This is a genomic window from Streptomyces sp. NPDC046203, assembly GCF_040646255.1.
Taxonomy (GTDB): Bacteria; Actinomycetota; Actinomycetes; order Streptomycetales; family Streptomycetaceae; genus Streptomyces.
Map to the genome: position 1 here is coordinate 113,678 of NZ_JBEYZX010000011.1, position 42,565 is coordinate 156,242.

Below are 42,565 nucleotides of genomic sequence, written 5' to 3' on the forward strand. Positions count from 1 at the left end.
GCAGCGCGTCCACCAGCCAGAACGAGCACACCAGGAAGGTGCCCTCCTGGCCCGGCAGTCCGTCGACCGACGCCCCGGCCGTCGAATAGCGGCGCAGCAGCCCGCCGTCGAGGAGTTCGGCCCGTACCGCGTCGACCGTGCCCACCACGCGCGGATCGTCGGGCGGCAGGAAGCCGACCCGGGGGATCAGCAGCGTCGCCGCGTCCAGCTCGGACGAGCCGTACGCCTGCGTGAAGGTGCCCCGCTTGGCGTCGTACGCCTTCGCGCACACCTCCGCGTGGATCGCGTCCCGCATCGCCCGCCAGCGCCCCACGTCGCCGCGCAGCGACGGCTCGGCTTCCAGGGTGCGCACGGCGCGGTCGGCCGCCACCCAGGCCATCACCTTGGAGTGGGTGAAGTGACGGCGCGGCCCGCGTACCTCCCACAGGCCCTCGTCGGGTTCGCGCCAGGTCGACTCCAGGAAGCCGAGCAGGCTCAGCTGGAGGCTCCAGGCGTGGGGCTTGGCGGGGATGCCCGCCTCCCGCGCCCGGTTCAGCGAGTCGAGCACTTCCCCGTACACGTCGAGCTGGAGCTGGTTCACGGCGGCGTTGCCGGTACGGACCGGTGCCGAGTCGGCGTAGCCGCGCAGCCAGGGCAGCACCGTCTCGGGCAGCCGGCGCTCGCCGGCCGGCCCGTACATGATCTGCAGGTCGGCCGGATCGCCGGCCACCGCGCGCAGCAGCCAGTCGCGCCAGGCCCGCGCCTCGTCGACGTATCCCGTGGACAGCAGCGCGCCGAGCGTGAAGGCGGAGTCGCGCAGCCAGCAGGCCCGGTAGTCCCAGTTGCGCACCCCGCCCATCGCCTCCGGCAGGGAGGTGGTGGGCGCGGCGACGATGCCGCCGGTCGGGGCGTAGGTGAGCGCCTTCAGGGTGATGAGGGAGCGGACGACGGCGTCCCGGTACGGCCCGCCGTACGTGCAGCGGGACGTCCACTCCCGCCAGTCGCCGAGCGACTGGTCCAGGGCCTCGAAGGGATCGACGAGCTGCGGGCGCGGCTCGTGCGAGGGGTGCCAGGTGAGGACGAACGCGACCCGCTGCCCGGCGGCGACGGTGAACTCCGAGCAGGTCGAAAGCTGCTGTCCCCAGGTCTTCACCGGCGGCTCGCTGCGCAGCCATACGGAGTCGGGCCCGGCGACCGCCACCCGGTGGTCGTCCGCGCGGCGCATCCACGGCACGATCGAGCCGTAGTCGAAGCGCAGCCGCAGGACACCGCTCATCTCGACGCTTCCGCTGACGCCTTCGACGATCCGGATGAGGTCGGGGGCCAGGTCGCGCTGCGGCATGAAGTCGACGACCTTGACGGTGCCGGTACGGGTCTCCCAGAGGGTTTCCAGGACCAGGGTGTCCTCGGCGTAACGGCGACTGGTGCAGGTGGTGGCCCCTTTGGGGGCGAGCCGCCAGTGGCCGTTCTCCTCGTCGCCGAGGAGGGCGGCGAAGCATGCGGCGGAGTCGAAGCGCGGCAGACACAGCCAGTCGACCGATCCGTCCCGTCCGACCAGCGCGGCGGTCTGGAGGTCGCCGATGAGGGCGTAGTCGTCGATGCGTTGCGTCACGCTGTGCGCTGTTCCCGGAAGCGACGACGATCAATCAGGCGGGCTGCCGGTGTGCGTGCGGGCCCCGCCCCACCCCCTACGCCACCGGCTGCGCTTCCTCCGCCGCCGTGTCCGTCTCCTCCCGCGCCGCCGCTTCGCGGTCGCGCTTCTCGCGCCGGACGAGGACCACCCAGCCCACCGGCACTCCGGCGGCGAACAGCCACCACTGCACGGCGTAGGCCATGTGCGGGCCGATCGACTCGTGGTCGGGCTCGGTGAGGAGCTGGGGGGAGTCGCCGGCGGGTTCGGGGGTGGCCTGTTCGATGTAGCCGCCGAGGACCGTGCGGCCGAGCAGGGCGGCCTGCTGGGTGCTGTTGATCAGCATGACCTGGCGGTCGGGCAGGCCCTTGAGGTCCTTGATGCCGCTGGCGCCGGTGGTCTCGTCGGCCATGAGCCGGCCGGTGACGGTGACCTCGCCCTTCGGCGGGGCCGGGATCTTCGGCAGGGACCGCTGGTCGTCGGCGCCCGGCACCCAGCCGCGGTTGACCATGACGATCTTGCCGTCGGCCAGTACCAGCGGGGTGAGGACGTGGACGCCGACCCGGTCGTCGTTCGAGGTGCGGCGGCGCACGACGACCTCGTGCGCGGTGTCGAAGGTGCCGGTGGCGGTGACCTGGCGCCAGTAGTCGGTGCGCGGGACCGTGTGGCCGGGGGAGGTGAGTCGCTCGACCGGGGTCGGTGCGGCCTTGAGGTTGTCCGCGATCAGGGTGTTCTGGGCCACCCGGTGTTCATGCCGGTGGAACTGCCAGAAGCCCAGCTCGATCATCGTGGGGATGAGGACGAGGGTGATGAGGGTGAGGATCACCCACTGCCGGGACAACAGGAAGCGGTACACCCCACGACGGTACCCCCGGGGGCCATGAGGTCTGCGCACGGGGGTTCCGCTCACCCTCGTACGGCCCCTCGTACCGCCGTCCCTCGCGCCGCCTTCGTACCGTCCCCCGGTTCCCTCGTACGGTCCATCGCCGCCGTTCACACCTTGTCGACGATGCCCGCCCTCCCCTCGGCGCGGGCGCAGTGCCCTCCGCAGTACCAGCTGCCCTGCACCTCGACGCCCTGGCCGATGATCTGGACCCGGCAGTGCTCGCAGATCGGGGCCATGCGGTGGATCGCGCAGGCGAAGCAGTCGAAGACGTGCACCGCGCCCTGCGCGTGCACCTCGAAGGACATGCCGTAATCGTTTCCGCAGACTTCACAACGTGCCATGCGCCACAGGGTGGGGCGGGGTGCGGCGGAAGGCCGGACGGCGCGCCCGGCCTTCCGCGGCGGTCACTCGTCTGCCGGGGCGACCCGCGGCAGACACTCGCCGCCGGGGTCACCTTCAGGCGGTCACTCGTCCGCCGGGGTCACCTCAGACGGTCTACTCGTCCGCCGGGGCGACGTCCCGCAGCAGCTGGGTGTAGGCGGCCTCGTCGACGATCGGCGTGCCGAAGGACCGCGCCTTGACCACCTTGGAGGTGGCGGAGTCGAGGTCGTTGGTGACCAGCAGGCTGGTGACCCGCGACACGCTCGTCGCCACGTGCAGCCCGGCCTCGACCGTCCGGTCCTCCAACAGCTCGCGGTCGATGGAGGTGTCGCCGGAGAACGCGACCCGCATGCCCTGCTTGAGCGGGGCGTCGGCGGTGTAGCGGCCGGGGTTGGGGTACGGGCACGCGGGGCGCTTGCGCGAGGGGCGCCAGCTGCCCGCTCCGTACGACGGCTGGTAGCCGACGCGGGGGCGGGCGGGCGTCGTGGCCCACTCGGTCAGCGGCCGGCATTCGAGCAGCGGCAGGCGTACGCCCCGCTCGGCGGCCGTGCGCAGACTCGGCCGGAACGCCTCGGCGAGCACGCGTGCGTCGTCGAGCGCGTCGTGCGCGCGCTGCTGGACCACGCCGTAGTGCGCGGCCAGCGACTCCAGCTTGTGGTTGGGCAGCGGCAGCGCCAGTTCCTTGGACAGCGCGATCGTGCACAGCCGCTGCCGGACCGGGGCGGTGAGCTCGGCCCGCGCGTACTCGCGGGCGATCATCTGCCAGTCGAACATCGCGTTGTGCGCGACGAGCACCCGTCCGTCGAGGCGCGCCGAGAACTCCTCGGCGATCTGGGGGAACAGCGGCGCGCCCGCCAGCATGTCGCTGGTGAGCCCATGGATCCACACCGGTCCGGGGTCCCGTTCGGGGTTGACCAGGGTGTACCAGTGGTCCTCCACCTCACCCTGGGCGTCCAGCCGGTAGACGGCAGCCGAAACTATCCGGTCGTCGCGGGCGAGGCCGGTGGTCTCCACGTCGACGACCGCGTACCCCTGTGGGTAGGCGGCCGGCCACGTCGCTGCTGTCGTACGGTCGTCGAGCATGGTCACTGAGAATACGGGCCCCGACCGACACTCGGGCCCCCGGTGCCGCTTTCCCGGCCGGAATCGATGGTGATCAGTGGCCGAAATGTGACGGTGAAGCGGTGAAGAGGTGTCGTGGGGTCACCGGACCGCCGATCGCGTCGCCGTGGGAGCACCAGCTGCCGTGTGAGCACCGTCTCAGGACACGGGTACCCGGGGCGGCGGGTCGGTCCGCCGCGGCCGGGCCGGTGGGTGCGACCCTCCTGGGGTGACCGAAGTCCCCGCACACGACGAAGCGCACGGGGGCGGCCTCGGCTCCCGGCTGAACTGGCTCCGGGCCGCCGTCCTCGGCGCCAACGACGGTGTCGTCTCCACCGCCGGTCTCGTCGTCGGCGTCGCCGGCGCCAGCGAGTCCCGGTCCGCCCTGCTCACCGCAGGTCTCGCCGGACTGCTCGCCGGCTCCATGTCCATGGCGGCGGGGGAGTACGTCTCCGTCTCCACCCAGCGCGACTCCGAACAGGCGGCCCTCGCCCAGGAACGCCGTGAACTGCACGAGGACCCCGAGGCCGAACTCGACGAGCTGACCGTCATGCTGACCGCCCGCGGTCTGAGCCCCGACGTGGCCCGCGAGGCGGCCCTCCAGCTCACCGAACGCGACGCGCTGCGCGCCCACGCCGCTGTGGAACTGGGCATCAATCCCGACGAACTCACCAACCCCTGGCACGCGGCCGGCGCCAGCTGTCTCGCCTTCACCGTCGGCGCCCTGCTGCCGCTCCTGGCGATCACCCTGCCGCCCACCGAGCACCGGTTGTGGATCACCGTGGTGTCCGTCCTCGGCGCCCTCACCTTCACCGGCTGGTGGAGCGCCCGCCTCGGCGAGGCCCCGGCCGGCCGCGCGATCCTGCGCAACGTCGGCGGCGGCGCGCTCGCGATGGCCGTGACCTACGCGGCCGGTTCGCTGCTCGGAGCCGTGGGGGTGTGACCCCTCCGCGTTGCGACCCCTCCGCATTGTCGGAAGCCACCAAAGCCTGCTGACGAACCGTCTCACATACTTGTTGGTAACAGCGTCTAGCCCTGCCTGCCCGCCCGCCTCTACCGTCATCGGCATGCCGAATCTGCCCGATGTCGTGCTCTGGTCCATACCGGCGTTCGTCCTCCTCACCGTGATCGAGGTGGTCAGCTGCCGTCTCCATCCCGACGAGGACGCCGCCGGGTACGAGACCAAGGACGCCGCCACCAGCATCGGCATGGGCCTCGGCAGCCTCTTCTTCGACGCCCTGTGGAAGATCCCCGTCGTCGCGCTCTACACGCTCCTGTACGAGCTGACGCCGCTGCGCGTCCCCGTCGTGTGGTGGACGGTCCTGCTCATGCTGCTCGCGCAGGACTTCTGTTACTACTGGCAGCACCGCGGCCACCATGTCGTCCGCATCCTGTGGGCCTGCCACGTCGTGCACCACAGCAGCCGGAAGTTCAATCTCAGCACCGCGCTGCGACAGCCCTGGACCAGCCTCACCTCATGGCCGTTCTATCTGCCCATGATCCTGCTCGGGGTGCACCCGGCGGCCGTGGCGTTCTGCTCCTCCATCAGCCTCGTCTACCAGTTCTGGATCCACACCGAGCGGATCGACAGACTGCCGCGCCCCCTGGAGTACGTCTTCAACACGCCCTCGCACCACCGGGTCCACCACGCCTCCCAGGGCGGCTATCTGGACCGTAACTTCGGTGGCATCCTCATCGTCTGGGACCGGCTGTTCCGCTCCTTCGTCCCCGAGACGGAGCGGCCCGTGTACGGACTCACCAAGAACATCTCCACGCACAACCCGCTGCGCGTCGCCACCCACGAGTACGTCTCCATCGCCCGCGACCTCAAGGCCGCCCGCGACTGGCGCGAGCGTTCCGGGCGGCTGCTGCGCGGACCGGGCTGGCAGCCGGCCGCGGCCCTGCCCGGCACCACCACCACCGTCGCTGCTGTCCCCGGCACCGGAACCGGCGCCACCACCGCCGCCACAGCCGTCTCCATCCCCGGCGCCGGCACCGACGCCATCACCCCCACCACCGCACCGGAGGCCGCCGCGTGAACCGTCTGTCCCGCGCCCTGCTCGGCGCCTTCCTGCTCGCCGCCGCGGTCGACCTCGTCTCGCTGCTCATCGGCGTGCACACCGGGCACATGATCGCCAAGCCACTGCTCATACCGCTGCTCGCCGGATACGCCGCCACGCAGGGCGCCCCCCGGGTCCTGATCGTCGCGCTGCTGCTCGGCTGGGGCGGCGACGTGTTCCTGATGCTGGACCCCGACTGGGCCTTCCTCGCCGGCATGGGCTGCTTCGCCGCCGGCCACATCGGCTATCTGACGCTGTTCGGACGGCGTCGCAGCAGCGTCCCGCTGGGCGCGCTCTACGCCGTCGCCCTCGCCGGTACGGTCGTCGCGCTCTGGCCCGACCTTCCCACCGGGCTCCGGATCCCCGTCGCCTGCTACTCCCTGCTGCTGACCTCGATGGCCTACCGGTCGAGCTCTCTCGGTGTGACGGCCGGTGTCGGCGGCGCGCTGTTCCTGCTCTCCGACACCCTCATCGCGACCGGTGTCGCCGACTGGCCCCGGCTGCCCGGGCACGACTTCTGGGTGATGGCGACCTACCTCGCCGCCCAGTACCTGCTCACCACCGGAGCCCTGCGGGCCACCGGACAGGCGCCGCGTACGACCGGCACGGCACCCCGTGTCACCGGAGCAGCCCCGGCCCCCGGGGCCTGACCAGGGCCCGGCCCGGCCCGGGTACGACACCGGCCCCGGCCCAGGTCCCGCCCCAGCCCCGGGCCGCCCTCCCCCTCCCTCAGGGGATCGCCCGCACCCGCCCCCGGTCTACCGCCAGACCGGGGCGTCGGCGCCCGCCACCCCCGGCGGGCGCGACCAGCCGGCCGGGCCGCCGTCGTACGTCACGGGCGGGCGCGCGTGCAGCAGCCGCCCGAGCGGGCCGTCGGTCTCCGTGAGGTGCCGCTCCGGCTCGTACCGGGCCAGAGAGTGCGTCAGGAAGTGCCCGGTGCGGGCGAGCGCCAGCCGTACCAGCCGGGTGCCGCCGTCCCGGTCCTGCTCGGTCAGCGCGCGGAGCACCGCGGCGGCCAGCAGATATCCCGTGCCGTGGTCCAGCGCCTGCGCCGGCAGCGCCCCCGGCCGCTCCTCGGAGCCCTCCACCGTCGCGATGCCCGTCGCCACCTGCACCAGGCTGTCGAAGCCGCGCCGTTCGGCCCACGGCCCGTAGTCGCCCCACGCCGACAGCCGGGCCACCACCAGACCGGGCCGGGTCAGCTCGAAGCGGTCGAGCGCGCCCGGCCGGTAACCGGTCACCAGGACGTCGGCCTCGTCGAGGAGTTCACGGACGGTACGCCGGTCCGACGGCCGCTCCAGGTCCAGTGCCGCCGTCCGCTTCCCGAACGCCATGTCGGCGTGCTGGTCCGGCAGTTCCGGGTTGCCCGGCGGGTCGATCCGCAGCACGTCGGCGCCCAGCAGCGCCAGCGTCCGGGTCGCCACCGGGCCCGCGATGACCCGGGTCAGATCGAGTACGCGCAGCGGACGGCCGTCCCGGCGGCGCGGCGCCGCCTCGTCGAGCCGCTCCCGGACGACCAGCGGGTGGGCCGCCACCTCGCGGCCCTGCGGATGGGCGGCCCACTCCTCGGGCGTACGCAGGGCGACGGCGAGGCCACCGGCCCCGTACACCGCGGTCTCGGTCTCCACCGCCGTCCGCTCGGCGATCGCCGCCGCGACGGCGTCGGCGAGCGCACCGCCCGGGCCCGCGCCGTCCACGCTGTCCTTCAGCCCGAGCGCGGCGAGCAGCGCGGCCCGGTGGTGCGGGTAGTTGGCGTGGGTGCGGACCCAGCCGTCCCGGGCCCGCCAGAAGCGGGAGAGGGGCGCGAAGACCTCGGGCGCCCGGCCGTCCACCCGCAGCCGCCGCTCGCTCGTGAACGCCGTGGCCACCGCGCCGTCGTGGACCCGTACGGGCCCCGGAAGCCCGGCCCGCTCCACCGCCGCGAGTCCGGCCACCGCGACCGCCGCCCGGGCCAGGTCCATCACCGGCAGCCGCGCCCCGAGCAGCCCCGAGGGGCCGCCGTACACCACCCGGCCGAGCAGGGCGGGATCCCCGCCCAGCGCCGACCACAACAACTCCGTACCCGTGCCGATCCCCGTGTCCGTGCGCATGTCGGTGTCCATGGGCACCACTATGAACCGCCCATGGCACTCAGTGCCATGGGCGGTTCATAGTGAGGTGGATCAGCCGTCGATCAAAGTCCGGTCCAGGGGCCGGTCGGAGGCCGATCCGATGCCTATCAGCGAGGTACCCGCAGTACTGCCGGCAGCCTCGTCACTTACGGACAGCGGCGAGCGCGTCGACGATACCCGCCCCGTAGAAGCCGTTCTTCTGCTTGCCGCCCTGGCACACCGCGTCGGCCTGGCCGTCGCCGTTGTAGTCGTACGGCGCGCACGGCGTCGCGGTCGCCTGCGCGGCCAGCAGCGCCTTGAGGGCCGCCGGGGCGGCGTTCGGGTGGCTCGACTTGAGCAGCGCGAGGACGCCCGCCACGTGCGGGGAGGCCATCGAGGTGCCGGCCTTGTAGTTGTAGCCGCCGTTCACGGTGGTCGAAAGGATCAGACCGTTGTTCGCCGGGGCCTGCGGCGGCTGGTACTTGGTGCTGTCGCCGCCCGGCGCCGCGACGTCGATGACGCCCAGACCGTAGTTGGAGTACGAGGACTTCATGTTCAGGGCGCCGGTCGCGGAGACCGTCACCACGCCCGGCAGCATCGCCGGGTAGTCGAAGCACTCCTTGGGGTCGATGTCACGGCCGCCCGCGGTGGAGTCGTTGGGGCTGCTGCCGTCGTGGATCGAGTCGGCCGCCAGGTCGAAGGCGGAGTTGCCCGCCGCCGCGACGTTGACGGCGCCCTTCTTCTCCGCGTACCGGGTCGCGCGGGTGACCGCCTCGATGAGGGCCTTCTGGTCCTCGTCGTTCTTGCAGGCGAACATCCACGGGTCGGTGTAGTAGCTGTTGTTGGTGACGTCGATGCCGTGCTCGGCCGCCCACACGAAGCCGCAGACCACGGCCTCGGTGTAGAAGTAGCCGTCGGGCGTGGACACCTTGATGCCGGCGAGCTTCACGCCCGGCGCGACACCGGTGACGCCGATGCCGTTCTTCGCGGCGCCGATGGTGCCGGCCACGTGCGTGCCGTGGTCGCTCTCGCCCGGCTTCGGACGCCAGGCGCCGAAGGTGGTGTCGGCCTTGCCGCCCACACAGCTGGCGGAGGCGGCGGGGTCGAAGTTCGGCGCGAGGTCCGGGTGGGTGTCGTCCACGCCGGTGTCGATGATGCCGACCGTCACCTTGCTGCTGCCGAGGGTCTTCTCGTGCGCCTTGTCGGCCTTGATGGCCGGCAGGTCCCACTGGAGGGGTTCGAGCGGGTCCTGGCCCGCGGTCGCCGTGGCGGCCGCGGCCTTCATCTCGGCCTCGGTCAGCGCCTGGCCGCCCTCGCCGATCGAGTCGTCGGTCTGCACGGCCATCGGGGCCGTCCGGGTGGCGCCGGCGGATATGACGCCGGGGGCCTTGCGGATGGCCGCCGCGAAGCCGGGGTTCTTCGAGTGGACGACGATGACGCCTATCTGGTCGTACGACTGCACTATGTCGCCGCCGGCCTTGGCTATGGACACGCGCACCGCGTCGGCGGTCCACCGGCCGCCCCCGACGTTGACGACGTACGACAGCTCCGGGCCACTGGCGGCCGCCGCCGTCGGCGCGTCGCTCAGCTCGGTGGCCGAGGCACCGGCGGCGGGCAGGAAGCCCAGCGAAGCGGTGAGTGCGAGGCCTGCGGGCAGAGCGAGTACGCGGGCGCGCCGCGATCCCAGGTGAGCCATGGTTTCTCCACATCGTCCGTCGAGCCGTCCGGCCGCTGACGTGCAGCTGGACAGGTGCATGACGAGTGAAGCTAGCGCTGATCTCCCTCTCGCTCAATGAGTTGAGAAGACTTCATGAAGATCGCACGGAGAATTCCCCACTCGGGTGAACCCCCTGGTGTCGGATTCCGTGTCGATGGGCAAGGGAGGAAGGGCACCTTGGCACTCGTGTCCCCACCCTCCCTGCCTCCCCTGCCCCTTGAGCTCGTCCCTGCCCGCCTTGTCCGCATTCCGCGCCTCGCACGCGCGTTTGCACCCGCACCCGCGGCCGCTCCTGCGGACCGAGGAGATGAGGAGATCCCGTGGCCTACGACGCCGCCCCGCCGCCCCGCAGCGGCCCGGACTTCACCGCCCCCGCCCCGCCCACGACGGAGGAATTCGTCGAGGTCCAGGGGAGCAGCGAGTTCGGCGACCTGCGCCGTACCTACCGCTCGTTCGCCTTCCCCCTGACGGTCGCCTTCATCGCCTGGTACCTGCTGTACGTGCTGCTCTCCAACTACGCGGACGGCTTCATGGGCACCAAGCTGTTCGGGAACATCAACGTGGCCCTGGTCCTCGGCCTCGGCCAGTTCCTGACCACGTTCCTCATCGCGTGGCTCTACTCCCGGCACGCGGCCGGCCGCCTCGACCCGCGCGCCGCGACCATCAAGACGCACATGGAGGGCGGCCCCACCACCCTCGGAGCCCCCCGCACCCCCGGTGACGCCCGTACGGAGGCCGACGCATGACCGCCGCCCCGCTCCTCCTCGCCGCCGCGGCGCCCAACGCGACCACCGAGCACCGGCCGCTGATCATCGGCCTCTTCGGCGCGTTCGTCGTCGCCACCCTCGTCATCACCATCTGGGCCGGCCGCCAGACCCGCAGCGCCGCCGACTTCTACGCCGGCGGCCGCCAGTTCACCGGCTTCCAGAACGGCCTGGCCATCTCCGGCGACTACATGTCCGCCGCGTCCTTCCTCGGCATCGCCGGCGCCATCGCCCTCTTCGGCTACGACGGCTTCCTCTACTCCATCGGCTTCCTTGTCGCGTGGCTGGTCGCGCTGCTCCTGGTGGCCGAACCGCTGCGCAACTCCGGCCGGTTCACCATGGGCGACGTCCTCGCCTACCGGATGCGCCAGCGTCCCGTCCGTACCGCCGCCGGCACGTCCACCATCGTCGTCTCGATCTTCTACCTGCTCGCCCAGATGGCCGGAGCCGGCGTGCTCGTCTCGCTGCTCCTCGGCATCACCAGCGACGGCGGCAAGGTGGCGATCGTCGCCCTGGTCGGCGTCCTGATGATCGTGTACGTGACCATCGGCGGCATGAAGGGCACCACCTGGGTGCAGATGGTCAAGGCCGTCCTGCTCATCGCGGGCACGCTCCTGATCACCTTCCTGATCCTGATGAAGTTCCACTTCAACGTCTCGGAGCTGCTCGGCGCGGCTGCCACCAACAGCGGCAAGGGCGACGCGTTCCTGCGGCCCGGCCTCAAGTACGGCGCCACCGGCACCTCGAAGCTGGACTTCCTCTCCCTCGGCATCGCGCTCGTCCTCGGCACCGCCGGACTGCCGCACATCCTCATCCGCTTCTACACGGTGCCCACCGCCAAGGCCGCCCGGAAGTCGGTCAACTGGGCCATCGGCATCATCGGCGCCTTCTACCTGATGACGATCGTCCTCGGCTTCGGCGCCGCCGCGCTGCTCAAGAACAGCGACATCATCGCCTCCAACAAGGCGGGCAACACCGCGGCGCCGCTCGCCGCCCTGGAGATCGGCGGCGGCTCCGGCTCGACCGGCGGTTCGATACTGCTGGCCGTCATCTCCGCCGTCGCCTTCGCCACCATCCTCGCGGTCGTCGCCGGTCTCACCCTCGCCTCCTCCTCGTCCTTCGCGCACGACATCTACGCCAACGTGATCCGGCGCGGACAGGCCACCGAGAAGGAGGAGGTACGCGCCGCCCGCTGGGCCACCGTCCTCATCGGCGTCGTCTCCATCGCGCTCGGCGCCCTCGCCCGCGACCTCAACGTCGCCGGCCTGGTCGCCCTCGCCTTCGCGGTCGCCGCCTCCGCCAACCTGCCGACGATCCTCTACAGCCTCTTCTGGAAGCGGTTCACCACCCGGGGCGCGCTCTGGTCGATCTACGGCGGTCTGGTCTCCGCGGTCGTCCTGGTGCTGTTCTCGCCGGTCGTCTCCGGCAAGCCGACCTCGATGTTCAAGGGCGTCGACTTCTACTGGTTCCCGCTGGAGAACCCCGGCATCGTCTCGATCCCGCTGGGCTTCCTGCTCGGCTGGCTCGGCACGGTCCTGTCCAAGGAGAAGCCGGACCCGGGCAAGTACGCGGAGCTGGAGGTCAAGTCCCTCACCGGCGTCGGAGCCCACTGACCCGGGCCCGGACCCCGTACCCCGTACCCCGGACCCCTGCCCCGGACCTCGGGTCCGACCCCTCCCGGGCACACCGCCCCCACCGGCCGGCCGCGTCGTGGACCACCACGGCGCGGCCGGCCGCGTGTCGCCTACTCCGTGATGTCCGAAGCCCGCCGCCCGGGCCGTCGCGTAGGCTCGGGCCGAGACAACCCGGAAGACGAACCGGAGACAGGGGAGGGGACTTACGTGCTCATCGACACGTACGGCCGCGTCGCCACCGACCTGCGGGTGTCCCTCACCGACCGGTGCAACCTGCGGTGTACGTACTGCATGCCGGAAGAGGGCCTGAGCTGGCTGGCCAAGCCGGACCTGCTCACCGACGACGAGATCGTCCGCCTCGTCCGTATCGCCGTCACGGACCTCGGCGTCACCGAGGTCCGCTTCACCGGCGGCGAACCGCTGCTGCGGCCCGGCCTCGTCGGCATCGTCGAGCGCTGCGCCGCCCTGGAACCCCGCCCCCAGCTGTCGCTGACCACCAACGGCATCGGCCTCGCCCGCACCGCGGCCGCGCTCCGGGACGCCGGTCTCGACCGGGTCAACGTCTCCCTGGACACCCTGCGGCCCGAGGTCTTCAAGACGCTCACCCGCCGCGACCGCCACCGGGACGTGCTCGACGGCATGGCCGCCGCCCGCGCCGCCGGCCTCAGCCCGGTCAAGGTCAACAGCGTGCTCATGCCCGGACTCAACCAGGACGAGGCACCCGAGCTGCTGGCCTGGGCGATCGAGCAGGAGTACGAGCTGCGCTTCATCGAGCAGATGCCGCTCGACGCCCAGCACGGCTGGAAGCGCGAGGGCATGATCACGGCGGAGGACATCCTCGCCTCGCTGCGCACCCGCTTCGAGCTGACCCCCGAGACGGCCGGCGACCGGGGCTCCGCCCCCGCCGAGCGCTGGATCGTCGACGGCGGCCCGCACACGGTCGGCGTCATCGGCTCCGTGACCCGGCCCTTCTGCCGGGCCTGCGACCGCACCCGGCTGACCGCCGACGGACAGGTGCGCACCTGTCTGTTCGCCACCGAGGAGACCGATCTGCGCGCGGCTCTGCGCGGGACGGCCTCCGACCTGGAGATCGCGGAGATCTGGCGCAAGGCGATGTGGGGCAAGAAGGCCGGCTCGGGCCTCGACGACCCCGATTTCCTCCAGCCCGAACGCCCGATGTCGGCGATCGGCGGCTGAGAGCCTGTCGGATGACCTTGGGTCGGAGAGCGGACGCGGCATGGCGCGTGCGATTCCAAGGCGCCGGGATGCCCTTGTAGCGGAGCTACCAGGGTATTTCGGCAACGCCGGAAGCGTGCGTGTCAGGGCGTGGCCGCCCGATCAGAGGTCATCCGACAGGCTCTGAGTCACCCGTACGGGAAAGCGGCCCCCGGCAGCGGCTCTTGAGCGCTGTTCAGGGGGCCGGTCGGGCTTCTTGGCGGGTGCGTCGCACGGATGGGCACGCCGCGGGGACGGACACCCGGGTCCGGGCCGGGGCTCAGACCTCCGGCCGCTCCTCCTCGGGCGCCTCCCACTCGGCGAGCGGGACGACGTCCTTCAGGAATCCCCGTACCCCCAGGAACTGGGACAGATGCTCGCGGTGCTCCTCGCACGCGAGCCACGTCTTGCGTCGCTCCGGCGTGTGCAGCTTGGGGTTGTTCCACGCCAGTACCCAGACGGCGGCCACCCGGCAGCCCTTGGCGGAACAGATCGGCTTGTCTTCGCTCACGGGACCATGGATCACGTGATCATTGTCCACAAAGGCGATGCCGAGCAGCCACGGGGGGAGCTGCCCGGCATCGGTCCGTCGCTCCGACGGGGGATGCGGAGCGCGTACGCAGTATGTCACGGGGGATGGGGTGTGGTGCACCGAAACTTCATGATTGCTCGGAGTGAACCCGGGCGTTCATTCCACCGTTCGTATCACTCTGGGTGAGCGCCCCGGCGGAACGAGTCCTCCGCTTGGTCTTCCGCTCCCGCCTCCGGTCCGGCGTCCAGCGCGGGCCGCACCTGATTGACGACAAAAGTGGACGGAAGGGACGGCGTGGTCTCGCGGCCGGCGTTGGCGATCACGACGGCGACATAGGGGAGCAGGGCGCCGAGCACCAGGGCGACGATGGCCACGGGCCGTTCCACGTTCCACAGCGTCGTGGCGGCGATGACGGCGACGGTGCGGATCAGCATCGAGATGACGTACCGGCGCTGCCGGCCCCGGACATCCTCGGCGAGCCCCTGACGGGCACCGGTGATCCGGAAGACCTCGCTCCCGCCACGCTTCCGCATCACATTCCACCACCACGGCTCATGCCGGAACACTGCCCGGCCCGGTCTGCTTCCACGGTACGCCCGCCCGCCCGGCCCGACGAGACCGGGGCGGCGACCGGAGCGGCGACCGGAGCGGCGGCGCGGCAGCGGTCCGGGCGGTGGTCCGGGCAGCGGCCGGGGCACGGATGGCACCGCCCGACATGCGCGGTGCGGGCGGCGAGCCGAAACTGAGCTCACACGTGCGCGAGGAGGCGACGATGGGCTGGTTGTGGGCGATCATTGTGGGCTTGGTCCTGGGCCTGATCGCGAAGGCGATTCTCCCGGGTAAGCAGCAGATCCCGCTGTGGCTGACGATCGTGTGCGGCATGGTGGGCAGTCTGCTCGGCAACGCGGTCGCGACCTGGATCGGGGTCAACGACACCAAAGGCATCGACTGGATCCGCCATCTGCTCCAGCTGATCGGCGCCGTCGTGGTCGTGGGCCTGGGCGACATGCTGTGGGTCTCGATCAAGGGCAACAAACAACGAACCTGACCGGCGGCGGAAGGCCGGTGGCACACGAAGGCCCGGGGCCGGTGGATTCCTCCACCGGCCCCGGGCCTTCGCGTCCGTCAGCGTTCCTCAGGGTCCCGTCCCTCGGGTACGGGACCCGGGGGCTCAGCCCTGCGGCGCGTACTCGATCGCCGCGAGGTTCTTCTTGCCCCGGCGCAGCACCAGCCAGCGCCCGTGCAGCAGCTCGTCCGCCGACACCTCGGCGTCCTCGGCGGTCACCTTCACGTTGTTCACGTAGGCGCCGCCCTCCTTGACCGTACGGCGGGCCGCCGACTTGCTCGGCGCGAGGCCGACCTCGGTGAACAGGTCCACGACCGCGCCCAGCTCCGCCACGCGCGCGTGCGGCAGCTCGGACAGGGACGCGGCCAGGGTGGGCGCGTCCAGCGCGGACAGCTCGCCCTGACCGAACAGCGCCTTGGAGGCGTCGACGACGGCCTGGCACTGCTCGGCGCCGTGCACCAGCGTGGTCAGCTCCTCCGCCAGTGCGCGCTGGGCGGCACGGGCCTGCGGCCGCTCGGCGGTGAGCGCCTCCAGCTCCTCCAGTTCCTCGCGGGACTTGAAGGACAGGATCCGCATGTACGTGGAGATGTCACGGTCGTCCACGTTCAGCCAGAACTGGTAGAACGCGTACGGCGTGGTCATCTCCGGGTCGAGCCAGACGGCGCCGCCCTCGGTCTTGCCGAACTTGGTGCCGTCGGCCTTCACCATCAGCGGCGTCGCGAGCGCGTGTGCCTCGGCGCCCGGCTCCAGGCGGTGGATCAGGTCGAGGCCGGCCACCAGGTTGCCCCACTGGTCGGAGCCGCCCTGCTGGAGCGTGCAGCCGTACCGCCGGTACAGCTCCAGGAAGTCCATGCCCTGGAGCAGCTGGTAGCTGAACTCGGTGTAGCTGATGCCCTGCTCGGACTCCAGCCGGCGGGCCACGGAGTCCTTGGTCAGCATCTTGTTGACCCGGAAGTGCTTGCCGATGTCCCGCAGGAACTCGATCGCCGACAGCCCGGCGGTCCAGTCCAGGTTGTTCACCATGACCGCGGCGTTCTCGCCCTCGAAGGACAGGAACGGCTCGATCTGCGAACGCAGCCGGCTCACCCAGTTCGCGACCGTCTCGGGGTCGTTCAGGGTGCGCTCGGCCGTCGGCCGAGGGTCGCCGATCTGGCCGGTGGCCCCGCCGACCAGCGCCAGCGGCCGGTGCCCGGCCTGCTGGAGCCGGCGGACGGTGAGTACCTGGACCAGGTGGCCGACGTGGAGACTGGCCGCGGTCGGGTCGAAACCGCAATAGAACGTGACGGGACCGTCCGCGAGCGCCTTGCGCAGGGCCTCTTCGTCGGTGGACTGGGCGAAGAGCCCACGCCACTTCAGCTCGTCGACGATGTCGGTCACGTCGTCCGTCTCCTCGGTTGCAGTTGGGATGTGACAGTCCAGTCTAAGGGCCTGTCTTCCGGATCTCGCCGGGCTCGCGTGCTCCCTGACCCGGCCTGATCCAAAAGACCTGATCCGAAAGACAGGCCCCGGGCGGTCAGACGCCCGGGCTGACCGAGCTCATGTTGAAGTCCGGCACCCGCAGCGCGGGCATCGCGGCCCGGGTGAACCAGTCGCACCACTCGCGCGGCAGCGTCTGCTCGGTCCGGCCCGCCTCGGTGGCCCGCGACAGCAGGTCGACCGGCGACTCGTTGAACCGGAAGTTGTTCACCTCGCCGACGACCTCGCCGTTCTCCACCAGGTACACGCCGTCCCGGGTGAGCCCGGTGAGCAGCAGCGTCGCCGGGTCGACCTCGCGGATGTACCAGAGGCAGGTGAGCAGCAGCCCGCGCTCGGTGGCCGCGACCATCTCGTCCAGGGACTTCTCGCCGCCGCCGTCCAGGATGAGGTTCCCGGCCCCCGGAGCCACCGGCAGCCCGGTGAGCCCCGCGGAGTGCCGGGTGGTGACCAGGTGGGCGAGCTTGCCGTCCCGTACCCAGTCGACCGGGGCGACCGGCAGACCGTTGTCGAAGACGGACGAGTCGTCGCCCGAGGCGTGCGCGATGACGAACGGCGCCGACTCCAGGCCCGGCGCGCCCGGGTCGCTGCGCAGGTTCAGCGGCAGCGGGGACAGCGTCTCGCCGACCCGGGTCCCGCCGCCGGGCCGGGAGAAGACCGTACGGCCCTCCGCCGCGTCCCGCGCCGTCGAGGACCACAGCTGGTAGATCAGCAGGTCGGCCACGGCGGTCGGCGGCAGCAGCGTCTCGTAACGGCCGGCCGGCAGCTCGATCCGCCGCTCGGCCCAGCCCAGCCGGGTGGCCAGTTCGGCGTCCAGCGCGGCCGGGTCGACGTCCGTGAAGTCCCGGGTCGCGCGGCCGGCCCAGGCGGAGCGGGTGCGGTCGGGCGACTTGGCGTTGACCTCCAGGGTGCCCTTGGGCTGGTCGTGCCGCAGCCGCAGCCCGGTCGACGTCCCCAGGTAGGTGGAGGTCATCTCGTGGTACGCGAAGCCGTACAGCTCCCGGCCGCCGGCGCGGGCCCGGGCGAACGCCTCGCCGAGTGCGGGCGCGAAGGCGTCGAAGACGGCGGAGGAGGTCTCGGCCGGCGCGTCGGTGAAACCGGGGGACACCGCGGGCCCCTCGACCAGCGGCTGGGCGTCCTCGGCGGGCCCGGCGGCCCGCGCCGCCTGCTCGGCCGCCCGTACCAGCGGCTCCAGTTCCTCGGTGGTCACCGCCGACCGGGAGACCACACCGGAGGCGGTGCCCCGCGCGCCGTCCACGGTGGCGATCACCGTCAGCTCGCGGCCCCGGGTGACGCCGTTGGTCGTCAGCGCGTTGCCGGCCCAGCGCAGATTGGCGGAGGACTGCTCGTCGGCGATGACGACGCACCCGTCGGCGCGGGACAGCTCCAGGGCCCGCTCGACGATCTCGGACGGCTTGCTGTGGCGGCTCATCGACCGGCCTCCTGCGTCGTGTTGAGGATGTTCACGCCCCGGAACAGGGCGGACGGGCAGCCGTGCGAGACCGCGGCGACCTGGCCCGGCTGGGCCTTGCCGCAGTTGAACGCGCCCCCGAGGACATACGTCTGCGGGCCGCCGACCTGCTCCATCGAGCCCCAGAAGTCGGTGGTCGTCGCCTGGTAGGCGACGTCCCGCAGCTGCCCGGCGAGCCGGCCGTTCTCGATCCGGAAGAAGCGCTGGCCGGTGAACTGGAAATTGTGCCGCTGCATGTCGATCGACCAGGAGCGGTCGCCCACCACGTAGATGCCCCGCTCGACCCCGCCGATCAGGTCCTCGGTGGACAGCCCGCCCGGGTCCGGCCGGAGCGACACGTTCGCCATCCGCTGCACCGGCACATGCGCCGGGGAGTCGGCGAAGGCACAGCCGTTGGAGCGGCCGAGGCCGGTGAGGCGGGCGATCCGGCGGTCCGTCTGGTAGCCGACGAGCGTGCCGTCCTTCACCAGGTCCCAGCTCTGCGCCTCGACGCCCTCGTCGTCGTAGCCGATGGTGGACAGCCCGTGCTCGGCGGTCCGGTCGCCCGTCACGTTCATCACGGACGAGCCGTACGCCAGCTTGCCCAGCTGGTCGAAGGTCGCGAACGAGGTGCCCGCGTACGCCGCCTCGTAGCCGAGCGCGCGGTCCAGCTCGGTGGCGTGGCCGATGGACTCGTGGATCGTCAGCCACAGGTTGGACGGATCGACGACCAGGTCGTAACGGCCGGCCTCGACGCTCGGCGCGTGCATCTTCTCGGCGAGCAGCGCCGGGATCTCGTCCAGCTCCTTGTCCCAGTCCCAACCGGTGCCGGTCAGATACTCCCAGCCCCGGCCGACGGGCGGCGCCAGCGTCCGCATCGAGTCGAACTCGCCGGTCGCCGCGTCCACGGCGACCGCCGTCAGCTGCGGGTGCAGCCGGACCCGCTGCTGGGTGGTGACGGTGCCGGCGGTGTCCGCGTAGAACTTGTTCTCGAAGACGGTCAGCAGCGAGGCGTCCACGTGCGCCACCCCGTCGGCCCGCAGCAGCCGCGCGCTCCAGTCGGCGAGCAGCGCGCTCTTCTCCTCGGCGGCGATGGTGAAGGGGTCGATCTCGTACGAGGAGATCCACACCTTGTCCTCGTGCACCGGCTCCTCGGCCAGCTCCACCCTCTCCTTGGACCCGGCCGCGGCGATCACCTTCGCCGACAGCTTCGCCATGGCCACCGCCTGCGAGGCCACCCGCGCGGCACCGTCCATGGTCAGGTCGACGCCCGAGGCGAAGCCCCAGGCCCCGCCGTGCACCACCCGCACCGCGTACCCGAGGTCCGTGGTGTCCGAGGAACCCGACGGCTTGGCGTCCCGCAGCCGCCACGCGGCGCTGCGCACCCGCTCCAGGCGGAAGTCGGCGTGGTCCGCGCCGAGCGCCCGGGCCCGCGCGAGCGCGGCGTCGGCGAGCGCCCGCAACGGAAGCTGGGTGAAGGCTTCATCGAGGGAATGGGTCCCAGATTGCACAGCTGTCTCCTGTCGTATGAGACCGGTCGCCCCGATCATGTCGCTCTTTGGGCCGGGTTGCCCAGATGTTTCTGTAGGGATCCGACAGTGACGTCCGGACGCGACTGTCACGGCCCGATTCCCCGTATTCCGAAATGGACCGATAGGTTTTCGGCATACCAGACCGCTATGGAAAGGGTGATCCGTTGAGCCGCTCGGTTCTCGTCACCGGAGGCAACCGGGGCATCGGCCTCGCCATCGCCCGCGCGTTCGCCGATGCCGGCGACAAGGTCGCCATCACGTACCGCTCGGGTGACCCGGTGGAGCTCGAGAAGGCCGGATTCCTGGCCGTCAAGTGCGACATCACCGACACCGAGCAGGTGGATCAGGCGTACAAGGAGATCGAGGAGAAGCACGGTCCGGTCGAGGTGCTCGTGGCCAACGCGGGCGTGACCAAGGACCAGCTCCTCATGCGCATGTCCGAGGAGGACTTCACGTCCGTCCTCGACACCAACCTCACCGGCACCTTCCGGGTCGTCAAGCGTGCCAACCGAGGCATGCTGCGCGCCCGCAAGGGCCGGGTCGTGCTGATCTCCTCGGTCGTCGGTCTGCTCGGCTCGGCGGGTCAGGCGAACTACGCCGCCTCGAAGGCCGGACTGGTCGGTTTCGCGCGGTCGCTGGCCCGGGAGCTGGGCTCGCGCAACATCACCTTCAACGTCGTCGCGCCCGGTTTCGTCGACACGGACATGACCAAGGTGCTCACGGACGAGCAGCGCGCCGGGATCGTCTCCCAGGTGCCGCTCGGCCGTTACGCGCGTCCGGAGGAGATCGCCGCCGCGGTGCGTTTCCTCGCCTCGGACGACGCCTCGTACATCACTGGAGCCGTCATCCCGGTTGACGGCGGATTGGGCATGGGTCACTGATCACATGAGCGGAATTCTCGAGGGCAAGCGCATCCTGATCACCGGTGTGCTGATGGAGTCCTCCATCGCCTTCCACGCCGCGAAGCTGGCCCAGGAGCAGGGTGCGGAGATCATCCTCACCGCCTGGCCCCGGCCGACGCTGACCGAGCGCATCGCCAAGAAGCTGCCCCGCCCGGAGGACGTCAAGGTCCTGGAGCTGGACGTCTCCAACGACGAGCACCTCGCCCGGCTGGAGGGCCAGGTGCGCGAGCACCTGGGCGACCGCCTCGACGGCGTCGTGCACTCCATCGGCTTCGCGCCGCAGGACGCGCTCGGCGGCAACTTCCTGAACACGCCGTTCGAGTCGGTCGCCACGGCCATGCACATCTCGGCCTTCTCCCTGAAGTCCCTGACGATGGCGCTGCTGCCGCTGATGACCGAGGGCGGCTCGGTCGTCGGCATGACCTTCGACGCGCAGTTCGCCTGGCCGCAGTACGACTGGATGGGCCCGACCAAGGCCGCCCTGGAGGCCACCAGCCGCTACATGGCGCGTGACCTCGGCAAGCAGGACATCCGCTGCAACCTGGTCTCGGCCGGCCCGCTCGGCTCCATGGCCGCGAAGTCCATCCCGGGCTTCTCCGACCTGGCGAGCGTCTGGGACAGCCGCTCCCCGCTGGCCTGGGACCTGACCGACCCGGAGCCGGCCGGCCGCGCCATCGTGGCCCTGCTCTCCGACTGGTTCCCGAAGACGACCGGCGAGATCGTCCACGTGGACGGCGGCCTGCACGCCATCGGCGCCTGACCTCTTGTACGTCGTGCGTTGTGCGTCGTACGCCGTGCGTCGTACGCCGTGCGTCGTACGGCGTACGAGAAGCGCGCCCGTACGGTGTACGACCCGTGTCGTACGCCGTAGGACACACGCGCCGTACACCGTAGGACCAGCGTGACGCGAGGGCCGGGTGCCCGCCGGAGGACGGCGGGCACCCGGCCCTTTCGTACGTCCGGCCGCTTCCCGGGTCGAAATGTCACGCGATCCACCCCAGACTGGGGCAGAGCGTGATGTTCGGGGTGTGGCATTCCGGCTACGGGCGGGCAGGAGGTACGGGTATGCGCGCGCGGCGGCACAGGGTTCGCGGCGTCGTTCCGGCCGTCGCCCTTCTCGCGGGGATCGCCGGTCTCGCCGTCGCCGCCGACCTGCACACCGCACCCGACCCGCCCGCCCGGGTCCGGGTCACGGACCCCGCCTGGCCGGGGACGGTACCGGCCGGCGAGGCGAGGGGCGGGGCAGGGATCGGTGCCGGAATCGGCGCCGGAACCGGTGCCGGGGGATCGGCTCGCGGATCCGGCGCCGGCGCCGGGTCGGCGGAGGAAGAGGAGGGGGGCGGTGCGGGAACGGGCGGGACGCGCAAGGACACCGGCCCCTCCTGCCGGCTGCTTCTGCGGGGCTCGGTGGTGACCGCCCATTGCCGTAACCCCGACCCGTACGCCGACCGCGTCCGTCTGCACCTGGAGTGCGACCGCTGGTGGGACGTCGACAGCGACAGCGCTCCCGTCGACGTCGAGCCCGCCGACTTCGCGCAGGTGACCGGCCGCTGCTGGAAAGAGGTCCGCTGGGCCTGGGTCACCCATGAGCCCGTGACCGCCGGGCCCGGCCGTCCCGAGTCCCCGGAACCCGGGGAGGCGGGGGAGTCCGCGGCGCCCTCGCGGGCTATGCCTCCGACAGGCTCTCCGCGGCCTTCGGACCGCGCAGGCACATGAAGGGATAACCGGCCGCCTCCGTCGCCGCCAGCTCGCCGTCACCGGCGCGGATGGCCTCCACCAGACGCCCGTGTTCCATGTGGTTCTCGGGGCGCAGCGTCCCGCCCAGGTCCTCCCGCAGCCAGGTGCGCAGGACATGGCCGAGGTCCGCGTAGATCTCGATGAGGACGTCGTTGTGGGAGGCGACCACCACCGCGTGGTGGAAGGCCGTGTCCACGGTCACGAACTCCTCCGCGTCCCGCGCCTCCCAGGCCGTCTCGCGGCGCCGCAGCAGCGTGTCGAGCTGCACCAGGTCGCGGTCGGTGCGCCGCTCGGCGGCGAGCCGGGCCGCCGAGGACTCCAGGGTGGCGCGCAGCTCCGCCACGTGCAGGGGGTCCGAGTCGGCGAACCGGCGGTCCATCACCCCGGCCAGCTCGCTCGTCGCCACCACATAGGTGCCCGAGCCCTGCCGGATGTCGAGCAGCCCGTTGTGGGCGAGCGCGCGGACCGCCTCGCGGACGGTGTTACGGGCGACGCCGAGCTGTTCGACCAGTTCCGGTTCCGTCGGGATCCGGGTGCCCACCGGCCATTCGCCCGAGGTGATCTGGTTCCGCAGCTGGGCGATCACCTGGTCGGAGAGCCCGCTGCGCCGCGGCTGGCCGAGCGCCATGGCCGCACCTCCCGTTCGTTCCGCTCGTTCCGTTCGACACGTTCGTCCGGCCGATCCGCCCGTGTGACCGGATCGTCGTACTGAACCCATGATCGACCATCAAATACATGGACAATCAATCATCCCATGATTCTATGATGAGTCCATGCTTGACGAGCCCCAGACACTCGGTTCCACCCCCGGGAAGCTTCCCGGACAGTCCGCCGACCGATCCCGCGACACCGCCGGCGTACCCCGCGGAGCCGACACCTCCCCGACCGGCGGGCCCGCCCGCTGGATCGGCCCACTCGTCGCCGTCGGACTCGTCGTCACCGCCCTCAACCTGCGCCCGGCCATCACCAGCCTCGGCGCCCTCCTCGAAGAAGTCAGCCAGGGCCTGCACATGAGCGGCAGCGTGGCCGGAGTCCTCACCTCCGTACCGTCGCTCTGCTTCGCCCTCTTCGGCACCGCCGCCCCGCGCCTCGCGAGCCGCTTCGGCCCGGTGGCCGTCGTCGCCGCCGGCATGGCCGCGATCTGCGCGGGCCTGGCCCTGCGCCCCTTCGCGAGCGGCACCGTGCCCTTCCTCGCCGCCAGCGCCCTCGCCCTCATGGGCATCGCGCTCAGCAACGTCCTCATGCCGGTCCTCGTCAAGAAGTACTTCCCCGACCGCGTCGGCAGCATGACCGGCCTCTACTCCATGGCCCTCGCCCTGGGCACCTCGGCCGCCGCGGCCGTGACCGTGCCGATGACCCAGGCCCTCGGCGGCAGCTGGCGGCTCGGACTCGGCGTCTGGGCGGCCCTCGCCGCCGTCGCCGTCCTCCCGTGGCTGCCCCTGGTCCGCGACCACAGGGCCACCGTGACCACGTCCGGCGCCCCGCGCACCGTCAAGGGCGCCGGCCGGAAGGCCGGCCATACGGACGGACCGGGCGCGGGTACGATTCCCGCCACCGCACCGGCCGGGACCGGGGGAGCGATACCCGCCGCGGTCGCGCCCCGCGTGACCCGGAGCCGCACCGCCTGGGCACTCGGCGCCTACTTCGGCCTCCAGTCCACCGGCGCCTACATCACCATGGGCTGGATGCCGCAGATCTTCCGCGACGCCGGAGTCTCGCCCGAGACCGCGGGCCTGCTGCTGGCCGTCACCATGGTCATGGGCGTACCGCTCGCCTTCGTCATCCCCCGCCTCGCGACCCGGATGCGCACCCAGGGCCCCATCGTCGTCGCCCTCGCCCTGTGCGGAATCTCCGGCTACACCGGCCTCTACCTCGCACCGGCCGCCGGCGCCTGGGGCTGGGCCCTGCTGCTCGGCATCTCCAACTGCTCGTTCCCGCTCGCCCTCACCATGATCGGACTGCGCTCGCGCACCGGCACCGGCGTCGTGAAGCTCTCCGCCTTCGCCCAGAGCGTCGGCTACCTCATCTCCATCCCGGGACCACTCCTGGTCGGCGTGCTCTACCAGCACAGCGGTGGCTGGGGACTGCCCATCATGCTGATGGGCGGCCTGATGATCCCGCAGATGATCGTCGGCACCCTCGCCGGGCGGGACCGGACCGTCGAGGACGAGTGCTGAGATGCGAGACTGACCCCATGCCCGTACTCGAACCGAACCCCCCGAACGGTCAGCAGAAGCTGCTCATCGTGCTCGGCGCGATGCTCGGCATCGCGGCCGTCGTCGCCGTCATCGCCTCGATCGCGTCGCCCTGATCCACCTCGCCCCGACCGGGGCCGTCAAGACCACGCCCCCCAGGGGACGGTGGGGCTGACCCCCCATCCCCTAGGGGGCGCTTCTCAGGGTCGTATGGGTGGATCACCTGATGGGCCCGCGGCCCCGTTCTCCGTAGCGTGGGAGTCCTCACGAAGACCCCGACCACGGAGGCGGCCATGGCGGCGCGAACCCACACCGGTGTCCGGCCCACGGCGGCCGGCGCCGCGACCCGGCTCCCCTGGTGGGCACTGCCCCTGTCCATGATCGCGTTCGCCACCCTGTTCGTCCTGATAGCGGGACAGGGCGAGGCGCGGGCGATGGGCGGCGAAACCGGCACGGGAAGCGTCGGCGGCGTCCTCACCCGGGTCCAGCAGATCCAGCACACCCTGTCCCGCTGAGCCTTTGCCGTCCCCGGGCCGGGCCGGGACGATCCATGCGAAGCTGAGCCCATGAGCGTCGATACACCCCGCAGGATCGTGCTGCTTCGACACGCCAAGGCGGACTGGCCCCAGACCACCGACCACGAACGCCCGCTCGCCGACCGCGGCCGCACCGACGCCCCCGTCGCGGGCCGCCGGCTCGCCGACACCGGCATCGACTTCGACCTGGCTCTCTGCTCGACCGCGCTGCGCACCCGCGAAACGTGGAAACTGGCCGTCCAGGAACTGCCCGAGCGCCCGAAGACCGTCTACGAGGAGCGGATCTACGAGGCCTCGCCCGGCGAACTCATCGCCCTGATCAACGAGACCCCCGACACCATCGACGACCTCCTGCTGATCGGCCACAACCCCGGCATGCACGGCCTCGCCGACATCCTCGCGGCCGAATCCGAAGGCGACACCCTGACCCGGATGACCCGGACCGGCTTCCCGACGGCCGCCTTCGCCATCCTGACCTTCAACGGCTCCTGGAAATCGCTGGAACCGGGCACGGCCAAGCTCGCCGACTTCTGGGCACCCCACGCTTGATTTTTCGTGGCTCGGTTCGCCTTCGGTCAGCCGAGGCCGCACGGGGGGCGAGACGGTGGGGGCTGGGCCCGCACGGGTACGGGACGGCAGGTATGCGGCCCGCACGGGCGTGAGGCGGCTACGGGCGAGCGCATGTGTGATTGAGCAACGTTGGCCTTTTTTGTGGCTCCTTCGCCTCCGGGTGCCTTGTGCGTGTGTCGACGGTCGACCGTGCTCGGCCCACTCGTTCCTCGCGGGCCTGTGCGCGCTCTCCCTTTCGACACCCGCGGCACCCTTCGGCTCACTCGCCCGTAAAGGGCACCCCGCAAGCCTTCGCAACGACAAGGGCGGACGCGCTGGTCCTGGGCAACCCAGGGGCTGGACCTTCACCCCCGCCCCGCGCCGACAAGTGCGGGCTGACCCTGCTGCCTTGCGCTCGTGCGGGCCCGCTCCCGGAGGCCCCGTGAGTGCGGGCTGAGCCCATGCCGTTACGTCTTTGTGCGGGCTGGCCTCTATGGCCGAGTGAGCCGAAGGGGTGCGTCGGGGGAACAGTGCCGAACGCGCACAGGCCCGCGAGGAACGAGTGGGCCGAGCACGATCGGTGCTGTGAGTCCGACTCCAGCACCCCGGAGGAGAACCGAGGCACAAAAAAGGCCAACGCTGCGCAAACAACATGCGCTCACCTGTAGCCGCCGCGCTTACGTGCGGGCCGCACACCAGCCGTCTCGTACCCGTGCGGGCCGCGCCCCTGCCTGCGGGCCGGGTCCCTGCCTCTTCGCCCACGTGCGGGCCCATACCCAGCCCTCTCGCTTACGCGCAGCCCCAGCCGCAACCGCCGCGCTTACGTGCGGGCCGAGCACCAGCCCCCGCACGTCTCGCGCTCGTGCGGGCCCATCCCCAGCCCTCTCGCTTACGTACAGCCTCAGCCGCGACCGTCTCGCACCCGCGCAGGCCGCGTCCCAGCCGCCTCACGCCCGCAAGCCCAGCTCCAGCCGCTTCGCACCCCTGCGCGCCCCCGACCCGCCACCTCACCCCCGTGCGGGGCCCGGCCTCAGCCGCCACCCTCCCTCGGCAGGCGCCTACCCGCCCCGCACGTTCACACCCCATCCCCAGCTCAGTGCAGGAGCAGTTCTCCCGAGCCGCCGTCGGCTGCCTCGACCTCTTCGCGGGTGATGCCGAGCAGGTAGAGGACGGTGTCCAGGAAGGGCACGTTGACCGCGGTGTGGGCGGCTTCGCGGACCACGGGCTTGGCGTTGAAGGCGACTCCGAGACCGGCCGTGTTCAGCATGTCCAGGTCGTTGGCGCCGTCGCCGATGGCGACCGTCTGTTCCAGCGGGACTCCGGCCTCCGCCGCGAAGCGTCGCAGCAGCCGGGCCTTGCCCGCGCGGTCCACGATTTCCCCCGTGACTCGGCCGGTGAGCTTGCCGTCCACTATCTCCAGGGTGTTGGCCTGGGCGAAGTCGAGCCCGAGGCGTTCCTTCAGGTCGTCGGTGACCTGGGTGAATCCGCCGGAGACCACGCCGACCTGGTAGCCGAGCCGCTTGAGGGTGCGGATCAGGGTGCGTGCCCCGGGCGTCAGCCGTACTTCCGTGCGGACCTTGTCCACCACCGACGCGTCGAGGCCGGCGAGGAGCGCGACTCGCGCGTGCAGGGACTGCTCGAAGTCGAGTTCGCCGCGCATCGCCGCGGCCGTCACCTCGGCGACCTTGTCCTCGCAGCCCGCGTGTGCCGCGAACAGCTCGATGACCTCGTCCTGGATCAGGGTCGAGTCGACGTCCATGACGACGAGTCGCCGGGCCCGCCGGTGCAGTCCGGCGGAGACGACGGCGACGTCGACGCCGACTGTGTGCGCTTCGATGGCGAGCGCCGTGCGCAGGGTCTCGGTGGCGCAGCCGGAGACGGCGAACTCGACGGCTGTCACCGGGTACTTCGCGAGCCGGAAGATGCGGTCGATGTTGCCGCCGGTGCCGGCGATCCTGGCCGCTATGGCCGCCGTCTGTTCGGCGGTCAGCGGGTTGCCGAGGACGGTGACGTGCGAGCGGCCCTCGCCGCGCGGCCGGTTGTCACCGGTGCCGGAGATGATCTCGGCCTGGAGCTTCATGGACTCGGCCCAGCTGTGCACGGTGGCGCGCAGCTCGCCCTGGGTGGCCACCGTCGGCTCGGTGATCAGTGCGCACAGGACGAGCCTGCTCCGGGAGACGACCTGCTCGATGTCCACGACATCGACGGAGTAGGCGGCGAGGGTGTCGAAGAGACCGGCGGTGATCCCGGGCCGGTCCTTTCCGAAGATCTTGACCAGAAGGGTGGGTACGTCCGCGGCGGGGACGGCTGAGGTCTGCGATGCGCTCATGGTGCTTCCACCGTATCGGCACCCGGTGCCACCCGGCCTTCCGTCCCGACTGACGGACACGACGGCCCCCGACCACCCGCTCGCTCCCCGGCCCGACCACCCGCTCGCACCCCGCCCCGCCGCTCCCGTCCCGTCCTGCCCCGCTGTCCCCATCCCACCCCGACCACCGCCCCCGTACCCGTGCCCGACGGCGCGAGTACGGGGGCGGGTGGGGACGTACGCGAGATATCGGTCGTACGCAAGCCTCTTCGAGCGGCCCGACTTTCGAATCCGGGGGGCGGCCTGAAATAGTTCCCCCGGATGTTCATCATCCCTGGGCCCCCGGCGACGGGGGTGCATCGGGGGACACACAGTGGGGCGTGGAGTGCCAGAACTCGTACTGGAATTGAACGGCAGGACCTGGACTCTCGATCCGTCCAGGTCGTACACCCTGGGCCGGGACCCCCAGGGCGACCTGGTGATCGACGACGCCAGGGTCTCGTGGCGGCACGCCACCGTCAGCTGGGGCGGCCGGAGCTGGGTCATCGAGGACCACGGCTCGACGAACGGCACGTATCTGCAGGGGCAGCGGATCCACCAGGTGGAGATCGGCCCGGGCTCGGCCGTCCACCTCGGCAACGCCACCGACGGCCCGCGTCTCAACCTCGTCGCCGCCGGTGCTCCGGCCGCGCCGCAGCAGGCCCAGCAGCAGGCTCCGCACGCGGTCCCGCAGCAGCACGCCGCACAGCAGCCGGTCGGGCAGCCCGCCCACCAGGCCCCGGCCCAGCAGCCGCCGCAGCAGCAGTGGCAGCAGCCGGCCGCGCAGCAGGCTCCGCAGTACCAGGCCCACCAGCCCCACCAGCCCCCGCACGCGGTCCCGCAGCAGCAGGCCCCACAGGCCGCCGCCGGGTACCCGAAGGCGGACGGCGCCCAGGGCGCGGCCCCGGTGCACGGCGACCGCAGCCCCACCACCTTCCACCAGCTCGTCCTCGACCGGGTCATGCGCATCGGCCGTGCCCTGGAGAACGAGCTGGTCGTCTCCGACCTCCAGGTCTCGCGTCACCATGCCGAGTTCCACGCGACCCCCGACGGCCGCTTCCAGATCCGCGACCTCGGCTCGCACAACGGCACGTACGTCAACGGTCAGCCGATCCCCAAGGGCGGCACCGCCGTCCTCGGCCCGAACGACATCGTCAGTGTCGGTCACTCCACCTTCCGGATCGTCGGCAACCAGCTCGAGGAGTTCGTCGACACCGGTGCGGTCTCCTTCTCCGCCCGTCACCTCACGGTGACCGTCGACGGCGGGAAGCAGATCCTCAAGGACGTCACGTTCGGCGTCCCCGAGAAGTCCCTGATCGGTGTCATCGGCCCGTCCGGCTCCGGCAAGTCGACCCTGCTGAAGGCGCTGACCGGTTACCGGCCGGCCGACCAGGGCGACGTCCTCTACGACAACCGCAGCCTGTACAAGCAGTTCGCCGAGCTGCGCCAGCGCATCGGTCTGGTCCCGCAGGACGACATCCTGCACAAGGAGCTCACCGTCCAGAAGGCGCTGCGCTACGCGGCCAAGCTCCGCTTCCCCGGCGACACCGCCGAGAGCGAGCGCGAGGCCCGGATCAGCGAGGTGCTGCGCGAGCTCAAGCTCGACATCCACAAGGAGAAGAAGGTCACCTCCCTCTCCGGTGGCCAGCGCAAGCGCGTCTCGGTCGCGCTGGAACTCCTGACGAAGCCGTCGCTGATCTTCCTGGACGAGCCGACCTCGGGTCTCGACCCGGGCATGGACCGCGATGTCATGCAGCTGCTGCGCGGCCTCGCCGACGACGGCCGTACCGTCCTCGTCGTCACCCACTCGGTGGCCGAGCTGGCGCTGTGCGACAAGCTGCTGGTGATGGCGCCCGGCGGTTCGGTGGCCTACTTCGGTCCGCCGGACGAGGCGCTCAACTTCTTCGGCTACTCGACCTGGGCCGATGTCTTCTCCGCGTTCGAGAACTACCGCGACTACGACTGGGCGGGCCGCTGGAAGGGCTCGCAGCACTACCAGATGTACGCGGCGGAGATCGACGCCGTCGCCGCCCAGCCCGTGCAGATGCCGCAGCACGCGCAGCAGGCGATGACCAAGCCGCCCAAGCCGCAGGGCTGGGGATCCCAGCTGTGGACGCTGATCCGCCGCTATGCGTCGGTGATCGCCTCCGACAAGGGCTTCCTCGCCCTCATGGTGATCCTGCCGGCCGTGATCGGCTCGGTCTCCGTCGTCATCCCGGCCGACTTCGGTCTCGCGCCGCCCAAGCCGCCGTCCCGGTTCAACGGCGACGCGGGCATCATCATGCTGATCCTCACGGTCGGCATGTGCTTCTCGGGCGCCGCGAACTCGGTCCGTGAGCTGATCAAGGAACGGGTCATCTACGAGCGGGAGCGCGCCACCGGCCTGTCACGCTCCGCGTACCTGATGTCGAAGGTGATCGTCCTCGGCGTCATCACGGCCTTCCAGGGCGTCATCCTGTGCGGCATCGGCTTCGCCATCCGCGACCTGCCCGCCGAGGGCCTGATCATGCCGCCGGCCCTGGAACTCTGCCTGGTGGTCATCGCGCTCGGCCTGACCTCGATGATGGTCGGCCTGGTCATCTCCGCGCTGGTGAAGACCGCCGAGAAGACGATGCCGCTGCTGGTCATGTTCGCCATCGTCCAGGTGGTGTTCACCGGCATCCTCTTCAAGGTCTTCGGCTCGCCGGGCCTGGAGCAGTTCGCGTGGCTGATGCCGTCCCGCTGGGCCATCGCCGGCGCGGGTACGACCCTGGACCTGGCGCACCTGATGGCTCCGTGGGACCCGAAGAACCCCACCGACCTGGACCCGCTGTGGGAGCACAGCGCCGGCCAGTGGGGCTTCAACGTGGGCGTACTGCTGCTGATGGCCACGCTGCTCGGCATCCTGGTCGCCCGGCTGCTGCGCCGCCACGAGCCCGAGGTCATGCGCAAGTAACGGCTGCGGGACCCGTACGCGCGCGTACAGGTCCCGCAATGGCCTGGCACCGGCCCGGCCTCGGTCCGGCATATGCCGAAGGGCGGCACCCCTCGCTGGGGTGCCGCCCTTCGGCATATGCCTGTACGGATCTCGCGGCGCGTGGGCCGGATCAGTACGCGCTGTTGACGTTGTCGATGGTGCCGTAGCGGTCGGCGGCGTAGTTGCAGGCCGCGACGATGTTGGCGACCGGGTCGTACTGGTCGAACTTGGTGCCGGCGATGTGGTACGCCTTGAACGTCGGGTAGATCACCTGGAGCAGGCCCTTGGAGGGGACGCCGTTGACGGCGTTGATGTCCCAGTCGTTGATCGCCAGCGGGTTGCCGGAGGACTCGCGCATCACGTTCTTGTAGATGCCGTGGTAGGTACCCGGGATGTTGTGCTTGTCCATGATGTCGAGGGACTCACGGATCCAGCCGTCGAGGTTGTTCGCGTACACCGGGGCACGGGTGGCGGAACGGTTCGCCGCGGCCTCCTCGGCGGCCCGCTGCACGGCCTTGGCCTGAGCCTCGGCCTTGGCCTTCGCCTCGGCGGCGACAGCCTTGGCCTTGGCCTCGATGTCGGCCGTCTTCTTCAGCTCGGCGACCTTGGCGTCGGCCTCGAGCGTCGCCTTGGAGGTGAAGGTGGAGTGCTGGTCCGTAAGGCTCGAGGCCAGGGCCTTCGCCTCCGGGCTGTGCGCGTCGTAGGACCACGCGACCTGCTGGGTGCTCGCCAGAGCCTGGGGCTCGGGCTGGTTGCTGTCGCCGCCACCGTGGACGAGGGTGAGGCCGAGCGTCGTGGCGCTCAGCGCGGCCACGCCGGCGATCGCGGCCTTGTGGGTCTTCTTCAGACCACGCAGGGTGTTGTTCGCAGACATGCAGGACTACCTCTTAATCGCTGGGGGAGTCGCTCAGGCCGGGCGGCGCTGCGCCTGGCTCGGCGGCGACGAAGGCAATTCTTAGCGACCGCAAAATGCCGAGGCAAAGATGTGACGTACGATCCCCGGTAGTGGATCAGGGGCCGCACCCGAACGGCCCAGAGTCGCCCCGCATCCGGCCCCATCGGCATTCGTCCGGCTTTTACGCCTCCACTAGGGGCATTCGTAAGTGACCTGGGCCCTATGCCCGGCCTCACATCGGCCCCATGGCAGGGTCACTGGACGTTGCAGGAGCAATGCGCACGGTGAGCCGGTCGCGCGGCAGGCGCCGGAAGGCCCCACGAGCCCGGCCCCAGGGGCCCGCATCCCCGTACGCGCCGCTGCCCCGCCCCCGCCTCGTACGCGCGCGGGGACACAGGGGATGCCGGGCTCAGGGGGTACGAGAGAGGGGTACGGCGACGAAGCGCCCCCAGCCCCTCGCCCAGCCCCCGGCGCCCACCCCCACGCCACGGCCTCCGCCCCCGCAACGGTCTCCGGCCGGTCCTCCGGCGGGCCCTTCGGCGTAGGTCCCCGGCCCCAGACCACCGCCGTCCCCCGTCGGATACGGACGGTCACACCCCACCGGTACGGTGAAACCATGAGTCACCGACCGAGCTCCGGTCTCGCCGCAGTGAGCAGCGCGCTCCTGGCGATGAACCGCCGGATGGAGGTGCGCGACGTCCTCAGGACGATCGTCGCCTCCGCCCGCGAACTCCTCGACGCCGAGTACGCGGCTCTCGGCGTCCCCGACGACCACGGGGGCTTCGCCCAGTTCGTCGTCGACGGCGTCAGCGACGAGCAGTGGCACGCCATCGGCCCGCTGCCCCGCCAGCACGGCATTCTCGCCGCCATGCTCGACAAGGACGGGCCCGAGCGCCTCGCCGACGTCCGCAAGGACCCCCGCTTCGAGGGCTGGCCCGCCGCCCATCCGGCGATGTCCGACTTCCTCGGCCTGCCCGTGCGGGACGGCGACGAGACGATCGCCGCGCTGTTCCTCGCCAACAAGCGGTGCCCCAAGCTCGAAGGCAGCTGCGGCTTCACGGCAGAGGACGAGGAACTGCTCGCCCTGCTCGCCCAGCACGCGGCCATCGCCCTCACCAACGCCCGGCTCTACGAGCGCAGCCGCGAGCTGACCATCGCCGAGGAGCGTTCCCGCCTCGCCCACGAGCTGCACGACGCCGTGAGCCAGAAGCTCTTCTCGCTCCGGCTCACCGCCCAGGCCGCCGCCGCCCTTGTCGACCGCGACCCCGCCCGCGCGAAGGGCGAACTCCAGCAGGTGGCCGAGCTGGCCGCCGAGGCCACCGAGGAGCTGCGCGCCGCCGTGGTCGAGCTGCGCCCCGCCGCCCTCGACGAGGACGGCCTCGTCCATACCCTGCGTACCCAGGTCCAGGTCCTCGACCGCGCCCACACCGCGCGCGTCACCTTCCACGGCTCCGGGATCCGCGCCCTGCCCGCCGCCCAGGAGGCGGCCCTGCTCCGGGTCGCCCAGGAGGCCCTGCACAACGCGCTGCGGCACTCCGGCGCCGGACTCGTCACGGTCTCCCTCGCCCGGGGCGCCACCGGCACCCGGCTCACCGTCGCCGACGACGGCACCGGCTTCGACCCGGCGACCGTCCGCAGCGCCGGCCGTCACCTGGGGCTGGTCTCCATGCGCGACCGGGCCGACGGGGTCGGCGGCCGGCTCACCGTGACCTCGGCCCCCGGCAGCGGAACCACGATCGAGATGGAGGTCCCCGGTGGCTGAGATGATCCGTGTCCTGCTCGTCGACGACCACCAGGTCGTCCGTCGCGGACTGCGCACCTTCCTGGAGGTCCAGGACGACATAGAAGTGGTGGGGGAGGCGTCCGACGGCGCCGAGGGCGTGGCCCGCGCCGAGGAGCTGCGGCCCGACGTCGTCCTCATGGACGTCAAGATGCCCGGCACCGACGGCATCGAGGCACTGCGCCGGCTGCGCGACCTCGGCAACCCCGCGCGCGTCCTGATCGTCACCAGCTTCACCGAACAGCGCACCGTCGTCCCCGCCCTTCGGGCCGGCGCGAAGGGATACGTCTACAAGGACATCGACCCGGACGCCCTCGCGGGGGCCATCCGCTCCGTGCACGCCGGACACGTCCTGCTCCAGCCCGAGGTCGCGGGCGCGCTGCTCAGCCAGGACGAGCACGGTTCCGGTGGCGGTACGGGGCGGGGCTCCGGCCTCACCGAGCGGGAGCGGGAGGTGCTGGGCCTGATCGCGGACGGCCGCTCCAACCGGGAGATCGCCCGCGCGCTCGTCCTGTCCGAGAAGACGGTCAAGACGCACGTCTCCAACATCCTCATGAAGCTGGACCTCGCCGACCGGACCCAGGCCGCGCTCTGGGCCGTACGGCACGGAATGGCGGAATGACGGGATGACGGACGGCCGGGGCGGACCGGCCCGGCGAGCCGGGGGCCCGGACGGCCGACGTACGACCGTTCCCCTTTTCATACTGTCGGGCGTATATCCCCCGTTTGGCGCAACCTCCCGGGGGTGGCGGCGTTCTTCAGGGCGTGCTGCGGCGGACCGGCCGCAGCGATGACCAGAGGAGACCTCACGTGATCAACTTCAAGAAGGCCGCAGCCCTCACCATGGTCGCCGGTGGCATCGTCGCCGCCGGTGCCGGCGTCGCCTCCGCCGACGCGGGCGCCCACGGCAAGGCCGTCGGTTCGCCGGGCGTCGTCTCCGGCAACGTGATCCAGGCCCCGATCCACGTCCCCGTGAACGTCTCCGGCAACACCATCGACGTCATCGGCCTGCTCAACCCGTCCTTCGGGAACACCGCCGTCAACCACTGACGAGCCGAAACCCCCGGCCCCCGGACGATCCCCCGGGGGCCGGGCCCGTTTCCCGCACAGCTCCGCGGCACCGCCGGGCGCCCCGCACCCCGCGCCTTGCGGGTCCGTGATGCCCGCCCCGGCCGACTCCGTCCGCCGGGGCAAAGGCGCGCAGGAGAAAGGGAGGGGAGGGCATCTGTCAGAAGCCCCGTTCCTTCTCACGCTCCCGGTTCTCGACGTACGCGTTGTACGCCGCGACCTGCGCCCGCCGCGCGACCCGCTCCACCGGCCGCAGCGCCGCGCCGCGCGCCGCCATCTCCGCCGCGCTCACCGCGCCGCCGTGACCGTCGTAGGCCAGGTCCACGAGCATCCCGATCCGCCGGGCCAGCTCCAGCACCCGGACCGCGCGCGGCGGATAACCCGGTGCCAGGACCTCGCTCCCGGCCTCCGCGCGAGCCCGGTAGGCGTCCCGCGCCACCTCGGCGCCCGGCCCCGACGCCGCGACGTCGAGCCGTACCAGCACCGTCGTCGCCTCCCGCAGTGCCTCCGCCAGCTCCCGCTCCGCCTCGCCGAGCGAGGGCACGTCTGCCGGCGGAGCCTCCCGTACCGGCAGGCAGTGCCAGACCACCGACACATGCCGGTCGCCCGACGGGCCCACCTCGGAGATCTCCGGCACCAGCCCGTACGGCGCGCCGAAACCGACCACCGCCTCCTCGGCCGCCAGCGCCCGCGCGTTGAACTCCGGCGGGCCGCTCAGCCCCAGCGGATGCCCCGGAGCCGGCAGCGCCACCCGCCACCCGGTCACCCCGAGCCGCCGCAGCCGCCCCAGCGCCAGCGTCAGGCCCACCGGCCCCGCCTCGCCCGGCAGCCCCTCCACGCGGTGTACCGCGTCCTCCCCGACAATCGCGAGCGCCGCCTCGTCCGGCGACACGGCCCCGGCCAGCAGGGCATTGCCCCAAGCGGCCAGACGTCCTGAGCGTGGTTCCGAATGCATCCCCCAAGCCTAGGAGATCCCGCACCCGTCATACGGAGATCACGCCCCGCCCCGACAAGCGAGCCTCCTTCGCCCCCGCCCCACCCCCTTCGCCCCCACCCCCAACCACCCGCGCACTTCGGGGATATGCCCCTTTCGGCCCTGGCGCGAAGGCTTCGCCGCCCTGCCCGGCGGGCCTCGGTCGAACGGCATGAATCCCGCCCAAAGCAAGCCCTAGGGACCGGCCCGGCCCGCCGGTGGCGTAGGTTCTTACCTGGAAGCCGCGCCCATCGGCGCTCGGCGACGACACGACTCGACCGCAAGGGGAGACAACGCGCTCATGAGCGATGTACTGGAGCTGGTGGACGTATCCGTGGTCCGCGACGGACGCGCTCTGGTGGACGGCGTCTCCTGGTCGGTCAAGGAAGGGCAGCGCTGGGTCATCCTCGGCCCCAACGGCGCCGGCAAGACCACCCTCCTCAACGTCGCGTCCAGCTACCTCTACCCCACCACCGGTTCCGTCTCCATCCTCGGCGACCGCCTCGGCTCCGTCGACGTCTTCGAGCTGCGCCCCCGCATCGGCGTCGCCGGCATCGCGATGGCGGAGAAGCTCCCCAAGAGCCAGACCGTCCTGCAGACGGTCCTCACCGCCGCGTACGGCATGACCGCCACCTGGCGCGAGGACTACGACCCGGTCGACGAGGCGCGCGCCAAGGCGTTCCTCGACCGCCTCGGCATGACCGACTACCTGGACCGCAAGTTCGGCACCCTGTCCGAGGGCGAGCGCAAGCGCACCCTCATCGCCCGCGCGATGATGACCGACCCCGAGCTGCTGCTCCTCGACGAGCCCGCCGCCGGTCTCGACCTCGGTGGCCGCGAGGACCTGGTGCGCCGGCTCGGCCGGCTGGCCCGGGACCCGTACGCCCCCTCGATGATCATGGTGACGCACCACGTCGAGGAGATCCCGCCGGGCTTCACCCACGTCCTGATGATCCGCCAGGGCAAGGTGCTGGCCGCCGGTCCGATGGAGACCGAGCTGACCTCCCGCAACCTCTCCCACTGCTTCGGGCTCCCGCTCGTCGTCGAGCACGTCGGCGACCGCTACACCGCCCAGGGCCTCCCGCTCAAGTAGTCCGGACCGCCACCCGCCGGCCCACCCGGCGAACCCGGCGGCTTCACGGGGCGCCGCACCCGCACAGTCCGGCGCCCACCGATGCCACCCGGCCCGGCACCGTCATGCCCGCCCGCTCGCCCGCCATCGGGCCCGGTCCGGCCGGGCCCTGTCCCCGGCTGCCCCACCGCCCTACCATGACCTTGTGGACATCGACGCATGGATCTGGTGGCTGATCGGAGCGGTGGGGCTCGGTATCCCTCTCGTCCTCACCGCGATGCCGGAGTTCGGCATGCTCGCCGTCGGCGCGATCGCCGGCGCGGGCACCGCCGCGCTCGGCTTCGGAATCGTGGCCCAGGTGGTGGTCTTCGCCGTGGTCTCGGTCGCGCTCATCGCGGTCGTCAGACCCATCGCCGCCCGCCACCGCAGCGACCGCCCCGCCATCGCCACCGGCATCGACGCCCTGAAGGGCCGTCAGGCCGTCGTCCTGGAACGGGTCGACGCCGGCGGCGGCCGGATCAAGCTGGCCGGCGAGGTCTGGTCGGCCCGTACGCTGGACAACGAGCAGAGCTTCGAACCCGGCGAACAGGTCGATGTGGTCGAAATCGACGGCGCGACCGCCGTCGTCATGTGACCGAACCTCACCCATGACGCTCCGCCATCTGGGAAACTCGATCATCATCTGGTCCATCAACCGGCAGCGAAGGGCACAGGCAACACGATGTCAGCCATCATCATCGTCCTGATCATTCTGGTGGTGCTTGTCTTCATCGCCCTGATCAAGACCATCCAGGTCATTCCACAGGCGAGCGCCGCCATCGTCGAACGGTTCGGCCGCTACACCCGCACCCTCAACGCCGGTCTGAACATCGTCGTCCCGTTCATCGACCGCATCCGCAACCGGATCGACCTGCGCGAGCAGGTCGTCCCGTTCCCGCCGCAGCCGGTGATCACCCAGGACAACCTGGTCGTCAACATCGACACCGTCATCTACTACCAGGTGACCGACGCCCGCGCGGCGACCTACGAGGTGGCCAGCTACATTCAGGCCATCGAGCAGCTCACCGTCACCACGCTGCGCAACATCATCGGCGGCATGGACCTGGAGCGGACCCTCACCTCCCGTGAGGAGATCAACGCGGCCCTGCGCGGCGTCCTCGACGAGGCCACCGGCAAGTGGGGCATCCGCGTCAACCGCGTCGAGCTCAAGGCGATCGAGCCGCCGACCTCCATCCAGGACTCGATGGAGAAGCAGATGCGCGCCGACCGTGACAAGCGCGCCGCGATCCTCACCGCCGAGGGCATCCGCCAGTCGCAGATCCTGACCGCCGAGGGCGAGAAGCAGTCCGCGATCCTGCGCGCCGAGGGCGAGTCGCGGGCCTCGGCCCTCAGGGCCGAGGGTGAGGCCCAGGCCGTCCGTACGGTCTTCGAGGCCATCCACGCCGGCGACCCGGACCAGAAGCTGCTCTCCTACCAGTACCTCCAGATGCTGCCGAAGATCGCCGAAGGCGACGCCAACAAGCTCTGGATCGTGCCCAGCGAGATCGGCGACGCGCTCAAGGGCCTCTCCGGCGCCCTCGGCAACGTCGCCCCGGGGGCCGCGTCCGGCTTCACCAAGTCCCCTCCGGCGGCCGGTTCCGCCGAGCGCCGCGAGGTGCCCCCGGTCGACTGACCGGCGCCTCCTCAGCTGCACGGGCCCCTGCCCTGGTCGACGGACCGGGACAGGGGCCCGATGGGTGACACGTACACGTAACCTCGGGCATGATCGGGCGCGAGCCCCTCGACTCCGGCCGGTGTCGGGGCGGGGAGGCGACTCGACAACCCCCGAAGGAGATGGCGTTGTCCATCTGGGAAATGCTCGCGATCTTCGGCGCCGGCACCGCCGCAGGCGCCATGAACACCGTCGTCGGATCGGGAACCCTCATCACGTTCCCGGTCCTCCTCGCGACCGGCCTTCCGCCCATCACGGCGAACGTCTCCAACGCCCTCGGCCTCGTCCCGGGGTCCATCAGCGGGGCCATCGGCTACCGCAGCGAACTCAAGGGCCAGACCGCCCGCGTGCTGCGCCTCGGCGTCGCCGCGCTCCTCGGCGGACTCGCCGGCGCCATCCTCCTCCTCACCCTGCCGTCCGAGGCATTCGACGCCATCGTCCCCGTCCTCATCGGCATCGCGCTGCTGCTCGTCCTGTTCCAGCCCCGCATCGGAGCGGCCGTCCAGCGCCGCCGCGAGGCCAACGGCACCGAGGCCCCTCCGCACGGCGGCGCCGCCCTGCTCGTCGGCTTCTTCCTCGCCAGCGTCTACGGCGGTTACTTCGGGGCCGCCCAGGGCGTCCTCTACATATCGCTCATGGGCCTCCTGCTGAACGAGACCCTGCAGCGCATCAACGCGGTCAAGAACGTCCTCAGCGCCGTCGTCAACGGCGTCGCCGCCGTCTTCTTCCTCTTCGTCGCCGAATTCGACTGGACCGCCGTCCTCCTCATCGCCGTCGGCTCCACCATCGGCGGCCAGATCGGCGCCAAGGTCGGCCGCCGGCTGCCCCCGGCCCTGCTGCGCGGCGTCATCATCGCCGTCGGCATCGTCGCGATCCTCCACCTCACCCTGAAGTAGGGGATCCCGCGTACGGCGAAGGGCCCGCCCCCGAGAGGGCGGACCCTTCGCCGTACGTGCCGTTCCGCGCGCCGCCGGGCCACGAACGCCCGGTCACGTCGCCCGGTACGTCGTCAGGTCACGCCGCCTGGTCGGTCAGCCAGTCCGGCAGACCGTCGCGCTCCGCCGACTTCATCGCCAGCAGCATCGCGTCCGCCGGAGTCGGCACGAACGGCTGGTGCAGCAACGGCATCCCGGCCTGCTCCGGCGTCCGGTCGGCCTTGCGGTGATTGTCCGCCGCGCACGACGCCACCGTGTTCAGCCACTCGTCCCCACCGCCCTGCGCCCTCGGCACCACGTGATCCACCGTCGTGGCACGGCTCCCGCAGTACGCGCACCGGTGCTGGTCCCGGACCAGCACCCCCCGCCTCGACCACGGGGCGTGTCTTCGGAACGGCACCCGTACGTACCGGCAGAGCCTGATCACCCTCGGCACCGGCATGTCCACGGCCGCCGCCCGCAGACGCAGACCCGGATGCTCCTGCTCCACGACGGCCTTGTCCTGGAGGACAAGCACCACCGCACGGTTGAGTGTGACCGTCGAAAGCGGCTCGAAGCTCGCGTTCAGTACCAGCGTGTCCCGCATCTGTGCCCACCTCCCGTGTGCCGGCCCAGCCGCCTCTCGCAGGAGCCGGGCTCGGATCAACTCTGGCCGGGCACGCCGGGTAGGACAACGCAATATCCGCGTAAAGAAAGATGCCCGCTTCTGATCTCTCCAGGACCAGAAGCGGGCAAACAACGGGCGAACGTACGGATTTACGCGGGGTTCTCGTACTCCGCGACGAGCTGCGCCCGGCCGAGCGCGTGGAACCGCAGGTTGAAGCCGACCACCGCGGGCGAGACGTCCGCGTCCGGCCCCAGCTTCTCCTGGTCCACCGCGTACACGGTGAAGACGTACCGGTGCGGCCCGTCCCCCGGCGGCGGCGCGGCCCCGCCGAAGTCCCGGGTCCCGTAGTCGTTACGGACGTGCACGGCCCCGGCCGGCAGCCCCTCGAACGACCCCGAACCCGCACCCGCCGCGAGCTCCGTCACCGACGCCGGGATGTCGAACAGCACCCAGTGCCAGAACCCGCTGCCCGTCGGCGCGTCCGGATCGAAGCACGTCACGGCGAAGCTCTTCGTCTGTGCCGGGAACCCCTCCCAGCGCAGCTGCGGCGAGGTGTTCCCCGCCGCGAAAACCTGAGCCTCCTTCAGCACCCCGCCTGCCACGACGTCGTCGCTCGCCACGGCGAACGACGCCACCGGCGGATGGAAGTCATGGGGGAGCGGTGCCCTCTTGCCCTCGGCCACGTCGGCCACGTTGAACCTCCGAAATCGCTGCCCGGCCTCACCGACCGGCTCTACGGGACCGAGACTAGAACCAGTTGCGACGGCCGCCGACCTCGGCGAGCCACTGGTTCAGGTACGCCGCCCAGTCGGTCGTGTGGAAGTCGTGCAGCCCGACCCGGAACGACCGGTACGTGTCGCTGCCCTCGGTGAACAGGCCCCCCTTCTTGTCCATCTCCAGGACGACGTCCATCTCCCGGTCGTCCGCGACGAAGCTGACCTCGACCTGGTTCAGGCCCCGGTACTGCTGCGGCGCGAAGAATTCGATCTCCTGGTAGAAGGGCAGCCGCTGCCGCGTCCCGCGGATGTGCCCGCGCTCCATGTCGGCGCTCTTGAAACGGAAGCCCAGCTGGATGAAGGCGTCCAGGATCGCCTGCTGCGCCGGCAGCGGGTGGACGTTGATCGGGTCCAGGTCGCCGGAGTCCAGCGCGCGGGCGATCTCCAGCTCGGTCTTCACCCCGATGTTCATGCCGCGCAGCTGCTGCCCGGCGATCGCGGTGACCGGCGTCTCCCACGGGATCTCCAGACCGAACGGCACCACGTGCACCGCCCCGGCCTGCACCTCGAACTCGCCGCCGAGCCGCACCTTCACGAACTCGATGTCCTGCTTGTACTCGGAGTCGCCGCTCTCGACCTCGACCCGCGCCTGCAGACCGACGGACAGCCCCTCGATCCGCTGGGCGACCGAACCGCCCTGGAGCCGCACCTCGCCCTGGACGATCCCACCCGGGACGACGTTCTCCTCGATGAGCACGGTCTCCACCGACGCCCCGCCGGCCCCCAGGCTCGCGAGCAGCTTCTTGAATGCCACCGAACGACTCCTCTTGTCGGTTCTGTTGTCTGTCCTGCGCTGTCCTGACCTCTACATACGCGTGACGACCGTAGCCGGTTCCCCCATCCGCCCCACCGGGTTCCCGGCCCGCCGTTACGCTCGGACCCCATGAGCGAGAGCCCCGACCGCACCCCGCTCCCGCGGAGCTTCTTCGACCGCCCCGTCCTGGAGGTCGCCCCCGACCTGCTCGGCCGCACGCTGGTACGGAACTCCCCGGAGGGCCGTATGGAACTGCGCCTCACCGAGGTGGAGGCATACGCCGGAGAGATCGACCCCGGCTCGCACGCCTTCCGCGGCCGCACCGCACGCAACGCCGTCATGTTCGGCCCGCCGGGACACGCGTACGTCTACTTCACCTACGGCATGTGGCACTGCCTCAATCTGGTGTGCGGCCCCGAGGGCCGGGCGAGCGGAGTCCTGCTCCGCGCCGGCGAGATCCTCATCGGCGCCGAGGAGGCCCGGACCCGGCGCCGCTCGGCCCGTAACGACACGGAACTGGCGAAGGGCCCGGCCCGCCTCGCCACCGCTCTCGGCGTGGCCGGTTCCCTCAACGGCACTGACGCCTGCGCCGGCCCCGAGGCCCCGCTCGCCGTCCTCACCGGAACCCCGCCGGCCGCCGGACTGATCCGCACCGGCCCCCGCACCGGCGTCGGCGGCGACGGCGCCCCGCACCCCTGGCGCTTCTGGATCGACGGCGACCGCACGGTGAGCCCGTACCGCGCCCATGTGCCGCGGAAGCGACCCGGGAGCCCTCGGCTTGACTCGACTGTCACGGATGCGTAATGTGGCCCGAGCCGCTTGAGACGGATCGTGCTTTCTCAGCCTCCCGAGGCGGCCAACCACTCACTTACGAAGATCCCTCAGGGGCCCTTTTCGGCATGCCGAAAATCGCTCCGAAAGCTCGATTATGAGTCGCCGGGGAAATTCGCTAAAGTAGTGGACACGCCGGAAGGGCCCAAAGGTGAAAGCCTGAGGAAACGGAAAGCGCAGAGTGAATCGGAGCCGAAAGGGTCTGATAAGCTCGAAATGCGAGAAGGGAACGGAAGCGAAAGCGACCGGGACCGGAAAGCACCGAGGAAATCGGATCGGAAAGATCTGATAGAGTCGGAAACGAAGGAAGCGCCCGGAGGAAAGCCCGAGAGGGTCAGTACAAAGGAAGCGTCCGCACCTTGAGAACTCAACAGCGTGCCAAAAATCAACGCCAGATTAGTTGATACCCCGTCCATCTTCGGATGGTCGAG

The 42,565-nt window shown here is 71.2% G+C and carries 41 protein-coding genes (1 of these 41 only partly in view); 23 read left to right on the plus strand and 18 right to left on the minus strand.

Features of this window, described 5'->3' with window-relative positions; genetic code table 11:
- The 4 genes from ABZ990_RS12370 to ABZ990_RS12385 form a co-directional block, all read right to left on the minus strand.
- Positions 1–1,591, minus strand: partial view of a glycoside hydrolase family 15 protein gene (locus ABZ990_RS12370; RefSeq protein WP_361229432.1) — the 5' portion only. It extends 200 nt beyond the left edge of the window; 1,591 of the gene's 1,791 nt are visible here — the first part of the coding sequence; the start codon lies at positions 1,589–1,591; the stop codon falls past the left edge of the window.
- A gap of 76 nt (positions 1,592–1,667) precedes the next feature.
- Positions 1,668–2,465 carry an SURF1 family protein gene (locus tag ABZ990_RS12375; protein WP_361229435.1) on the minus strand — a complete coding sequence of 266 codons (798 nt, stop codon included), beginning with the start codon at positions 2,463–2,465 and terminating at the stop codon, positions 1,668–1,670.
- Positions 2,466–2,602: 137 nt separating this feature from the next.
- Positions 2,603–2,836: a hypothetical protein gene (locus tag ABZ990_RS12380; protein ID WP_361229437.1), complete on the minus strand. Its 234-nt coding sequence runs from the start codon at positions 2,834–2,836 to the stop codon at positions 2,603–2,605.
- Between the two features lie 154 nt (positions 2,837–2,990).
- Complete coding sequence (locus ABZ990_RS12385; RefSeq protein ID WP_361229440.1) at positions 2,991–3,965, minus strand: DEDDh family exonuclease; 975 nt, start codon at positions 3,963–3,965, stop codon at positions 2,991–2,993.
- Between the two features lie 241 nt (positions 3,966–4,206).
- Between ABZ990_RS12385 and ABZ990_RS12390 the strand changes: the two genes are divergently transcribed.
- From ABZ990_RS12390 to ABZ990_RS12400, 3 genes are all read left to right on the plus strand, one after another.
- The gene (locus tag ABZ990_RS12390) at positions 4,207–4,920 is read left to right on the plus strand and encodes a VIT family protein (RefSeq protein WP_361229442.1); all 714 of its coding nucleotides are present in this window, start codon (positions 4,207–4,209) and stop codon (positions 4,918–4,920) included.
- 124 nt (positions 4,921–5,044) lie between these two features.
- Positions 5,045–6,016, plus strand: coding sequence for a sterol desaturase family protein (locus ABZ990_RS12395; RefSeq protein ID WP_361229445.1), 972 nt, complete (start codon positions 5,045–5,047; stop codon positions 6,014–6,016).
- Entirely contained in the window at positions 6,013–6,687 is a 675-nt protein-coding gene (locus tag ABZ990_RS12400) for a lysoplasmalogenase (RefSeq protein WP_361229448.1), read from the plus strand. Before ABZ990_RS12395 ends, ABZ990_RS12400 begins: the two co-directional genes overlap by 4 nt.
- 108 nt (positions 6,688–6,795) lie before the next feature.
- Here the strand turns inward: ABZ990_RS12400 and ABZ990_RS12405 are convergent, their stop codons facing one another.
- Positions 6,796–8,139 (minus strand): CoA transferase, encoded by a 1,344-nt coding sequence (locus ABZ990_RS12405; protein ID WP_361229450.1) that lies wholly within the window; start codon positions 8,137–8,139, stop codon positions 6,796–6,798.
- Positions 8,140–8,290: 151 nt separating this feature from the next.
- Positions 8,291–9,823, minus strand: a complete 1,533-nt coding sequence (locus tag ABZ990_RS12410) for a S8 family serine peptidase (protein WP_361229453.1) — start codon at positions 9,821–9,823, stop codon at positions 8,291–8,293.
- Between the two features lie 341 nt (positions 9,824–10,164).
- Here ABZ990_RS12410 and ABZ990_RS12415 point away from each other — a divergent pair, with 341 nt between their 5' ends.
- The 3 genes from ABZ990_RS12415 to moaA all read left to right on the plus strand — a co-directional run bounded on the left by ABZ990_RS12415 (position 10,165) and on the right by moaA (position 13,439).
- A complete protein-coding gene (locus ABZ990_RS12415; RefSeq protein ID WP_361229455.1) occupies positions 10,165–10,590 on the plus strand; it encodes a DUF485 domain-containing protein in 426 nt (141 codons plus the stop codon).
- Positions 10,587–12,221, plus strand: coding sequence for a cation acetate symporter (locus ABZ990_RS12420; protein WP_361229457.1), 1,635 nt, complete (start codon positions 10,587–10,589; stop codon positions 12,219–12,221). Before ABZ990_RS12415 ends, ABZ990_RS12420 begins: the two co-directional genes overlap by 4 nt.
- Positions 12,222–12,449: 228 nt before the next feature.
- Positions 12,450–13,439 (plus strand): GTP 3',8-cyclase MoaA, encoded by a 990-nt coding sequence (gene moaA / locus ABZ990_RS12425; RefSeq protein ID WP_361229460.1) that lies wholly within the window; start codon positions 12,450–12,452, stop codon positions 13,437–13,439.
- 298 nt (positions 13,440–13,737) lie between these two features.
- Here moaA and ABZ990_RS12430 read toward each other — a convergent pair whose 3' ends face one another.
- A complete protein-coding gene (locus ABZ990_RS12430; protein ID WP_361229462.1) occupies positions 13,738–13,968 on the minus strand; it encodes a hypothetical protein in 231 nt (76 codons plus the stop codon).
- Between the two features lie 194 nt (positions 13,969–14,162).
- Positions 14,163–14,522, minus strand: coding sequence for a DUF3099 domain-containing protein (locus ABZ990_RS12435; RefSeq protein WP_361229464.1), 360 nt, complete (start codon positions 14,520–14,522; stop codon positions 14,163–14,165).
- Positions 14,523–14,761: 239 nt separating this feature from the next.
- Here ABZ990_RS12435 and ABZ990_RS12440 point away from each other — a divergent pair, with 239 nt between their 5' ends.
- On the plus strand, positions 14,762–15,037 hold the full coding sequence (locus tag ABZ990_RS12440; protein WP_361229554.1) for a GlsB/YeaQ/YmgE family stress response membrane protein: 276 nt from the start codon (positions 14,762–14,764) through the stop codon (positions 15,035–15,037).
- Positions 15,038–15,160: 123 nt separating this feature from the next.
- Here the strand turns inward: ABZ990_RS12440 and tyrS are convergent, their stop codons facing one another.
- From tyrS to ABZ990_RS12455, 3 genes are all read right to left on the minus strand, one after another.
- Positions 15,161–16,432, minus strand: coding sequence for a tyrosine--tRNA ligase (gene tyrS / locus ABZ990_RS12445; RefSeq protein WP_361229466.1), 1,272 nt, complete (start codon positions 16,430–16,432; stop codon positions 15,161–15,163).
- 136 nt (positions 16,433–16,568) lie between these two features.
- Entirely contained in the window at positions 16,569–17,960 is a 1,392-nt protein-coding gene (locus ABZ990_RS12450) for a metallopeptidase TldD-related protein (protein WP_361229469.1), read from the minus strand.
- Positions 17,957–19,489 (minus strand): TldD/PmbA family protein, encoded by a 1,533-nt coding sequence (locus ABZ990_RS12455; RefSeq protein WP_361229471.1) that lies wholly within the window; start codon positions 19,487–19,489, stop codon positions 17,957–17,959. The genes ABZ990_RS12450 and ABZ990_RS12455 overlap by 4 nt, the downstream gene beginning before the upstream one ends.
- Positions 19,490–19,674: 185 nt before the next feature.
- On the opposite strand from ABZ990_RS12455, the gene fabG reads away from it, so the two are divergent.
- The 3 genes from fabG to ABZ990_RS12470 all read left to right on the plus strand — a co-directional run bounded on the left by fabG (position 19,675) and on the right by ABZ990_RS12470 (position 22,128).
- Positions 19,675–20,391, plus strand: a complete 717-nt coding sequence (fabG, locus tag ABZ990_RS12460) for a 3-oxoacyl-[acyl-carrier-protein] reductase (protein WP_361229474.1) — start codon at positions 19,675–19,677, stop codon at positions 20,389–20,391.
- A 4-nt stretch (positions 20,392–20,395) separates the two neighbouring features.
- Positions 20,396–21,172 (plus strand): enoyl-ACP reductase FabI, encoded by a 777-nt coding sequence (gene fabI / locus ABZ990_RS12465; RefSeq protein WP_361229476.1) that lies wholly within the window; start codon positions 20,396–20,398, stop codon positions 21,170–21,172.
- A gap of 305 nt (positions 21,173–21,477) precedes the next feature.
- Positions 21,478–22,128 (plus strand): hypothetical protein, encoded by a 651-nt coding sequence (locus ABZ990_RS12470; RefSeq protein WP_361229479.1) that lies wholly within the window; start codon positions 21,478–21,480, stop codon positions 22,126–22,128.
- Here ABZ990_RS12470 and ABZ990_RS12475 read toward each other — a convergent pair.
- Positions 22,079–22,777: a FadR/GntR family transcriptional regulator gene (locus ABZ990_RS12475; RefSeq protein ID WP_361229481.1), complete on the minus strand. Its 699-nt coding sequence runs from the start codon at positions 22,775–22,777 to the stop codon at positions 22,079–22,081. The two genes, ABZ990_RS12470 and ABZ990_RS12475, sit on opposite strands and share 50 nt — an antisense overlap.
- A gap of 145 nt (positions 22,778–22,922) precedes the next feature.
- Between ABZ990_RS12475 and ABZ990_RS12480 the strand changes: the two genes are divergently transcribed.
- From ABZ990_RS12480 to ABZ990_RS12495, 4 genes are all read left to right on the plus strand, one after another.
- On the plus strand, positions 22,923–24,326 hold the full coding sequence (locus ABZ990_RS12480) for an MFS transporter (protein WP_361229484.1): 1,404 nt from the start codon (positions 22,923–22,925) through the stop codon (positions 24,324–24,326).
- Positions 24,327–24,343: 17 nt separating this feature from the next.
- Positions 24,344–24,460 (plus strand): SGM_5486 family transporter-associated protein, encoded by a 117-nt coding sequence (locus ABZ990_RS12485; RefSeq protein ID WP_361229486.1) that lies wholly within the window; start codon positions 24,344–24,346, stop codon positions 24,458–24,460.
- 177 nt (positions 24,461–24,637) lie between these two features.
- On the plus strand, positions 24,638–24,859 hold the full coding sequence (locus ABZ990_RS12490; RefSeq protein WP_361229489.1) for a hypothetical protein: 222 nt from the start codon (positions 24,638–24,640) through the stop codon (positions 24,857–24,859).
- Positions 24,860–24,910: 51 nt separating this feature from the next.
- Positions 24,911–25,429: a histidine phosphatase family protein gene (locus ABZ990_RS12495; protein ID WP_361229492.1), complete on the plus strand. Its 519-nt coding sequence runs from the start codon at positions 24,911–24,913 to the stop codon at positions 25,427–25,429.
- Between the two features lie 1,093 nt (positions 25,430–26,522).
- Here the strand turns inward: ABZ990_RS12495 and serB are convergent.
- Positions 26,523–27,758: a phosphoserine phosphatase SerB gene (gene serB / locus ABZ990_RS12500; protein ID WP_361229495.1), complete on the minus strand. Its 1,236-nt coding sequence runs from the start codon at positions 27,756–27,758 to the stop codon at positions 26,523–26,525.
- Between the two features lie 352 nt (positions 27,759–28,110).
- Between serB and ABZ990_RS12505 the strand changes: the two genes are divergently transcribed.
- A complete protein-coding gene (locus tag ABZ990_RS12505) occupies positions 28,111–30,711 on the plus strand; it encodes an FHA domain-containing protein (protein WP_361229497.1) in 2,601 nt (866 codons plus the stop codon).
- 151 nt (positions 30,712–30,862) lie between these two features.
- On the opposite strand, the gene ABZ990_RS12510 is transcribed toward ABZ990_RS12505, so the two are convergent.
- The gene (locus ABZ990_RS12510; protein ID WP_361229500.1) at positions 30,863–31,606 is read right to left on the minus strand and encodes a transglycosylase SLT domain-containing protein; all 744 of its coding nucleotides are present in this window, start codon (positions 31,604–31,606) and stop codon (positions 30,863–30,865) included.
- A 637-nt stretch (positions 31,607–32,243) separates the two neighbouring features.
- Between ABZ990_RS12510 and ABZ990_RS12515 the strand changes: the two genes are divergently transcribed.
- The 3 genes from ABZ990_RS12515 (at position 32,244) to ABZ990_RS12525 (ending at position 34,457) form a co-directional block, all read left to right on the plus strand.
- Positions 32,244–33,389, plus strand: coding sequence for a GAF domain-containing sensor histidine kinase (locus ABZ990_RS12515; protein ID WP_361229503.1), 1,146 nt, complete (start codon positions 32,244–32,246; stop codon positions 33,387–33,389).
- On the plus strand, positions 33,382–34,029 hold the full coding sequence (locus ABZ990_RS12520; RefSeq protein WP_361229506.1) for a response regulator transcription factor: 648 nt from the start codon (positions 33,382–33,384) through the stop codon (positions 34,027–34,029). Before ABZ990_RS12515 ends, ABZ990_RS12520 begins: the two co-directional genes overlap by 8 nt.
- Positions 34,030–34,217: 188 nt before the next feature.
- On the plus strand, positions 34,218–34,457 hold the full coding sequence (locus ABZ990_RS12525; RefSeq protein WP_361229508.1) for a chaplin: 240 nt from the start codon (positions 34,218–34,220) through the stop codon (positions 34,455–34,457).
- A gap of 178 nt (positions 34,458–34,635) precedes the next feature.
- Here the strand turns inward: ABZ990_RS12525 and ABZ990_RS12530 are convergent, their stop codons facing one another.
- Positions 34,636–35,430 (minus strand): hypothetical protein, encoded by a 795-nt coding sequence (locus tag ABZ990_RS12530; RefSeq protein ID WP_361229511.1) that lies wholly within the window; start codon positions 35,428–35,430, stop codon positions 34,636–34,638.
- 319 nt (positions 35,431–35,749) lie between these two features.
- Between ABZ990_RS12530 and ABZ990_RS12535 the strand changes: the two genes are divergently transcribed.
- The 4 genes from ABZ990_RS12535 (at position 35,750) to ABZ990_RS12550 (ending at position 39,127) form a co-directional block, all read left to right on the plus strand.
- Positions 35,750–36,541, plus strand: coding sequence for an ABC transporter ATP-binding protein (locus ABZ990_RS12535; RefSeq protein WP_361229514.1), 792 nt, complete (start codon positions 35,750–35,752; stop codon positions 36,539–36,541).
- A gap of 184 nt (positions 36,542–36,725) precedes the next feature.
- Positions 36,726–37,154 (plus strand): NfeD family protein, encoded by a 429-nt coding sequence (locus ABZ990_RS12540; protein ID WP_361229517.1) that lies wholly within the window; start codon positions 36,726–36,728, stop codon positions 37,152–37,154.
- 87 nt (positions 37,155–37,241) lie between these two features.
- Positions 37,242–38,192, plus strand: a complete 951-nt coding sequence (locus ABZ990_RS12545; protein WP_361229520.1) for an SPFH domain-containing protein — start codon at positions 37,242–37,244, stop codon at positions 38,190–38,192.
- A 161-nt stretch (positions 38,193–38,353) separates the two neighbouring features.
- Complete coding sequence (locus tag ABZ990_RS12550) at positions 38,354–39,127, plus strand: sulfite exporter TauE/SafE family protein (protein ID WP_361229522.1); 774 nt, start codon at positions 38,354–38,356, stop codon at positions 39,125–39,127.
- A gap of 118 nt (positions 39,128–39,245) precedes the next feature.
- Here ABZ990_RS12550 and ABZ990_RS12555 read toward each other — a convergent pair whose 3' ends face one another.
- The 3 genes from ABZ990_RS12555 to ABZ990_RS12565 all read right to left on the minus strand — a co-directional run bounded on the left by ABZ990_RS12555 (position 39,246) and on the right by ABZ990_RS12565 (position 41,303).
- Positions 39,246–39,752, minus strand: a complete 507-nt coding sequence (locus ABZ990_RS12555; RefSeq protein ID WP_361229525.1) for an HNH endonuclease — start codon at positions 39,750–39,752, stop codon at positions 39,246–39,248.
- Between the two features lie 170 nt (positions 39,753–39,922).
- A complete protein-coding gene (locus ABZ990_RS12560; RefSeq protein WP_361229557.1) occupies positions 39,923–40,456 on the minus strand; it encodes a YbhB/YbcL family Raf kinase inhibitor-like protein in 534 nt (177 codons plus the stop codon).
- 64 nt (positions 40,457–40,520) lie between these two features.
- Positions 40,521–41,303 carry a sporulation protein gene (locus ABZ990_RS12565; RefSeq protein ID WP_361229528.1) on the minus strand — a complete coding sequence of 261 codons (783 nt, stop codon included), beginning with the start codon at positions 41,301–41,303 and terminating at the stop codon, positions 40,521–40,523.
- 129 nt (positions 41,304–41,432) lie between these two features.
- On the opposite strand from ABZ990_RS12565, the gene ABZ990_RS12570 reads away from it, so the two are divergent.
- Positions 41,433–42,107, plus strand: a complete 675-nt coding sequence (locus tag ABZ990_RS12570; protein ID WP_361229531.1) for a DNA-3-methyladenine glycosylase — start codon at positions 41,433–41,435, stop codon at positions 42,105–42,107.
- Positions 42,108–42,565 lie beyond the last annotated feature (458 nt).

Coding starts and splice junctions, on each gene's coding strand:
- serB (WP_361229495.1), bottom strand. CDS start 27,758: ATGAGCGCATCGCAGACCTCAGCCGTCCCCGCCGCGGACGTACCCACC.
- fabI (WP_361229476.1), top strand. CDS start 20,396: ATGAGCGGAATTCTCGAGGGCAAGCGCATCCTGATCACCGGTGTGCTG.
- ABZ990_RS12450 (WP_361229469.1), bottom strand. CDS start 17,960: ATGAGCCGCCACAGCAAGCCGTCCGAGATCGTCGAGCGGGCCCTGGAG.
- ABZ990_RS12510 (WP_361229500.1), bottom strand. CDS start 31,606: ATGTCTGCGAACAACACCCTGCGTGGTCTGAAGAAGACCCACAAGGCC.
- ABZ990_RS12410 (WP_361229453.1), bottom strand. CDS start 9,823: ATGGCTCACCTGGGATCGCGGCGCGCCCGCGTACTCGCTCTGCCCGCA.
- ABZ990_RS12475 (WP_361229481.1), bottom strand. CDS start 22,777: ATGGCGCTCGGCCAGCCGCGGCGCAGCGGGCTCTCCGACCAGGTGATC.
- ABZ990_RS12485 (WP_361229486.1), top strand. CDS start 24,344: ATGCCCGTACTCGAACCGAACCCCCCGAACGGTCAGCAGAAGCTGCTC.
- ABZ990_RS12550 (WP_361229522.1), top strand. CDS start 38,354: ATGGCGTTGTCCATCTGGGAAATGCTCGCGATCTTCGGCGCCGGCACC.
- ABZ990_RS12395 (WP_361229445.1), top strand. CDS start 5,045: ATGCCGAATCTGCCCGATGTCGTGCTCTGGTCCATACCGGCGTTCGTC.
- ABZ990_RS12470 (WP_361229479.1), top strand. CDS start 21,478: ATGCGCGCGCGGCGGCACAGGGTTCGCGGCGTCGTTCCGGCCGTCGCC.
- ABZ990_RS12435 (WP_361229464.1), bottom strand. CDS start 14,522: ATGCGGAAGCGTGGCGGGAGCGAGGTCTTCCGGATCACCGGTGCCCGT.
- ABZ990_RS12480 (WP_361229484.1), top strand. CDS start 22,923: ATGCTTGACGAGCCCCAGACACTCGGTTCCACCCCCGGGAAGCTTCCC.
- ABZ990_RS12530 (WP_361229511.1), bottom strand. CDS start 35,430: ATGCATTCGGAACCACGCTCAGGACGTCTGGCCGCTTGGGGCAATGCC.
- ABZ990_RS12570 (WP_361229531.1), top strand. CDS start 41,433: ATGAGCGAGAGCCCCGACCGCACCCCGCTCCCGCGGAGCTTCTTCGAC.
- ABZ990_RS12405 (WP_361229450.1), bottom strand. CDS start 8,139: ATGGACACCGACATGCGCACGGACACGGGGATCGGCACGGGTACGGAG.
- ABZ990_RS12440 (WP_361229554.1), top strand. CDS start 14,762: ATGGGCTGGTTGTGGGCGATCATTGTGGGCTTGGTCCTGGGCCTGATC.
- ABZ990_RS12380 (WP_361229437.1), bottom strand. CDS start 2,836: ATGGCACGTTGTGAAGTCTGCGGAAACGATTACGGCATGTCCTTCGAG.
- ABZ990_RS12545 (WP_361229520.1), top strand. CDS start 37,242: ATGTCAGCCATCATCATCGTCCTGATCATTCTGGTGGTGCTTGTCTTC.
- ABZ990_RS12495 (WP_361229492.1), top strand. CDS start 24,911: ATGAGCGTCGATACACCCCGCAGGATCGTGCTGCTTCGACACGCCAAG.
- ABZ990_RS12515 (WP_361229503.1), top strand. CDS start 32,244: ATGAGTCACCGACCGAGCTCCGGTCTCGCCGCAGTGAGCAGCGCGCTC.
- ABZ990_RS12490 (WP_361229489.1), top strand. CDS start 24,638: ATGGCGGCGCGAACCCACACCGGTGTCCGGCCCACGGCGGCCGGCGCC.
- ABZ990_RS12555 (WP_361229525.1), bottom strand. CDS start 39,752: ATGCGGGACACGCTGGTACTGAACGCGAGCTTCGAGCCGCTTTCGACG.
- ABZ990_RS12535 (WP_361229514.1), top strand. CDS start 35,750: ATGAGCGATGTACTGGAGCTGGTGGACGTATCCGTGGTCCGCGACGGA.
- ABZ990_RS12420 (WP_361229457.1), top strand. CDS start 10,587: ATGACCGCCGCCCCGCTCCTCCTCGCCGCCGCGGCGCCCAACGCGACC.